The sequence below is a fragment of the Agrobacterium bohemicum genome, assembly GCF_001562555.1.
GTDB lineage: Bacteria > Pseudomonadota > Alphaproteobacteria > Rhizobiales > Rhizobiaceae > Agrobacterium > Agrobacterium bohemicum.
In genome coordinates this window covers 562,450-618,290 of the sequence record NZ_KQ961023.1, presented here as the reverse complement: position 1 = coordinate 618,290, position 55,841 = coordinate 562,450, and the positions used below count along the sequence as shown (strand labels likewise).

At 57.2% G+C, this 55,841-nt stretch carries 59 protein-coding genes and 1 pseudogene (1 of these 60 running past the window's edge); 20 read left to right on the top strand and 40 right to left on the bottom strand.

Features of this window, described 5'->3' with window-relative positions:
* A protein-coding gene (locus tag ATO67_RS03040) for an ABC transporter permease (RefSeq protein ID WP_067644037.1) crosses the window boundary here: on the top strand, positions 1-789 show its 3' portion. The gene continues 12 nt to the left of window position 1, outside the view; the window shows 789 of its 801 coding nt (coding positions 13-801); the start codon falls outside the window, past its left edge; the stop codon is at positions 787-789.
* 41 nt (positions 790-830) lie between these two features.
* On the opposite strand, the gene ATO67_RS03035 is transcribed toward ATO67_RS03040, so the two are convergent.
* The 8 genes from ATO67_RS03035 to ATO67_RS03000 all read right to left on the bottom strand — a co-directional run bounded on the left by ATO67_RS03035 (position 831) and on the right by ATO67_RS03000 (position 5,805).
* Positions 831-1,655 (bottom strand): mechanosensitive ion channel family protein, encoded by an 825-nt coding sequence (locus ATO67_RS03035; RefSeq protein WP_067644034.1) that lies wholly within the window; start codon positions 1,653-1,655, stop codon positions 831-833.
* 72 nt (positions 1,656-1,727) lie between these two features.
* Positions 1,728-2,246, bottom strand: a complete 519-nt coding sequence (locus ATO67_RS03030; RefSeq protein ID WP_067644031.1) for a tyrosine phosphatase family protein — start codon at positions 2,244-2,246, stop codon at positions 1,728-1,730.
* Entirely contained in the window at positions 2,243-2,854 is a 612-nt protein-coding gene (locus ATO67_RS03025; RefSeq protein WP_082760123.1) for an HD domain-containing protein, read from the bottom strand. The genes ATO67_RS03030 and ATO67_RS03025 overlap by 4 nt, the downstream gene beginning before the upstream one ends.
* A 2-nt stretch (positions 2,855-2,856) precedes the next feature.
* The gene (gene ygfZ / locus ATO67_RS03020; RefSeq protein ID WP_067644029.1) at positions 2,857-3,705 is read right to left on the bottom strand and encodes a CAF17-like 4Fe-4S cluster assembly/insertion protein YgfZ; all 849 of its coding nucleotides are present in this window, start codon (positions 3,703-3,705) and stop codon (positions 2,857-2,859) included.
* Positions 3,706-3,777: 72 nt separating this feature from the next.
* Positions 3,778-4,521, bottom strand: coding sequence for a hypothetical protein (locus tag ATO67_RS03015; RefSeq protein ID WP_067644026.1), 744 nt, complete (start codon positions 4,519-4,521; stop codon positions 3,778-3,780).
* A gap of 14 nt (positions 4,522-4,535) precedes the next feature.
* Positions 4,536-4,793 carry a hypothetical protein gene (locus ATO67_RS03010; protein WP_067644020.1) on the bottom strand — a complete coding sequence of 86 codons (258 nt, stop codon included), beginning with the start codon at positions 4,791-4,793 and terminating at the stop codon, positions 4,536-4,538.
* Between the two features lie 104 nt (positions 4,794-4,897).
* The gene (locus ATO67_RS03005; RefSeq protein ID WP_245303801.1) at positions 4,898-5,281 is read right to left on the bottom strand and encodes a TIGR02301 family protein; all 384 of its coding nucleotides are present in this window, start codon (positions 5,279-5,281) and stop codon (positions 4,898-4,900) included.
* 104 nt (positions 5,282-5,385) lie between these two features.
* On the bottom strand, positions 5,386-5,805 hold the full coding sequence (locus ATO67_RS03000; RefSeq protein WP_067644017.1) for an NUDIX hydrolase: 420 nt from the start codon (positions 5,803-5,805) through the stop codon (positions 5,386-5,388).
* 193 nt (positions 5,806-5,998) lie between these two features.
* On the opposite strand from ATO67_RS03000, the pseudogene ATO67_RS02995 reads away from it, so the two are divergent.
* Together ATO67_RS02995 and ATO67_RS02990 are read left to right on the top strand one after the other, a co-directional pair.
* Positions 5,999-6,285, top strand: a pseudogene (locus ATO67_RS02995) (YnfA family protein).
* A 3-nt stretch (positions 6,286-6,288) separates the two neighbouring features.
* Positions 6,289-7,038 (top strand): SOS response-associated peptidase, encoded by a 750-nt coding sequence (locus tag ATO67_RS02990; protein WP_067644014.1) that lies wholly within the window; start codon positions 6,289-6,291, stop codon positions 7,036-7,038.
* A 10-nt stretch (positions 7,039-7,048) separates the two neighbouring features.
* On the opposite strand, the gene ATO67_RS02985 is transcribed toward ATO67_RS02990, so the two are convergent.
* The 6 genes from ATO67_RS02985 to ATO67_RS02965 all read right to left on the bottom strand — a co-directional run bounded on the left by ATO67_RS02985 (position 7,049) and on the right by ATO67_RS02965 (position 13,631).
* Positions 7,049-7,258: a diguanylate cyclase domain-containing protein gene (locus ATO67_RS02985; RefSeq protein ID WP_067644011.1), complete on the bottom strand. Its 210-nt coding sequence runs from the start codon at positions 7,256-7,258 to the stop codon at positions 7,049-7,051.
* 220 nt (positions 7,259-7,478) lie between these two features.
* Positions 7,479-7,613 (bottom strand): hypothetical protein, encoded by a 135-nt coding sequence (locus ATO67_RS23685; protein ID WP_280939997.1) that lies wholly within the window; start codon positions 7,611-7,613, stop codon positions 7,479-7,481.
* Positions 7,614-7,794: 181 nt separating this feature from the next.
* Positions 7,795-8,652 carry a CDP-diacylglycerol--serine O-phosphatidyltransferase gene (gene pssA, locus ATO67_RS02980; RefSeq protein WP_067644008.1) on the bottom strand — a complete coding sequence of 286 codons (858 nt, stop codon included), beginning with the start codon at positions 8,650-8,652 and terminating at the stop codon, positions 7,795-7,797.
* Positions 8,653-8,675: 23 nt separating this feature from the next.
* Positions 8,676-9,374 carry a phosphatidylserine decarboxylase gene (locus tag ATO67_RS02975; RefSeq protein ID WP_067644005.1) on the bottom strand — a complete coding sequence of 233 codons (699 nt, stop codon included), beginning with the start codon at positions 9,372-9,374 and terminating at the stop codon, positions 8,676-8,678.
* A gap of 191 nt (positions 9,375-9,565) precedes the next feature.
* Positions 9,566-11,452, bottom strand: coding sequence for an ABCB family ABC transporter ATP-binding protein/permease (locus ATO67_RS02970; protein ID WP_067644002.1), 1,887 nt, complete (start codon positions 11,450-11,452; stop codon positions 9,566-9,568).
* A 118-nt stretch (positions 11,453-11,570) separates the two neighbouring features.
* Positions 11,571-13,631, bottom strand: coding sequence for a LysM peptidoglycan-binding domain-containing protein (locus ATO67_RS02965; protein ID WP_067643999.1), 2,061 nt, complete (start codon positions 13,629-13,631; stop codon positions 11,571-11,573).
* Positions 13,632-13,785: 154 nt separating this feature from the next.
* On the opposite strand from ATO67_RS02965, the gene ATO67_RS02960 reads away from it, so the two are divergent.
* The gene (locus tag ATO67_RS02960; RefSeq protein WP_067643996.1) at positions 13,786-14,406 is read left to right on the top strand and encodes an LOG family protein; all 621 of its coding nucleotides are present in this window, start codon (positions 13,786-13,788) and stop codon (positions 14,404-14,406) included.
* Between the two features lie 19 nt (positions 14,407-14,425).
* Here the strand turns inward: ATO67_RS02960 and rarD are convergent, their stop codons facing one another.
* The 15 genes from rarD to ATO67_RS02890 all read right to left on the bottom strand — a co-directional run bounded on the left by rarD (position 14,426) and on the right by ATO67_RS02890 (position 27,772).
* Positions 14,426-15,340 carry an EamA family transporter RarD gene (rarD, locus tag ATO67_RS02955; RefSeq protein WP_067643993.1) on the bottom strand — a complete coding sequence of 305 codons (915 nt, stop codon included), beginning with the start codon at positions 15,338-15,340 and terminating at the stop codon, positions 14,426-14,428.
* A gap of 169 nt (positions 15,341-15,509) precedes the next feature.
* A complete protein-coding gene (gene pip / locus ATO67_RS02950) occupies positions 15,510-16,466 on the bottom strand; it encodes a prolyl aminopeptidase (protein ID WP_067643990.1) in 957 nt (318 codons plus the stop codon).
* A gap of 9 nt (positions 16,467-16,475) precedes the next feature.
* Positions 16,476-16,940, bottom strand: a complete 465-nt coding sequence (locus ATO67_RS02945) for a GFA family protein (protein ID WP_067643987.1) — start codon at positions 16,938-16,940, stop codon at positions 16,476-16,478.
* Positions 16,937-17,419 carry a GFA family protein gene (locus ATO67_RS02940; protein WP_067643984.1) on the bottom strand — a complete coding sequence of 161 codons (483 nt, stop codon included), beginning with the start codon at positions 17,417-17,419 and terminating at the stop codon, positions 16,937-16,939. Before ATO67_RS02940 ends, ATO67_RS02945 begins: the two co-directional genes overlap by 4 nt.
* A gap of 2 nt (positions 17,420-17,421) precedes the next feature.
* Complete coding sequence (locus tag ATO67_RS02935; protein WP_067643981.1) at positions 17,422-17,835, bottom strand: type II toxin-antitoxin system VapC family toxin; 414 nt, start codon at positions 17,833-17,835, stop codon at positions 17,422-17,424.
* Positions 17,832-18,077, bottom strand: a complete 246-nt coding sequence (locus ATO67_RS02930; protein WP_067643978.1) for an antitoxin — start codon at positions 18,075-18,077, stop codon at positions 17,832-17,834. The genes ATO67_RS02935 and ATO67_RS02930 overlap by 4 nt, the downstream gene beginning before the upstream one ends.
* An 82-nt stretch (positions 18,078-18,159) precedes the next feature.
* Entirely contained in the window at positions 18,160-19,545 is a 1,386-nt protein-coding gene (gene cysS / locus ATO67_RS02925; protein ID WP_067643975.1) for a cysteine--tRNA ligase, read from the bottom strand.
* A gap of 212 nt (positions 19,546-19,757) precedes the next feature.
* Positions 19,758-20,498, bottom strand: a complete 741-nt coding sequence (locus ATO67_RS02920) for an SDR family NAD(P)-dependent oxidoreductase (RefSeq protein ID WP_067643972.1) — start codon at positions 20,496-20,498, stop codon at positions 19,758-19,760.
* A gap of 71 nt (positions 20,499-20,569) precedes the next feature.
* Positions 20,570-22,063, bottom strand: a complete 1,494-nt coding sequence (gene purF, locus ATO67_RS02915) for an amidophosphoribosyltransferase (protein ID WP_067643969.1) — start codon at positions 22,061-22,063, stop codon at positions 20,570-20,572.
* Positions 22,064-22,202: 139 nt separating this feature from the next.
* The gene (locus tag ATO67_RS02910; protein WP_067643966.1) at positions 22,203-22,790 is read right to left on the bottom strand and encodes a CvpA family protein; all 588 of its coding nucleotides are present in this window, start codon (positions 22,788-22,790) and stop codon (positions 22,203-22,205) included.
* A gap of 96 nt (positions 22,791-22,886) precedes the next feature.
* Complete coding sequence (gene radA / locus ATO67_RS02905) at positions 22,887-24,287, bottom strand: DNA repair protein RadA (protein ID WP_067643963.1); 1,401 nt, start codon at positions 24,285-24,287, stop codon at positions 22,887-22,889.
* Between the two features lie 5 nt (positions 24,288-24,292).
* Entirely contained in the window at positions 24,293-24,550 is a 258-nt protein-coding gene (locus ATO67_RS22250) for a type II toxin-antitoxin system RelE/ParE family toxin (protein ID WP_082760122.1), read from the bottom strand.
* Positions 24,551-24,585: 35 nt separating this feature from the next.
* Positions 24,586-24,843, bottom strand: coding sequence for a type II toxin-antitoxin system ParD family antitoxin (locus tag ATO67_RS02900; protein ID WP_067643960.1), 258 nt, complete (start codon positions 24,841-24,843; stop codon positions 24,586-24,588).
* Between the two features lie 64 nt (positions 24,844-24,907).
* Complete coding sequence (gene alr / locus ATO67_RS02895) at positions 24,908-26,083, bottom strand: alanine racemase (protein ID WP_067643957.1); 1,176 nt, start codon at positions 26,081-26,083, stop codon at positions 24,908-24,910.
* A 192-nt stretch (positions 26,084-26,275) separates the two neighbouring features.
* Positions 26,276-27,772, bottom strand: a complete 1,497-nt coding sequence (locus tag ATO67_RS02890; RefSeq protein ID WP_067643954.1) for a replicative DNA helicase — start codon at positions 27,770-27,772, stop codon at positions 26,276-26,278.
* Positions 27,773-28,102: 330 nt separating this feature from the next.
* On the opposite strand from ATO67_RS02890, the gene ATO67_RS02885 reads away from it, so the two are divergent.
* From ATO67_RS02885 to ATO67_RS02875, 3 genes are read left to right on the top strand one after another with little or no spacing between them, the layout of a single operon-like run.
* Positions 28,103-28,558: a MarR family winged helix-turn-helix transcriptional regulator gene (locus ATO67_RS02885; protein ID WP_067643951.1), complete on the top strand. Its 456-nt coding sequence runs from the start codon at positions 28,103-28,105 to the stop codon at positions 28,556-28,558.
* 8 nt (positions 28,559-28,566) lie between these two features.
* Positions 28,567-30,225, top strand: a complete 1,659-nt coding sequence (locus tag ATO67_RS02880) for an MFS transporter (RefSeq protein WP_425352176.1) — start codon at positions 28,567-28,569, stop codon at positions 30,223-30,225.
* 18 nt (positions 30,226-30,243) lie between these two features.
* Complete coding sequence (locus ATO67_RS02875) at positions 30,244-31,311, top strand: HlyD family secretion protein (RefSeq protein WP_067643947.1); 1,068 nt, start codon at positions 30,244-30,246, stop codon at positions 31,309-31,311.
* Between the two features lie 741 nt (positions 31,312-32,052).
* On the opposite strand, the gene rplI is transcribed toward ATO67_RS02875, so the two are convergent.
* The 5 genes from rplI to ATO67_RS02850 all read right to left on the bottom strand — a co-directional run bounded on the left by rplI (position 32,053) and on the right by ATO67_RS02850 (position 35,839).
* Entirely contained in the window at positions 32,053-32,634 is a 582-nt protein-coding gene (gene rplI / locus ATO67_RS02870; RefSeq protein ID WP_067643944.1) for a 50S ribosomal protein L9, read from the bottom strand.
* Positions 32,635-32,648: 14 nt separating this feature from the next.
* A complete protein-coding gene (locus ATO67_RS02865) occupies positions 32,649-33,620 on the bottom strand; it encodes a hypothetical protein (protein WP_067643941.1) in 972 nt (323 codons plus the stop codon).
* Between the two features lie 158 nt (positions 33,621-33,778).
* A complete protein-coding gene (gene rpsR / locus ATO67_RS02860; RefSeq protein WP_067643937.1) occupies positions 33,779-34,027 on the bottom strand; it encodes a 30S ribosomal protein S18 in 249 nt (82 codons plus the stop codon).
* A 12-nt stretch (positions 34,028-34,039) separates the two neighbouring features.
* Positions 34,040-34,510 (bottom strand): 30S ribosomal protein S6, encoded by a 471-nt coding sequence (rpsF, locus tag ATO67_RS02855; RefSeq protein WP_067643934.1) that lies wholly within the window; start codon positions 34,508-34,510, stop codon positions 34,040-34,042.
* A gap of 285 nt (positions 34,511-34,795) precedes the next feature.
* Positions 34,796-35,839 carry an aldo/keto reductase gene (locus ATO67_RS02850; RefSeq protein ID WP_067643931.1) on the bottom strand — a complete coding sequence of 348 codons (1,044 nt, stop codon included), beginning with the start codon at positions 35,837-35,839 and terminating at the stop codon, positions 34,796-34,798.
* 238 nt (positions 35,840-36,077) lie between these two features.
* Between ATO67_RS02850 and ATO67_RS02845 the strand changes: the two genes are divergently transcribed.
* The 10 genes from ATO67_RS02845 (at position 36,078) to vapC (ending at position 45,021) form a co-directional block, all read left to right on the top strand.
* Positions 36,078-37,361, top strand: coding sequence for an Nramp family divalent metal transporter (locus ATO67_RS02845; protein WP_067643928.1), 1,284 nt, complete (start codon positions 36,078-36,080; stop codon positions 37,359-37,361).
* A gap of 119 nt (positions 37,362-37,480) precedes the next feature.
* Entirely contained in the window at positions 37,481-38,425 is a 945-nt protein-coding gene (gene fabD / locus ATO67_RS02840) for an ACP S-malonyltransferase (RefSeq protein ID WP_067644277.1), read from the top strand.
* Between the two features lie 29 nt (positions 38,426-38,454).
* Positions 38,455-39,192 carry a 3-oxoacyl-[acyl-carrier-protein] reductase gene (gene fabG, locus ATO67_RS02835; protein WP_067643925.1) on the top strand — a complete coding sequence of 246 codons (738 nt, stop codon included), beginning with the start codon at positions 38,455-38,457 and terminating at the stop codon, positions 39,190-39,192.
* Between the two features lie 284 nt (positions 39,193-39,476).
* The gene (locus ATO67_RS02830) at positions 39,477-39,713 is read left to right on the top strand and encodes an acyl carrier protein (RefSeq protein WP_006727438.1); all 237 of its coding nucleotides are present in this window, start codon (positions 39,477-39,479) and stop codon (positions 39,711-39,713) included.
* A 243-nt stretch (positions 39,714-39,956) separates the two neighbouring features.
* The gene (gene fabF, locus ATO67_RS02825; RefSeq protein ID WP_067643922.1) at positions 39,957-41,225 is read left to right on the top strand and encodes a beta-ketoacyl-ACP synthase II; all 1,269 of its coding nucleotides are present in this window, start codon (positions 39,957-39,959) and stop codon (positions 41,223-41,225) included.
* A gap of 247 nt (positions 41,226-41,472) precedes the next feature.
* Positions 41,473-42,693, top strand: a complete 1,221-nt coding sequence (mltG, locus tag ATO67_RS02820) for an endolytic transglycosylase MltG (RefSeq protein ID WP_067643918.1) — start codon at positions 41,473-41,475, stop codon at positions 42,691-42,693.
* A gap of 58 nt (positions 42,694-42,751) precedes the next feature.
* Positions 42,752-43,636, top strand: coding sequence for a YicC/YloC family endoribonuclease (locus ATO67_RS02815; RefSeq protein WP_067643915.1), 885 nt, complete (start codon positions 42,752-42,754; stop codon positions 43,634-43,636).
* 5 nt (positions 43,637-43,641) lie between these two features.
* The gene (gmk, locus tag ATO67_RS02810; protein WP_067643912.1) at positions 43,642-44,313 is read left to right on the top strand and encodes a guanylate kinase; all 672 of its coding nucleotides are present in this window, start codon (positions 43,642-43,644) and stop codon (positions 44,311-44,313) included.
* A 76-nt stretch (positions 44,314-44,389) separates the two neighbouring features.
* On the top strand, positions 44,390-44,623 hold the full coding sequence (vapB, locus tag ATO67_RS02805; RefSeq protein WP_067644274.1) for a type II toxin-antitoxin system VapB family antitoxin: 234 nt from the start codon (positions 44,390-44,392) through the stop codon (positions 44,621-44,623).
* Positions 44,623-45,021 carry a type II toxin-antitoxin system tRNA(fMet)-specific endonuclease VapC gene (gene vapC, locus ATO67_RS02800; RefSeq protein ID WP_067643909.1) on the top strand — a complete coding sequence of 133 codons (399 nt, stop codon included), beginning with the start codon at positions 44,623-44,625 and terminating at the stop codon, positions 45,019-45,021. Before vapB ends, vapC begins: the two co-directional genes overlap by 1 nt.
* Here the strand turns inward: vapC and rsmA are convergent.
* The 6 genes from rsmA to lptF all read right to left on the bottom strand — a co-directional run bounded on the left by rsmA (position 45,018) and on the right by lptF (position 52,757).
* Positions 45,018-45,863, bottom strand: a complete 846-nt coding sequence (gene rsmA / locus ATO67_RS02795; RefSeq protein ID WP_067643906.1) for a 16S rRNA (adenine(1518)-N(6)/adenine(1519)-N(6))-dimethyltransferase RsmA — start codon at positions 45,861-45,863, stop codon at positions 45,018-45,020. The two genes, vapC and rsmA, sit on opposite strands and share 4 nt — an antisense overlap.
* On the bottom strand, positions 45,863-46,882 hold the full coding sequence (gene pdxA, locus ATO67_RS02790; protein ID WP_082760139.1) for a 4-hydroxythreonine-4-phosphate dehydrogenase PdxA: 1,020 nt from the start codon (positions 46,880-46,882) through the stop codon (positions 45,863-45,865). Before pdxA ends, rsmA begins: the two co-directional genes overlap by 1 nt.
* 16 nt (positions 46,883-46,898) lie before the next feature.
* The gene (locus ATO67_RS02785; protein WP_067643903.1) at positions 46,899-47,843 is read right to left on the bottom strand and encodes a SurA N-terminal domain-containing protein; all 945 of its coding nucleotides are present in this window, start codon (positions 47,841-47,843) and stop codon (positions 46,899-46,901) included.
* Positions 47,844-48,133: 290 nt separating this feature from the next.
* On the bottom strand, positions 48,134-50,503 hold the full coding sequence (locus ATO67_RS02775) for an LPS-assembly protein LptD (protein WP_067643897.1): 2,370 nt from the start codon (positions 50,501-50,503) through the stop codon (positions 48,134-48,136).
* Positions 50,503-51,591 carry an LPS export ABC transporter permease LptG gene (gene lptG, locus ATO67_RS02770; protein WP_067643894.1) on the bottom strand — a complete coding sequence of 363 codons (1,089 nt, stop codon included), beginning with the start codon at positions 51,589-51,591 and terminating at the stop codon, positions 50,503-50,505. Before lptG ends, ATO67_RS02775 begins: the two co-directional genes overlap by 1 nt.
* Positions 51,588-52,757 (bottom strand): LPS export ABC transporter permease LptF, encoded by a 1,170-nt coding sequence (lptF, locus tag ATO67_RS02765; protein WP_067643891.1) that lies wholly within the window; start codon positions 52,755-52,757, stop codon positions 51,588-51,590. Before lptF ends, lptG begins: the two co-directional genes overlap by 4 nt.
* Positions 52,758-53,030: 273 nt before the next feature.
* Here lptF and ATO67_RS02760 point away from each other — a divergent pair, with 273 nt between their 5' ends.
* The 3 genes from ATO67_RS02760 to ATO67_RS02750 all read left to right on the top strand — a co-directional run bounded on the left by ATO67_RS02760 (position 53,031) and on the right by ATO67_RS02750 (position 55,703).
* Positions 53,031-54,521: a leucyl aminopeptidase gene (locus ATO67_RS02760; RefSeq protein ID WP_067644269.1), complete on the top strand. Its 1,491-nt coding sequence runs from the start codon at positions 53,031-53,033 to the stop codon at positions 54,519-54,521.
* A gap of 38 nt (positions 54,522-54,559) precedes the next feature.
* The gene (locus ATO67_RS02755) at positions 54,560-55,009 is read left to right on the top strand and encodes a DNA polymerase III subunit chi (RefSeq protein WP_067644266.1); all 450 of its coding nucleotides are present in this window, start codon (positions 54,560-54,562) and stop codon (positions 55,007-55,009) included.
* An 82-nt stretch (positions 55,010-55,091) separates the two neighbouring features.
* On the top strand, positions 55,092-55,703 hold the full coding sequence (locus ATO67_RS02750) for a LysE family translocator (RefSeq protein WP_067643890.1): 612 nt from the start codon (positions 55,092-55,094) through the stop codon (positions 55,701-55,703).
* Positions 55,704-55,841 lie beyond the last annotated feature (138 nt).

Sequence of the window (55,841 nt, the reverse complement as noted above, 5' to 3'; positions counted from 1 at the left end):
GCCCAGCCAAACAAGCCGCTGATGGACCGCATCAATTGGGTGAAGGCCGCGCCCTGGCTTTATACGCTGACGTTGTTTCTGCTCTGGGAGCTGTCGGTCTACGCGCTGAAAATGCCCCAGACCATTTTGCCATCGCCGGTGCGCGTCGGGCAGGCCATCATTCAATACTGGTCGCCGATCTGGAAGAATTCGCTACAAACGCTTTATACGACGACGCTCGGCTTTGCGCTTGCGGTCGTTGCAGGTCTCGCTATTGGCCTTTTCATCGGCTGGTCAAAAACCATTTATGCCGGGCTCTACCCGCTGATGATCGGTTTCAATGCCGTTCCCAAGGTTGCGCTGGTGCCCATTCTCGTCATCTGGTTCGGCATTGGCACCGTGCCTGCGGTGCTGACGGCGTTTCTAATTTCCTTCTTTCCCATCGTCGTCAATGTCGCCACCGGTCTTGCCACCATCGAGCCTGAGACCGAAGATGTGCTACGGGCGCTAGGGGCCAAGAAGATGGACATCATGCTGAAGGTGGGCATTCCGCGCTCCATGCCCTATTTCTTTGGCTCGCTGAAAATCGCCATCACACTAGCCTTCGTCGGCTCTGTCGTCTCGGAAACCGTTGCTTCCAATTACGGCCTTGGCAATATGATGAGCTCAGCCCAAAGCCAGTTCAACGTTCCCTTGGTGTTCGCTGGCCTGCTGATGCTGGCGGTGGAAGGCATTGCCATGTACGCGGTCATGGCCTGGATCGAAAAACGCATGACCGGCTGGGCACACCGCTCGACCATGGGGCAGTAATCACAAAAAGGCCGGTCATGATCGGCCTCCTGTTGCATGTTCTACTGCGCGGGTTGTTCGCTGATCTGCGCATCCCTCTCGTCGAATGCCAGCTTCAGTGACTTCGTCACCGCACGCGTTGTCACGAAGAAGTTTTCGCTGCGCGCCCAGTAACGCAAGGTCAGGGTCGCACTGTCATTGGTGACGGTATCGATGAACGTCGTGGGTGCCGGGTCAAGCAGCACACGGCTGTCCGAACGAGCGATGTCCAACAGCATATCCTGCGTCTCCTTGAGGCTCTCGCCCTTCGGTACCGTCACACTCAGCTCGTGACGACGGGTGGGAAAGCGGCTGTAATTGGTAATCGGCACGTTCCACAAGGTGGAATTCGGTGCCAGGCGGTAAAGCCCGTCGCTGGTTTTCAACTCTGTGGCAAACAGGCCGATTTCAACGACCGTACCAGTTACGGCACTTGTTTCGATATATTCGCCGACGCGGAAAGGACGCAGAACCAGCAGCATGATGCCTGCCGCAATATTCTGCAGCGTGCCCTGAAGTGCCAGACCAACGGCCAGACCGGCTGCACCGAGCGCGGCCAGAATCGAGGCGGTCTGTACGCCGAATTGTCCAAGAACCATGACCAGGACGAGGATGAGGACGATGTATCTGACAGCACCTGAGAAAAACCGTGCCAGCGTTTCATCGAAACCGCGTATGCGCGAAAGACCCTCAAAGGACCAGCGCTGCAACAGCATTGCGGCAATCCAGCCGACGATAAGGAGAAGGATAGCCCCGACGATCGAGAAGGAATATTGAACCATCAGTGCGCTTGCCTGGCGCAATGCCGCCTGAGATGCGACGAGGATATCGGTAGCCTGCTGGTCCATAAAAACTGCCTCTGTTCAATGTGTTTAATTTCGTAACGAACGATACCCGGCAGAGTTCCGCTTTTTTTGCGATCACGCCTGAAGCGGCAAAACGAAAGGTACGTTGCCATCGGTATCCGCACCGCGCCCTATCGTCTTGATCGCCGCGATCAGCGCGCCGCCACGACCCAGCAAACGGTCGCCGATTTCAATAATACGGGTGTTGGGCGTGGCGAAGGGGGAAACGCTGCGAAGCCGCGCGGCCAGAACAGCATCGTCCTGTTCCGGGTGGACCGTCAGCGAGACGATGACGGCCGCTGCCGGGGAGCGGGAAATGCCCATCCAGCAATGGACCAAAAGCGGCGCGGATTGATCCCAGCCATGAGCGAAGTCGATCAATTGCTGCACATGCACGTCATCGGGTGCGATCAGCTTGTCGGTGCCCTTGAAGGAAATATCGTTCATTTGCAGCGTCAGATGGCGCTCGGCAGCGATGACGGCAGGGCGGTGAAAAGCCTGCTCCTTGGCGATCAGCGTCACCATTTCGCGTGATTTGTGACGAACAGCCATTTCCGCAATTCTGGAAAGCGGCGACACAACGATAGCACTCATGGCTTTTCTTTTCTTAGCAGTTCGATGGTCTCGAAGCGTTCGACGAAACGGCGTTGTGCTTCCAGCGCCGGCATCGGGTCGATGTCGATCATGTCTTTGGTGATGCCGCGTGGCAGTCCGAAAAACTTCTGCGCCTCCACCATCGAAAACCCGGCAAGCTCGGTCGCCTCAAAGTAAGCCGCCACCGTGTCTGCCTTCTTGATGCGGTCTTTCAGATCGCGGCTGGCATGCGGCGGCAGGCCGAAACGCAGATGCACGGCCGCCTCCAGCCGCTTTTCCACACTCTTGTATCCGCCACCCACCACCGATTTGAAGGGGGAAATCATATCGCCGATGACATATTCCGGCGCGTCATGCAGCAGCGCCATCAACATGTGCTCGGGCGTAGCCCCTGCATCCATGCGGCAGAAAATGGTCTCGACGATCAGGCTGTGTTGAGCCACCGAGAAGGCCTGGTCGCCGCGGGTTTGGCCGTTCCAGCGTGCCACGCGCGCAAGGCCGTGGGCGATATCGGCAAGCTCGACATCGAGAGGAGAGGGGTCCAGCAGGTCCAGTCGGCGGCCGGACAGCATGCGTTGCCACGCACGCGGAGTTTTCGCAGCCGCCACCCTCAGTCCTCCGCGCTCGCTGTCGGGTCTGTGGCGGGAAAGCTGAGGCCACTCCATGCGGGCAGGGTGACGATAACGGTGACGCCGCCTGCGGTGATGTCGGCACCCGACGCCATCGCATCGGTAGCGCGATCCGTGCGGATGATGGCGAGCCCCGTTGTTCCGAGAACGGTTCCGAGGGTGCCGATGGGTTTGCCACCTGCGATGATTTCGGTGCCGGTTGCTGGCAGGTCTGCGCTGGCGGTGACGGTCACCACACGCCGTCTTGCCGTGCCCCGGTGCTTCATCCGTGAGACGACTTCCTGCCCCACGAAACAACCCTTCCGGAAGGAAACGCCGTCATTCACGTCCATCAGCACATCGTGCGGAAAGGCATCGTTCAGCGCGTAATCGGCGCCTGCCACGACCACACCGTTGGCAATGCGCAACGCATCATATGTGGATGCTTCACCGGATGCGCCGGAACCCGGAACCCGGTAAAGGTCGATACCCGCTTTTGCAAAGCGGCTGTCCTTGACGGATCCCTCCGGGCCGCTTTCATCCCAGAATACGCTCACACCCTCAACGTCACCTACCGCCAAATCCACAGGTGCGCGCAGCTTGTACATGGTCAGGCGGCGAAGCAGGGTATCCTGCTGATCTGCGCCGGTTTCCAGAACATAGTCAACGCCATCGCGCCAGATCAGGAATTCGAACATGATCTTGCCCTGCGGTGTCAGCAGCGCACCGGCGCGAGCTTCACCGTCAGGGAGCGATTCGAGATCGGGGGTAATCAGGTTCTGCAGAAAATCCGTGGCTCCGGTGCCGGAAATACGGATGAATCTGCGATCTGGTAAATAGGCGGAGGGCATGGGCGTTACCGTTCGGGTTTGTTGTCACCCGAACAGTTAGGGTTTTTGACGCGCTACGGCAAGCGTAAGCGGCTAGTCGCCCGCGGTAAAGAACTTCCACTGGCCGTCAGGCGATATGCCGATGCGGTAAAAGCTGTAATTGCCGTATTCCTGCATGTCGGCCAGATCGCCAGCGGTGATGATGCGCAGCAGTTCCACCTTTTCCGGGGTCGTCAGGGTGGTGAGCGACTTTCCGGCGAAATAGGGGAAGACATACATCTCGTCAGGCGTGCCGACGTCGACATGCGCGTAACCAACGGACAGGAGGTCGATGATGATGGCCAGAACTTCCAGCCCATCTGGATCGCCGGAAAAGCTTTTGAGCGCGGCAATCGGGTCATTGCCACTGTCGCCATCCACACGCGCCTGATTGGGGCCGGGATTGACGAGCGGGCGCAGTTTTTCAATGTCTCCAGTGGAGGCAGCGTCGATGATCAATTGGCGCAGACGGCGAACCGGCTCTGGTGCCTTGCTGATGTTATGCTCGATCTGTGTTGAAATCGCCGGCGCGTCGGGCTTGTCAGGCGCTGCCTGCTGCCCGGATGAGCGGTTTACCAGCGGGTCCGGCATGGGAATGCCATCCGAATCGCCTTCTACTGCTTCAGGCTCGACCGGCTGCTGCTTTTCTGTCGGCTTTTCGTTCTCGCTTGCGGCGTCCGGCGCTGGTCGAAGCTCGGACAGAGCATAGGCGCTATGGGGAACGCTGACGAATGCCAGCGAAAACATCAAGCAAAGCGCGGCAGAAGACCGCAAAAGCCTCTTGCTGGAGCAAGACATGAATGAACCCCGACTTACTGAATGATACGAAGAGGAGAGAATTCGCCCTCGAGCATGCGCTGGCGCAGCGATTCGAGCATCGCTTCAGCGCCTGCCTCGCCATGCATACGGATGGTTTCGCGCATGGCCAGAGCAATAGCGGCGTCGGCGATGATCTCCGGCTCGATGCCATCGGCCATACCATCGGCCCATGCTTCGTTCTGATGTTCCAGCGCGACCTGCATTTTTTCATGCACGATCATATCGTGGATTTCGTTACGGCTTGTTTGCATCTTTCATCCTCGACAGGCAGGCAACTCGTTACCACCCTGTTAACAACTCTAACAGTCTTTTATCAAAACGGCACGGCCTGCAGCCAAAAGAGGTTAATAAACCTCTAATTTCCAAACCTAGACGCTATTTCTTGTGCCAGTGTTGCGCCTTCGTTACGGTATTTCTCTTCTGCTGCGATTGCAGCGGGCGTGCAGGCCGTGTGCACCGCCGCAAACGTACGGTAACCGCGATTGAAAGCGGCGGTCATGCGTTGTTTGCGGTGTGGTTCGCTGGCCGTATCTGCGGCAAGCAGATCGTTCATCGATTTGCGCCATTCTTCCGAACCGGACGCCGGACAGATCGTTCGCAGATATTGGACAGCCCCCAGAATTTCCGACAGCCGAGCCATCTGGCTATCGTAGGGCGCGGGCTTGTCGACCGGCGCTGGCGGCGGCACTGACTTTACGGACGGCTGCGCGCCAACCTGCGACGCCAACGGCAAGCACATGCCGAGGCCACAAAGAAGAGAGAGCAAAATCCGTCGTTTCATCAGTTTACGCATTACCCGACATGTCGTTTCAACAACTTGGCACCAACTAGCCGCGATTCTGCTCAGCATTGCAACTGGCCCAGCAAACGTTCAGCGCATTCCACAACGCTGTCGGGCGCAGGCAGCGCGCGGATTTCTATGAGCGTATACCAGCCAGCGTCGATAGCATCGTCCGCCGCCGCCACAGCCGTGTCTTCGTCCGCTTCCACGGTAAAGACAGACAGGAAAAAGTGGCTCGTCAGCACACCTGCTGCGTCGAATGTCGGCAAATCATATGTTGCGAAAAGCTGTGGATGACGCGCAACAATGCCGGTTTCCTCCTGAAGTTCACGAAGGGCCGTCTCTTCCGGCGTTTCTCCGGGCTCACCCCTGCCTCCGGGAAATGCAAACATATTCTGCGATGGCGGGTTGATACGCCGCACGAGGAGCAAACGGTCGCCCCGGCGGACGATTGCGGAAGAGGCTGGTTGGGGCAGCGGCATGCGGTGTCCTCATAAGGTTAGACATCCCATTATGCGCTCAACCTTGCAGGAAACGTGGCGGCATCTTCCCGTTGTAGGGAAAATACCGAGAATAGGGGCGGGCTTCAGGCACGGCATTCAATATTGGATTGCTTCGGATATGATGCGCCGAAGGAATCGCAAACTCCATATCTACGTTCGCGGGTAAATTGAAATGAAACTCTATCTCATCTATGTCGCAGCGGCTTTAGCGGAAATTGCCGGATGTTTTGCATTCTGGGCGTGGCTGCGCATGGGTAAATCCGTCGGCTGGCTGGTGCCGGGAATGGTTGCTCTTGCGGCTTTCGCGTGGTTGTTGACCCTTGTTCCGACGGAGGCAGCGGGCAGGGCCTATGCGGCTTATGGCGGCATCTATATTGTCGCGTCGTTGATATGGATGTGGCGGGTGGCGTCATCTGCATTGCCGGGGCTTCGCTCATTCTGTTCGGACCGAGGGGTTAGGCCATGTGCGGTCGGTTTGTATTGAATGTGACCCCGGAAGAGGTGGCGGACTATCTGGACCTGATCGGGTTGGAGAATTTTCCGGCACGGTTCAACATAGCGCCGACGCAACCGATTCTCATTGTCGTGGAAGGCGCGCAGCCCGAACCGGGAAGCAACCTGCCGAACCGGCAGGCTATGCTGGTGCGCTGGGGCTTCATGCCCGGCTGGGTAAAAGACCCCAAGGAATTTCCGCTATTGATCAACGCCCGCTCTGAAACGGCCATCGGCAAGGCTTCTTTCCGCGCCGCGATGCGCCACCGACGCGTTCTCATCCCCGCTACGGGATTTTACGAATGGCGCAGACCGGCGAAGGAAGAGGGCGGAAAACCGCAGGCTTTTTACATCAAGCCCAGGAAGGGCGGCATCATCGCATTTGCAGGCTTGATGGAAACATGGTCTTCCGCCGATGGCTCCGAGGTGGATACCGGCGCGATACTGACCACCGCCGCCAACCGCTCCATCGCGCGCATTCACGACCGTATGCCGGTGGTGATTTCGCCAGAGGATTTCAGCCGTTGGCTGGATTGCAAGACGCAGGAGCCTCGCGACGTTCTCGATCTGATGAAAGCCGCAGACGAGGACTTTTTCGAGATGATTCCGGTGTCCGGCAAGGTCAACAAGGTCGCAAATACCGGCCCCGACCTGCTGGAACCGGTTGCGGAAGTGCTGGCTCCCGCGCCGAGAGACGATGTACAACTGTCTTTGTTTTAATTGCGGTTGATCATCTCGTTTCGAGATTCGAATAGACGCTGTTTCGCCCATTGGCCTTGGCAATATAGAGCAACTGGTCGGCGGCCGTCAGGTGTTGGTCGATTGAACCGTCTTTCTCGACTTCCACCACGCCAATGGAAATCGTCAGTGCCAGATCGGCACTGCTTAAGGCCTGGCCATTGCGCTCTATTTCCAGACGCAACAGATGGGGCAGAAACAATTATCCAAAAAAGAATCGCGAAAATATAATCGTGGAAAGGCTTCCAATAGTTTTTACTCGGCGTGAACAGCAGGCCTTTACGTGAGTTTCAACGGCGTTATCCATTCGTTGACGAAAGAAACACGCAAAAAAGGCACCTGAAAAGGTGCCGTTTCTATTGGAGATGAGCGAGTAACGAAATGCTCGAACGCGGTGTTTACGAAAGCTGTACCGCTGGCAATCAGGCAGCTTTTGGTGCCTTGGGCTTGCGTGTCAGCATCATTGCAGCTGCTGCGACAGCCTTCAGGCCGAGCGGTCTGTAATGGCTGTTGAGGTCTGGCTTCACCGCCGATTCCGTCTTCTGTGTCTCGCTCATGTTTGTCTCCGATGTTCCCCTTGAACGCGTCGATCTGACGCCGTTCCTGGAAACCTCTCTCGAAGGAAATCATGACGAATTCGAGGCAATTTTAATCAATTGAAAACTACAGACTGCGACATTTCGTGTTCACTCACAGACATCATACCGCCGCAATGAAGCTGGCGGTTGTTCGAGTGAACTAAAGGCCTCGGTCCATGCCGCCGCCGTGGTCATCATGGACATCCTCGATGGTCAGCGTGCCATAGCGCTTGTGCCAGATACGGGCGCTGAACGGCAGAAAGACCAGATAGGCGAGAACCGTTAGAACCAGCACTTCCCATGTGAAGCTCATCAACAGCGCGACATAAAGCACGACGATGAGGATTGCGGGCAGCACGAGGTCACGGCGGATGCGGCTTTCGGACTTGCCAGACCAGACGGGCAGGCGGCTGATGAGGAAGTAGGCGATCAAGACAGTGTAAGCCGCCGAAATATAAGCGAAAGTCTTGCCGGGTTCTATTCCGATGAAGCCGAGATAGACCGGTAAGAGAACCAGCATGGCACCCATTGGGGCGGGAACGCCGACAAAGAACTCGTTCTGCCAGGGCGCTTTGACTTCGCGCTCGGTCATGACGTTGAAGCGTGCCAGGCGAAGACCAGCCGCGATGACGTAGATGAGGGCGGCGATCCAGCCCAGCGAACGGGCTTGGTCCAACAGATACGCGTAAACTACGAGGGCAGGGGCAACGCCGAAATTCACGATATCGGCCAGCGAATCCATTTGTGCGCCGAACTTGGACGTCGCTTTCATCATCCGCGCCAGACGTCCATCGACACCATCAAGGAACGCAGCCAGCAAAACCATGGCGACTGCCAGCTCGAACCGGCCTTCGAAGGCGAGGCGAACGCCGCTCAGACCTGCACAAATTGCAAGGACAGTGACGAGATTGGGAATGACGAGCCGCAACGGGATTTCCCGCAAGCGCGGCCCACGTCCGCTGTCATTGGTGATCTCAGGTTTGCCGTTGGCGCTTGCTTCGGACGTCGGCGTTTCCATGGTGCTGCTTCCCTGTCGTTTGATCAACCGCGACGGCTGACGAGCGGACCCTTGGCCGAGCCGAACTCCGCCAGAACCGTTTCACCGGCAATGGCCGTCTGGCCGATGGAAACGCGCGGCTGGAAACCTTCCGGCAGGAAGATGTCGAGGCGTGAGCCGAAACGGATGAGACCGAAACGTTCGCCGGCATCGACGGGCTCGTTCGGCTTTACCCAGCAGACGATGCGGCGGGCAACCATGCCTGCGATCTGCACGACGCCAACCTTGCCATGTGCTGTTTCGATAACGAGGCCATTGCGCTCATTGTCTTCGGAGGCCTTGTCGACTTCGGCGTTGAGAAACAGGCCGGGGCGGTAGGCAACGTTGATGATGCGGCCACGCACGGGTGCGCGGTTCACATGGCAGTTGAACACGTTCATGAACACGGAAATACGAACCATAGGCTCTTTGCCAAGTTCCAGTTCCAGCGGCGGTACGACGGTCATCACGGCAGAAACCTTACCATCGGCAGGGCTGATGATGAGATCGTCATCCTGTGGCGTCACACGCTCGGGGTCGCGGAAGAAGTAGGCGCACCATGCGGTCAGAACCAGACCCACCCAGAAAAGCGGTTCGGCTATCCAGCCAAGCACCAGGGATGCCACGAAAAAGGCGGCAACAAAAACATAACCTTCCTTATGGATTGGCACGATGGTGTTGCGAATTGTGTCGAACAGATTCATTGATCATTCTTCTCCGAAATTATGGTCGGTTGCTCATTGTCGCAAAACCGCTGCACAGTTTTGCGCGACATGCTGCATATAGTCACTCAACGACAATATACATGTCCTGACGCGACAAAACACGCATTGGTGACTACAGGCAAATAGCGCCCGGAGCAATGTGTCGCAGTGCGCAAGCGCTGTTATACCGGTCAATGCGCGGGTTCACCGCGGTCCACGACGCCCAGATCGTCCATCTCGCGCACTTCGCGCAACCGTTCCTCTGCCTGAATGGCCTCGCGCTGGCGGCTCCACATGGAGGCATAAAGCCCGCTGGATGCAATGAGCGATGCGTGGGTGCCGCGTTCGGCAATCATGCCGTCCTTCAGGACGATAATTTCATCCGCACCGATGACCGTGGAAAGCCGGTGGGCAATGACGAGCGTGGTACGGTTTTTTGACACCACGTCCAGTGCGCTTTGAATTTCCTGTTCGGTATGGGTATCGAGCGCCGACGTCGCTTCATCGAGAATGAGAATGGGCGGTGCCTTCAAAATGGTGCGGGCAATGGCAACACGCTGCTTCTCGCCGCCGGAAAGTTTCAAGCCGCGTTCGCCGACCATGGTCTGGAAGCCGTTTGGCAGCTTGGCGATGAAGCCGCTGATCTGCGCGGCATCGGCTGCCGCCATCACGTCCGCCTCGGTTGCATCCGGCCGCCCGTAGTGAATGTTATAGGCGAGCGTATCGTTAAACAGTACCGTGTCCTGCGGCACCATGCCGATGACGGAGCGCAGGCTTTTTTGCGTCACATCGCGAACGTCCTGCCCGTCGATAGTGATCGAGCCACTCTGGATATCGTAAAAGCGATAGAGGAGGCGCGACAGCGTAGACTTGCCCGCACCGGATGGCCCGACAATGGCCACCGTCTTGCCCGCGGGAACATCGAACGAAATGCCCTTGAGAATAGGCCGTTCGGGGTCATAGGCAAATCGTACATCGCGAAAACAGAGCGCACCGGTGCCGATGTGCAGCTCCTTGGCATCCGGCGCATCCACGACTTCCGCCTCCACTTCCAGCAAGTCGAACATCTCTTCGATATCGGTCAGGCCCTGACGGATTTCCCGGTAGACGAAGCCGATGAAATTGAGCGGTACGGAAAGCTGCAACAGAAGTGCGTTGATGAAAACGAAGTCGCCGATGGTCTGCTCACCACGCTGTACGGCCATCGCCGACATGACCATCATCACCGTCGAACCGATGCCGAAAATCACGCCCTGGCCGAAGTTGAGCCAGCCGAGCGATGTCCAGATCGCGGTCGCAGATTTCTCATATTTTGCCATGGAGGCATCGAAACGATTGGCTTCCATCTGCTCGTTGCCGAAATATTTGACGGTTTCGAAATTCAGCAACGAATCGATCGCCTTGGTGTTGGCATCTGTGTCGCTGTCATTCATGGAGCGGCGAATGCCGATGCGCCAGTTGCTGGCCCTTATCGTGAACCAGATATAGGCCCACACGGTTGCGACAGTCACCGCGACATACCAGAAACCATAGGTCAGCCAGAAGATGACGGCCGTCAGCAGGAACTCGATGATCGTTGGTGTGGTGTTAAGAATAGTGAAGCGGACGATGGTTTCGATCCCCTTCGTGCCGCGTTCGATAACGCGGGACAGACCGCCGGTCTTGCGCTCCAGATGGAAGCGCAGCGACAGCCGGTGCATGTGCACGAAGGTCTTGTAAGCCAGTTGGCGAACAGCGTGTTGGCCGACGCTGGCAAACAGCGCATCGCGCAACTGGTTCAGACCGATCTGAATGAGGCGCGTCAGATTATAGGCGAGAACCAAAGCCACGGCACCCAGCAGGAAAACGGGAACGAAGCCCGCCATATCCAGCTTGCCGTTCAGCGCGTCCGTTGCCCATTTGAAGAAATAGGGGACGGAAATCAGCACGAATTTGGCAACGATCAGAAAGACGGTTGCCCAGACCACACGCATCTTGAGGTCGGGTCTGCCCTGCGGCCACATGTAGGGCCACAGATTGATGATGGTCTGCAGCGGGTTGCCCGCATCCGCTGAAATCGTCTTTTTCTGGTCGGTCATAACATGCTCCGGCGTCTGCCGAGCGGCAGACAGCAAGACGGCGGCCCACTGATCCGAGCCGCCGTTCTGACATTAAATAATATGGCACATAACACTCGCAGTGTTGCGAGAGCATGACTTAGTTTCGCATCAACCGTTTGCGATGAAGTTCTTCCGCATTCGGCAAGGCATTTTCAGGAACGCCGAAAATCTGGCCCGGCTCGATGAGATCAGGATTTTTGATCTGGTCCTGATTGGCGAGATAAATGGTGGTGTAACGCACGCCCTGGCCGTAAACGCGGCGAGAAATCTGCCACAGCGTATCGCCGCGACGAATGATGACAGCGCTATCGCTGTGGGCCAGAGGTGCCTGCTCGAACGTTTTGGGACCCGGCGCCGCCTGTGTCTGCGCCTGCGCCGAAGGGGCATCGGCAGAGGCTGGTGCGGGGGCATTCAGTTCTGCGAAGCGATCTGCCAGTCCGGCAATCTGCTTGCCAACTGCCGCGACGTTTGCTGGCAATCCATCGATGATCGTGAACAGCGCGCGCGCCTTGGCGGCGATGTCACCGGTGAAAGTCGTAAACGCCGTGTCCGCAGTAGCGGCGGTACGGAATTCAGACAGGGATCGCAGCGCGATCGCCGTTGCCGATTTCGCTGCGGCCACCTCTTCCAGAGCAGGCGTTTTGCCGTCCTTGTAGAGCCCGGAAAGAATGGAGAACGCTTTCGTCACGTCGATGCGCAGTGCTTCGAATGCGGAGCGATCGCTGACAGCGCCCGGCGTTTGGGCAGCAGCGGCATTGGTATCGGCAGATGGCTCGGCCGGTGCCTTTTGCATGGCAACGGTGGCCTGATCCGTCTCGGGACGGGCGAACGGCACACGTACCCGAACGGTCACGTTGCCAGCCGCATCCAAGGCTTCCGCCGTGACGATATGATTGCCGACTGCGAGATCGACATCGCCTTCTATCACGAAACTGCCGGACGCTTCCGCCTTGCCATTGCCGATCTGCTTGTCATCCACCAGCACGCGCACGGCAGCACCGGCGGGAGCTGAGCCCGCGACGAAGATCTTCGAACCTTCGAATTCCACGGCCAGAACACGGATAGCAGCGGTTTCGGATGGCGGCGTGGCAGCAGGCGCCTGGCTTGCGGGAGCCGTCGTTGCATTATTTTGCGGTTGCGCAGCATTTGCCGTTTGCGGCTGTGCTGGCGTTGGTGTGGTTTCCGCAGGCGGCGTTGCACCCGGTGCGGCGTCAGGCACGCTCATCAGGCGGCTTGCCTTGCCCGGTGTCGTCACCATGGCAAGAAGCTCGCCGTTTTTCTGTGCTGGCACGGCGACAGTTGCCGTTTCCTGAGATTGTACTGTTGCGCCATCCTTGCCGGTTGAGCGCAGAATGATTTCGTGATCGCCGGGCTTCAGCGGGTTGTCGAGAACGGCAACGAAATCGCCGCTTCCCTCAACCGTCGTCTGCGCGATGACCTGACCGTTGTTGACGATTTCAAGCCTCGAACCGGGAACAGCCTTGCCCGCGATAACGGCGGAGCCATCCGGCTCAACGCGAAGCACATCGAAGGTTGGCACCTTCGCCGCATCGGCAGGTGCCGATGCCGGGGCAGGCGTGGTTGCTGGACCCGTAGGCGCTGCCGCCGGTTTTTCCGGTATTGGCGCACCATCGTCGGTGCCGGCAAAGACGCCAGCAAGACGACGAACCTCGGCTGCGGCCGCGGTTGCATCCGTTGGCAAGCCACGCAGGAAGGCCATTGTTCTCTCAGCGGCGGTGCGCGCCGTGGTGATCAGCCGCGAGGTGGTCTCATCGAGAGATTCAGGAATATCGACATTATCAAGTTCCTTCAGCGAGTCCTCGACGCGCTTGCGGGCGGCGGCGAACTCTTCGTTGGACGGAACCTTGTTGTCTGCAAAACGGCCGGTCATGTCCTTGATGGACTGCGTTGCCGATTCAGCCAGTCGGCCGACCTTTTCGGCGATGTTGGCGGTATCCTTCGCAGCATCCGACAGGAGGTCGCCGGCTTTTTCGCCACCCATCTCCACGCTGTTCTTGACGTCGTTGCCAGCCTGATTGATCACATCACCAATCGGCTTGTCGTCGCTCGATATGCGTGGAAGAACGAAGAAGACCATGAGCAGCGTCGCGACACCGAGCACGATAAGTGCCAGCAGTCCGGCCCTTTTGTTGTTCATTATCTATCTCCGGGTAACGTTCTTGTCTTTACGTTGCGATAGCTAGCGTCTAAGTCGTGCGCGCACAAGCGGCACCCCTGCAAAAGCGGTGTTTCAGGGCTGTCAGTCCCCAAATTTTCTTGACGGATCGGCCAGCCCATAGTTCCTTCGTGCCATGACTGAAGAAAATACACCGATTCGATCCATCTGCGTTTATTGCGGCTCCCAACCCGGACGTGATCCGGCCTATATGGAAGCGGGACGCCTTCTCGGAAAATCCATCGCCGAAAACGGCATTCGCCTCGTTTATGGCGGCGGCACAAAGGGCATCATGGGTGCCGTTGCAAGCGGCGTGCTGTCCAACGGCGGCGAAGTCACCGGCATCATACCGGATTTCCTCGTGGATATGGAAGCAACACGCCATTCTCTCGGACAATTGAACGAGTTGATCATCACCAAGGACATGCATGAGCGCAAGCACATGATGTTCGAGCGCTCAGATGCCTTCGTCACCTTGCCTGGCGGCATCGGCACGCTCGAAGAGATCGTAGAGATCATGACATGGGCACAGCTTGGCCGTCATGCCAAGCCGATGGTCTTCGCCAATATCAACGGCTTCTGGGACCCGATGCTGGAACTGATCCGCCATATGCGTGATCAGGGCTTCATCCACCGCGCGCATCTTCTGAACCCGCTCGTCATCGATGATATCGCCAATATCGTTCCCGCCATCATCGAACGCGCCGAAGCGCAGCAAAACCCGGAAGGCGATCCATCGGTCATCTCGCAGTTGTGAGACTTCAGAGCGTCAAAGCCTATTTCGACGCTCTGCTTCGTATCAGGCCCGGCACGGTATAGATCACCAGTGCCAACCAGATCATGATGAAAGCGATGAGGCGCACCGTATCGAACGGTTCGTGGAAGACGAAGATGGCGATGATGAAGATCATCGATGGGGCGATGTACTGCATGATGCCGATTGTGGAGAGCTTCAGCAGCTTTGCGCCATTGCCGTAAAAGATCAGCGGCGTGGCTGTTACGATGCCGCTGGCAATCAACAGCCATGTATCCGTCGGCGTTCCCGCCATGAAATGCGCCTGACCGGTGCTCATGAGATAGATGATGAAGGCCAGCGCAGGCGGGGTGAGCAGCAGCACTTCCAGCAGGAAGCCTTGCGTTGGCCCAATCGGCAGTGTCTTGCGGAAGAAGGCGTAAAAGCCCCAGGATACCGTCAGCGCAACGGAAACCCATGGCAGGCTGCCCGCATGCCAGGTCAGCAAGCCAACCGCCGACGCCGACAGCATGATCGCGCAAATCTGCACGCGGCTCAGTTTTTCCTTCAAAAGCACGGCACCCAGAAAGATGCTGAACAGCGGATTGATGAAGTAACCAAGGGCAGCATCCAGCGCGCGACCCGTGCCGATGGCCCAGATGTAAATGCCCCAATTGATGCTGATGATGGACGCTGTGAGGCTGGCCATGGCCAGCATGCGCGGTGTGGTCAGCGCCTTTTTGATTTCGGTGGTACGGCCAAGGATGATCAGCACGGCGGCTGCAATCGGCACCGACCAGACGACACGATGCGCGATGATCTCGAAGGGCGACACATGCGCCACCGCCTTCATGTAAAACGGCAGAAAGCCCCACAGGATGTAGGCGACGAGAGCATATACAAACCCGCGTGTGCTATCGCCAGATTGCGGGGCGGGAATTGTCTGGTTCATTGCCATGGGAGCCGCCAGTTGAACAGGAAAGCACCGGCCTATTCTTCTTTGACGTTATATACCAATTCATTCGTGTGAAGAATCTGGTGAAAAAAGCTTCATCTGCTGAAAAAATGGATACGCCGCCTGAATCGAAATATCAGGCGGCGTTGCTATTGCTTTGTAAAGATTCGCGTTATTTGCCTGCAAAGCGATCCGTTGCGCGAATGAGCTGATCGAGAATGCCGGGTTCGCTGAGCGCGTGGCCTGCGGCCTCCACGATGTGCAGATCGGCCTTCGGCCACGCCTTGGAAAGCTGCCAGGCATATTTCAGCGGGCAGGGCATGTCATAGCGTCCATGCACGATGACGCCGGGAATATCCTTGAGCTTATAGGCATCGCGCAGAAGCTGGCCGTCTTCGAACCATCCGGCATTGACGAAGTAATGGGTTTCGATGCGTGCAAAGGCGATTGCATATTGGTCCTCGCCGAACTCATCCACACGGCCTTGGTCCGTCACCAGTGAGATCGTCGCGCCTTCCCACTGGCTCCACGCCTTGGCGCATTCCAGCTTCTTCTTTTCATCCGTGCCGGTCAGATAGCGGTTATAGGCCGCCATTGTTTCGTGGCGCTCGGCCTCGGGAATGGGCGCGATAAAGGTTTCCCAGCGGTCCGGGTACATTTCGGAGACGCCGAACTGGTAATACCAGTCCAGTTCAGGCTTGGTCAGGGTGTAGATGCCGCGCAGTACCAGCTCGCTCACACGCTGCGGGTGCGTTTCCGCGTAGGCAAGCGCCAGCGTCGAGCCCCATGAACCGCCAAACACCTGCCATGTCGCAAAGCCGAATTTTTCCCGCAGCTTCTCCATATCCGCCACCAGATGCCATGTGGTATTGGCCTCCAGAGACGCATGCGGCGTGGAGCGTCCGCAGCCGCGCTGGTCGAACAGGATGACGTCGTAAAGGGCCGGGTCGAACACGCGCCGGTGCGTAGGGGTGACTCCGCCGCCGGGGCCGCCATGCAGAAAAACCGCAGGCTTGCCGCCTTTTGTGCCGACACGCTCCCAGTAGATCACATGGCCATCACCCACATCCAGCATGCCGGTTTCGAAGGGTTCGATCTCTGGATAAAAGCTGCGCAAGGTGTCACTCATCTATTGTCCTCAATTCACACTGTCTTCAGGTGGCCAAACCTCGGTATCATGGTCCGGGTGCTGGTAAGAGACCATGGTGTTCTCATCCAGGCTTTGCTCCGCATGTGGCTTGTCGAATAGCGTCTTGATCCACGGCATCTGCATATGCACGTTGACCTGAACCTGCGGCTCGATCTCCTGCGGATGATCGAATGCGCCGATAGCAATCTCGACGCCGCCGGGATGATGATAGGTCAGTGGCGTGCCGCATTTGTTGCAAAAGCCGCGATGGATTTTGGCAGAGGAGCGGAAAAGACTTGGCTGCCCGCGCGTCCATGTCAGATGCGCCTGATCCGCCGTGACCAGCGCACCGAAGAAATTGCCGAACTGTTTCTGGCACATGCGGCAATGGCAGATGGAGGGGCGGCCAATCTTGCCCGCATGAAACCGCACCGCGCCACACTGGCAACCACCGGAATAACCCGCTTCACTCATTGATTTTTCTCCTGTGGCCACGCCTGCGTGTCGTGGTCGGGATGCTGATAGGATGTAAGGTCGGCTAGATAGTCCACCGATGTCAAATCGTCTTCCGTCGGCACGGCGGGGAGGGTATGGAGAGTATCCACGAAGCCGATCTTCCGTTCGATACCCCATTGCATTGATGGCGCAAAAGCCGAGGGGTCGTCAAACGCCCCCGCTGCAACCGCCATACCGTCAGGCGCCTCATAGGTCAGCGGCGTGCCGCAATCGGCGCAAAAACCACGGCTCACGACACTGGAAGACCGAAACCGCTTCGGCTCGCCCCGCGTCCATGTGAAGTCGGCACCACGCACGGAAACCAACGGCGCATAATAAGCCCCGAACGCCTTCTGGCACATGCGGCAATGGCAGATGGATGCGTCGTTCAGGTCGCCCTCGACACGAAAACGGATCGCACCACATTGGCAGCCACCGGTGTGGATGGAATGTGTCATGACTAGCTCCCTTTGATCCAGTTTTCGAGCTTTAGTCCCTCTACGCGAGAAAATTCCCTGATATTGTTGGTGACGAGAATGATACCCAGTGAGAGTGCATGCGCTGCTATGAAAATGTCTGTTGTGCCAATCAGTGTGCCGCGTTGCTCCAAAGACGTTCTTATATCGGCATAATGTCGGGCTGCAGGTGCATCGTAATCGACAACCGCTATTCGGTTGAGCAGCCCTTCGACCAGATGCGAAAGCCTTGCTGATCCCTTGCGCTTAATGCCGAAGAGAATTTCTGAGAGAACGATTGAGCTTATACAGATGTCATCTTGGTTGAGATGATAAAGCTTTTCTGCGGTGAGTCCGAATGGATTTCGGACAACGTCGGACACGATATTGGTGTCCAGCATGTAGCGCGCTGTCGTCATATATCAACAGACCTCGGTGGCGGTTCATCGAGATCAAATTCAGGGACATCTTCCTCAAGCGGGTCCTGCTGCCGCAACCACTCGATGATATTGCCCTTGCGACTATCAGTCGGCTCAATGATCAGGCGGTCACCATCCTTATGCATGACCGCTTCGTCACCAGGAAGTTCGAATTCCACGGGGATACGAACCGCCTGATTGCGTCCGTTTCGGAATAGCTTGACGTGTCGCTCCGCGCTCATCGTAACCTCAATTATTAGGCATATGCTTCAGCATAGGCCTAATATCAGGAGGACGCAAGAAAGCGATCATAACAGATTGAGGCTACCGCTTGATCTCCCAGGTCGTCACCCGCTCACCACTCTCCTTGTCCTTGCCATCCTTCAACTGAATGCCCTTGGCAGAAAGCTCGTCCCTGATGCGATCTGCCTCCGCGAAATTCTTCGCCTTCAGCATTTCAAGACGCATGGCGACAAGTGAGTCTATGGCATCGGCAATAGCCTCATCCACCTCCGCCTTTTTCGGTAAAACACCCAGCAATTCTGCACTTGCAGCGAATGCAGGCAGTTTTTCCGGGTTGGAATTGGCGGCTTGGGCAAGTGCATGCAGAGCCTGCACGGCAGCTACGGTGTTGAGGTCGTCGGCCAGCGCGTCCAGAATGGTTTCGTCTGGTTCGACATCACCAACGTCAGCCGCAGGCCACTTGGCCAGCAGGCGTTCGGCCTCCTCCAACCGCTTCACCGAAAAATCGATCGGCTCGCGGTAATGCGTCATCAGCATCGCAAGGCGCAGCACTTCGCCCGGCCATTGGCGACCGCCGAATTTTTCCGTGTGCAGCAACTCGTAAATGGTGATGAAGTTGCCATCCGACTTCGACATCTTGCGGCCTTCGACCTGCACGAAGCCGTTATGCATCCAGACATTGGCCATGACCTGCGTGCCGTGGGCGCAGCGGGACTGGGCGATCTCGTTTTCATGGTGCGGGAAGATCAGGTCCAGCCCGCCGCCGTGAATGTCGAAGACCTCGCCGACGTAACGTCCGGCCATGGCCGAGCATTCGATATGCCAGCCCGGACGACCGCGACCCCACGGGCTTTCCCAGCCGGGTTCGTTGTGGCTGGACAGTTTCCAAAGCACGAAATCGCCGGGGCTTTTCTTATGGACCTCGACTGCGACACGCGCACCAGCCTGCTGCTCATCCAGCGGTCGCTTGGAAAGCTGGCCGTAATCACCCATGGATTTCGTATCGAACAGCACTTCACCGCTCGCGACATAGGCATGGCCGCGCGTGATCAGCTTTTCGATGATCTCGATCATCTGAGGAATGTTGTCGGTGGCGCGGGGCTCGACGGTTGGCTCAAGGCAGCCGAGCATGGCGACGTCGTCATGGAACTGCTGCGCCGTCTTTTCCGTCACCGCGTGGATGGCGTCGTTCAGCGGCAGGTTGGGGTAATCGCGCAGCGCACGAGCGTTGATCTTGTCATCGACGTCGGTGATGTTGCGCGCATAGGTGACATGCGCATCGCCATAGACGTGGCGTAGCAGACGATAGAGCACGTCGAAAACGATGACAGGACGGGCATTGCCGATATGGGCGAAATCATAGACTGTCGGGCCGCAGACATACATGCGGACATTGTCGGCGTCGATCGGCTGAAAATCAGCCTTTTCGCGGGTCAGCGTGTTGTGAAGTTTCAGGCGCAAGGACATGTGGCACTTCCTTAAGGGCAATCAGTTTCCCAGCCGGAACGTTTGTCTGCTTTTGACCTTTCGGGAGACGAAAACGATCTGGCCGGGTGTGAGACCAGCAAAATTTAACTCAGCAACAGCAGCAGATCGTTGTTTTCATGGCTTGCGTTATGAAACGGCAGGCGGATTTGGTCAAGAGCGATGGTGCAGAGGCAGCGCACCATTCGCTATCGTCATTCCGGTGCGCGGTAACTGACAAATTTACGGTCTCTGACAACATAAATCTTGCCTGTTTCCGTCAGCGCCGGTGAAGTCAGCGGCAGAAGGGCTGCGGCAACTTCGGATGGATGGGGCAGGGTATCAGGGTCTTCGCCGGGCATGGCCTGCGCACGCATTGCGGTGCGCGTAGCACCCGGGTTGATGCTGTTGACGCGAAGCGCCGTCTTTTCCGTTTCCGCCGCCCATGTGCGGGCCAGCGCTTCGACGGCGGCCTTGGAGGTGGAGTAAGCGCCCCAGAACGGGCGACAGGAATGCGGTGCACCGGATGACAGGATCAGCGCTCGCCCAGCATCTGATTTCAGCAAAAGTGGCTCAACCGAGCGGATCAACCGCCATGTGGCGGTGACGTTGATGGTCATCACCTTTTCGAACACCTTCGCTTCGATGTGGCCGACAGGCGAAATGACGCCGAGAACGCCGGCATTGGCGACGAGAATATCCAGCTTGCCCCAGCGCGCGTTGATGGAAGCACCGAGCGCATCGATGGCATTCATATCTGCCAGGTCGAAAGGCACCAATGTCGCGGTGCCACCCGCAGCCTTGATCGCATCATCGAGGTCTTCAAGACCACCAACCGTGCGGGCGCAGGCAATCACATGCGCGCCTGCTTTTGCCAGTTCCAGCGCCGTGAAATAGCCAATGCCGCGGGATGCGCCGGTAACGAGCGCGATGCGGCCCTTGAGGTCTGTCGTCATTGTCTCCCCCGAGAATGATGTCGTGCGGCCATGGGCCGAAAGCCCGCGCATGGCGCGCGGGCGAACGTGGATCAGCCGTTGCTGGCCAGCATGGAAATCTTGTTGCCCATGGACTCGCCGTTCTTATCGAGCAGGCGGGTCGGATATTCACCGGTGAAATAATGGTCGGTAAACTGCGGGCGAGCCGGGTTGCGATCCACACCGCCAACGGCCTGATAGAGACCGTTGATGGACAGGAACGCCAGAGAATCAACGCCGATGAATTTCGCCATATCAGCAACATCTGCATACTGGTTGGCCAGCAGCTTGTCGGCGTCAGGCGTATCTATGCCGTAGAAATCCGGGTGGAAAATCATCGGGCTGGCAACGCGGATGTGAACTTCCTTGGCACCGGCTTCGCGGATCATCTGCACGATCTTGACCGAGGTTGTGCCGCGCACGATGGAGTCATCCACCAGAACGACGCGCTTGCCTTCGATCATCGCCCGGTTGGCGGAATGCTTCAGCTTCACACCCAACGCACGAATGGATTGCGTCGGCTCGATGAAGGTACGACCGACATAGTGGTTGCGGATGATGCCATATTCGAACGGAATGCCGCTTTCCTGAGCAAAGCCAAGAGCCGCAGGTGTTCCGCCATCCGGCACCGGAACAACGACATCGGCTTCGAGCGGCGCTTCGCGGGCCAGAATGCTGCCCATGTTCTTGCGGGTCGTGTAGACGTTGCGTCCGCCCACGACGGAATCGGGACGGGCGAAATAGACATATTCGAACAGGCACAGACGCTCGGGCTGCGGCTTGACCGGCTTGCGGGCATCGATGGTGACAGAGCCATCCGGCTGTATCTCGCAGATGATAACTTCGCCGTTCTCCACATCGCGCACGAACTTAGCGCCGATGATATCAAGTGCACAGGTTTCCGAGCAGAAGATCGGCTTGCCATCGAGATCACCCATGACAAGTGGGCGGATGCCCGTGGGGTCACGGGCGGCAATCAACTTGGTACGCGTCATGGCCAGCATCGAATAGCCACCTTCCATCTGGCGGATGGCATCGATGAAGCGATCGGCCGTGGAGGAATGGCGGGAGCGGGCGATGAGATGCAGAACGACTTCCGTATCCGAGGTGGACTGACAGATGGCGCCGGTTGCGATGATCTGGCGGCGAAGCGTCAGACCATTGGTGAAGTTCCCGTTATGGGCAACCGCGATGCCGCCTTCTTCCAGCTCGGCAAACAGGGGCTGTACGTTGCGCATCGCCACTTCGCCAGTCGTTGAGTAGCGCGTGTGGCCTATACAGATCGAGCCAGGCAGACGGGCGAGGGTAGCCGGGTTGGTGTAGTGATCGCCGACGAGGCCCATGTGGCGTTCCTGGTAGAAACGCTTGCCATCGAACGACACCATGCCTGCGGCTTCCTGACCGCGATGCTGGAGAGCATGCAGACCAAGTGCCGTCAGTGCCGCCGCATCCGGGTGCCCCAGAATGCCGAATACGCCGCATTCTTCATGCAACGTATCGCCATCGAGAATGTCGTTGAGGGTGGAATGCGAAAGCGGCTCGTTCATCTGGCTTGCCTTTGCTTAAGTACCAAAAACAAAAACCGCGCTGGTGAGCGTTATTCTACCAGTGTGGTCTGTCTGCTGCTTGAAGTGAATGTCTAGCACAAATAGCGCGCCCTGCATGCATTGCAAGGCGCGCTTGATGTCAATTCGTCGTGGTCGGCGCGGTCGTTGCCGGAGCATCGTCTGCAGGTGTCTGTTCGGTGGCACCCTCCGGCGGCTTGCCGAGAATGCGTGCGCGGATTTGCGGTTCGATATTATCAGGCAACGCCGCTTCCAGCTTGGCGACCAGGCCATCCAGGAACGGCTTGGATTTTGCCTGCGTCACCCATGTCGGCTGCGTTCTGACATCGACCAGCCAGTTCCAGAAGGCAACGGCGACCACCAACAGAAGAATGCCGCGTGCTGCGCCGAACAGGAAGCCTAAAGTGCGATCCAGTGCGCCAATGCGGCTGTCGATGATGAAATCGGCAATGCGCGACGTTATGAACGAAATGATGATGAGCGCGACGAGGAAGATGACACCGGCAGAACCGGCAATCGCGATCTTGTCGTCATCCGTGTAGTTGCGCGCATAGGGCAACAGCATCGGATAGAGATAATAGGCGGCTGCGACCGAACCACCCCAACTGGCGATGGACAGAATTTCACGCGAAAACCCTCGCACCATGGCGAGAACAGCGGAGAACAGGACAACGGCGAGAACGATGCCGTCGAAAATCGTAATGGGCATTTACCAACTCCGGAGGTCGCGACACTGAATGGAAGCGCCACTGTGCCAACTTTCGTTCCTCTTACACTAGCCGTTTAGCCAGCGAAAGGATCAATCTTAGTCTTCCTCAACCTGTCTGAACCGATTGCCTGAACCCGCGATGCGAGAGACAAGGTCCGGCAGGCTTTCAATCTCGGTCCAGCGCCCTTTGGAACCCTTCGGCAACTCAGCAGAGGCCGACGGCAAAAATGCGGTGGAAAAACCGAGTTTTTCGGCCTCTTTCAACCGTTGCCCCGTGTGCGACACGGGCCTGACCGCGCCCGACAGGCTGACCTCGCCGAAATAGACGCAATCGGCGGGCAGGGCAAGACCGGCAAGCGATGAAACCAGTGCAGAGGCAATCGCCATATCTGCCGCCGGTTCTGAAATGCGGTAGCCACCCGCGACATTCAGGTAAACATCGTGGCTTCCAAGCTTCACACCGCAGTGGGCCTCCAGCACGGCAAGGATCATGGCCAGCCGCGACGAATCCCAGCCGACCACGGCGCGGCGCGGCGTACCAAGCGATGTGGGCGCGACCAGAGCCTGTACCTCGACAAGCACCGGGCGCGTTCCCTCCATGCCCGCAAAGACGGCGGCACCCGGCGATTTCTCGTTACGTTCGCCCAGGAACAGTTCGGACGGATTGGAGACTTCGCGAAGACCCTTGTCCGACATTTCGAACACGCCGATTTCGTCGGTGGGGCCGAAGCGGTTCTTGACGGTCCGCAGGATGCGGTAATGATGGCCGCGATCGCCTTCGAAATACAGCACCGCATCCACCATATGCTCGACCACACGCGGACCTGCGATCTGCCCGTCCTTGGTGACGTGGCCGACGAGAACCATGGTGGCACCCGTCTGCTTGGCAAAACGGATCATGGCCTGAACGCCGGTGCGCACCTGGGTCACGGTTCCGGGTGCGGAATCAGCCGTATCGCTCCAAAGTGTCTGGATGGAGTCGATGATGATCAGATCCGGCCGCTTGCCCTCGGAAATCGTCGCCAGAATATCCTCGACATTCGTCTCGGCTGCCAAGAGAACATCGGTATCGGCAGCACCCAGACGCTGAGCCCGCAGCCGAACCTGCGCCACCGCCTCTTCGCCCGAGACATAGACGACGCGATGTCCGCGCCGAGAAAGGGCTGCCGCCGCTTGCATCAGCAGCGTGGATTTACCAATGCCGGGATCGCCACCGATCAGCACCGCAGACCCACGCACGAAACCGCCGCCGGTCGCCCGGTCCAGCTCGCTCATGCCGGTGGGAATGCGCGGCGCTTCCTCGATTTCACCGGACAGCGAGGTGAGGGTCACAGGCCGCCCCTTTTTCGGCGTCTTGCCCGGACCAGAGCCGATGCCGCCCATCGGATCTTCCTCGACGATGGTGTTCCACTCACCACAGCCCTCGCATTTACCCGCCCAGCGAGTGTGAACGGTGCCGCAGTTCTGGCAGATGAATTGTGTCTTGGCTTTGGCCATAAATGTCAGTTTTCTTCTTGTTTGAAGTCTTTAGGAGACAGGTGTCTGCGGCCATGCATGACACGCAAAATGCGTACGGTATCGGCCTCGATACGAAAATATATGCAGCGTTGCCTGTAAGGCAGCGCTTTCAGTCCTTGGGAAAGCTCATCGCGCGGTAGTCCCGGAAAACCACTGGCCGCAATCCATTCTATTTTTCTCGTTAGGTCTCTGATGAATGCAGCAGCCGTCATCGTGTCGTCGGCCGCTATCCAAAGAAACATCTCAAGAAGGTCTTGATCAGCGAGAGGGGAGTAAATTAGCTGCTTCGGTCTAATTGGCTCATTCCTCTTTTTATAATGGAATCAGCCCAATTGTCTGCGGTGGTGAACGTGAGGTATTCCCCACGCTCAAACTGCGCGTCCGCGTCCGCAATCATTCGCTTGAGTTCTTCTTGTTCACTTCCAAGTAACTGCAAGCTCGCGTGAACCACAGCATCCGCATCTTCGAATGCGCCAGCCTTCACCTGCTCATCAATGAACTTGCGATCCTGCTCGCTGAGATGGATTTCGGTCATTTCGATCTCCTTTTGTTCTCGTATAGCACAGGTCTTCGGCGCTTTCCAAGGGGCAAGAAAAGCTTCACTCGTCTTCGATCAGATATTGTCGCTCGTAGCGCAATCCAAGTCCCGTCAACATTTCGTAACCGATGGTTCCTGCCGCCCGCGCCACCTCATCCACAGGCACGTTGGGACCGAAAAGTTCGATGTAATCACCCGCGCGGATGGCGTTTGGCGGCACGTCCGTGACGTCGAAAATCGTCAGGTCCATCGTTACGCGACCCGCAACCGGCACCTCGTAGCCATTGATGAAGCCGTAAGCCCCGCCATAGCCCATTTCGCGCAGGGGAATGCCGGAACCCGAAAGGGAGCGGTGGTAGCCATCCGCATAACCGACGGATGCAATCGCCAATCGGCTGGCGCGCTTTAGAATGAAGGTGCCGCCATAGCTGACAGTCTGGCCTTCACCGGCATCACGGATCTGAATGATGCGCGCTTCGGCCTTTGCAACCGGGCGCATCGGGTTGGCCATCTCGCTGACGGCTTCACCACCATAAAGCGCGATACCCGGACGGGTAAGATCGAAGTGATAGTCTGGCCCCAGAAAGATGCCAGCGGAGGCCGAAAGACTTGATTCGATTCCTTCGAAGGCGGCGCTAACCTGCCGGAATGACTGAAGCTGTGCCTTGTTCATGGGGGATGATGGCGTGTCGGCGCACGCCAGATGCGATAGCACGAGGACAGGATCGAAGCTGGCAGGACGCGTCGTATCATCGGCCAGAAACAGCGCATCATGCAGCGGCAGGCCGAGCCTGTTGAAGCCCGTATCGACATGCAGTGCGAAGGGGTGGTCTCCGCGCTCCGCCAGTGTGCCCATCCAGAAGGAAAGCTGTTCTTCCGATGCTATGACCGGCACGAGATCATTGTTGAAAACCTGCCGCTCCTGTCCCGGCCATATACCGGAAAGGACGAAAATGCGTGCTTCCGGTGCATGTGGACGCAGCGTTTCGCCCTCGGCAACGGTGGCGACAAAGAAGTCCCGCGCACCCGCATGATAAAGCGTCGCACCGCAATCCTCGATCCCCATGCCATAGGCATCCGCCTTGACCACGGCACTGGCCCGCGCCTTTCCGGAACGTTTGGACATGGCGCGCCAGTTATCGGCAAGCGCGACAAGATCAACGGTCACACGAAGCGGCGCGGTGTCGAACGCATCGGTTTCAGTCTCGGAAAAGCTGTCGTCGAAGTCGTCTGTCATAATTCTGCACCGCTGAAAAATATGGCCATGATCTATCAGTGTTGTTGAAGACGCTCATGACGGATCTGGTCAAATTTCGTCTATCCACAATGTCTCGAGTCACGACGTTTGTGGAATCCAATTGTGAGCCGCTATGGCCAAGCCACTGAAATGACTCTGCCCCACTCTGGCTAAAGCGGGGCAGTGTTCGGATCAATGTTCTTCGTATTGCGTAAACGATGGATCGGCCAGATCCGCAAAGCGGGTGAACTCCGCCTGGAACGCAAGCTTCACCGTGCCCGTCGGTCCGTGACGCTGTTTGGCGATGATGACGTCGGCCGTGCCTTTGACCTTGTCGAACAGAGCTTCCCATTCGGCATATTTCGGGTCGGAAATATCGCGCGGTTCCATGTTCTTGACGTAATATTCCTCACGGAACACGAACAGCACCACGTCCGCGTCCTGCTCGATGGAGCCCGATTCACGAAGGTCGGAAAGCTGCGGGCGCTTGTCTTCTCGGCTTTCCACCTGACGGGAGAGCTGTGAGAGCGCGATGATGGGAACGTTGAGTTCCTTGCCCAACGCCTTCAGGCCGGTGGTGATCTGGGTGATTTCCTGCACGCGGTTTTCGCCGCCCTTGCCGGAACCCGTCATCAGCTGAATATAGTCTACCACCAGGCAATCGAGGCCACGCTGGCGCTTGAGGCGGCGCGCACGGGCGGAGAGCTGGGCGATAGAGATACCACCGGTCTGGTCGATATAGAGCGGCACCTTCTGCATCATCTGGCTGCACGCCACCAGCTTTTCGAAATCGGCCTCAGTGATTTCACCACGGCGGATTTTCGAAGACGACACCTCGGTTTGTTCGGAAATAATACGCGTTGCCAGCTGTTCGGACGACATTTCGAGCGAATAGAAGCCGACAACGCCGCCGTTCTTCGCCTTGTAAGAGCCATCCGGCTGCACTTCCTGCTCGTAGGAGGCGGCAATATTATAGGCGATGTTGGTGGCAAGCGAGGTCTTGCCCATACCGGGACGTCCCGCAAGCACGATCAAGTCGGAGCGCTGCAAGCCACCCATGCGGCCATCCAGAGAGTGGATGCCGGTGGAGATGCCAGAGAGATTGCCGTCACGCTCGAATGCTGCACCGGCCATGTCGATGGCAAGAGAAACAGCATCGTTGAACGACTGGAAGCCGCCGTCGTAACGACCGGTTTCAGCCAGCTCGAACAGGCGGCGTTCGGTATCTTCGATCTGCGTCTGCGGCGGCATATCCAGCGGCGCGTCATAGGCAATGTTGACGACGTCCTCACCGATCTGGATCAGCGCACGGCGTAGCGCGAGGTCGTAAATGGCGCGCCCATAATCTTCGGCGTTGATGATGGAGACTGCGTCCGACGCAAGGCGCGCAAGATACTGCGCAACCGTCAGGTCGCCGATCTTGCCGTCTGCGGGCAGGAACGTCTTGATGGTAACCGGGTTGGCGGTTTTGCCCATGCGGATGATATCGCCAGCGACCTCGAAAATCTTGCGGTGAAGCGGCTCGTAGAGATGCACGGGCTTCAGAAAGTCGGAAACGCGGTAATAGGCATCGTTGTTGACGAGAATGGCACCCAGCAGTGCCTGTTCCGCTTCGATGTTGTTCGGCGCTTCGCGGTAGAGCGGTTCAGCAGCCGGGGCGGGGGTGATCTTCCTCACAGCGTCGTTCATGGTTTTCTGTGATCTCCCTTGAGGCTGGTTCGGAGCCTTCGTTTCTTGCAAGCCTGCCGGTTTGAAGCGAGCGGCAGCGGCAGTCAAGGACAATGCGGCAACAGTGGCGTGCAGGCTTGCCGGAACGGTAGCAAGCGGCCTCACAAATTGTGTTGTCAACAGTAATCCACAGGCTGATCCGTGAGCGTCATGACCACGGAAACGAATCGGTTTCCACCCGCCATGAGTTTACGGCATGGCTGCTATTTCAACAAAGCCTCTTGCATATTCCTGATCACGAAAATAAATAGGGATGAAATAGGTAGCGTGCTAATTGTAAGGTCTAATTACTTGTCCCGTGCGACTGAAAAAGAGCAGCTTTTCGATGAGATGGCGGCGTTCAACCGAAAGCTCAGATCCTTCTTCGATGCCAGAGTGGCGGAGCAGGGGCTGACACTTGCCCGCGCCCGGGCGCTTTTTGCTCTGTCGCGCCGAGGACCGCTGACGCAAAAGGAGCTTGCCGAGGAGCTTGAAATAGAGACGCCAACGCTCGTTCGCGTGCTGGATGCGATGGAGAAACAAAACCTCATTGAGCGGCGTTCTGACGAGATCGACCGCCGGGCAAAGCGCATTCACATGACGCCAGATGGTGTAACGACATTCGAGGATGTGCATATGCAGGCGAAATCCATGCGCGCCGACATCGCTGCCGATGTTTCGACCGACGACATCAGCGCCGCCCTGGACGTCGTTCGCCGCCTGTCCGCCAACCTGCAAAACCTCGCTGGCGAAAAGGTGCAGTCGTGAGCAATGCCATTTCGAACATTCAGGACGCTCAAGACGAGGTATCTGAACAGGTGCCGGAAGCACCGGCCACACCCGCGCCACCTGCGGAAAAATCCTTCTTCGCGAAGCTGCTTTACATCGCCGCCGGTCTGTCGTTCTTCGTAACGCAGGGCATGGGCATGAACATAGTCATGGCCAATATCTACCAGTTGCAGGGCGAGTTTTCGGCAACGATTGCGGAAGTCGCCTGGCTGTCGGCGGCCTATATGGCACCTTACGCCACCTTCTCCATCGCGCTGTTCAAGGTGCGCCAGCAATATGGGCTGCGTCCCTTTGCGGAAATCAGCATCATCTGTTTCGTGCTGGCCTCCTGTCTCAACCTCTTCGTGACGGATCTGCATTCCGCCATCGTCGTGCGTTTCGTCAGCGGCATGGCGGCAGCACCCCTGTCGTCGCTCGGCTTTCTCTATATTCTCGAAGCGTTTCCTGTACAGCGCAAGCTAACGCTGGGCCTCAGCATCGCGTTGACAGGCACGCTTCTCTCCGCACCGCTCGCACGCATTATTTCACCTGAATTACTGGATATCGATGGCTGGAAGGCACTTTATACGATGGAGGTCGGGCTTTCTCTGGCCGTGCTGCCCATCATCTATCTTTTGCCGCTAACGCCACCACCGCGTGCCAAGGTCATAGAGCGCATTGATATAGTGAGTTACCTGCTGTTTGCCGGTGGCCTCGGCTGTCTCGCGGTATTCCTCACGCTCGGCCGCTTCTACTGGTGGTTCGAAACGTGGTGGCTTGGCGTCCTGTTGGCGACCTCCATCGGCCTTCTTGCCCTGATGACGATGATCGAGCTTCCCCGAAAAAATCCGATGCTGGATTTGCGCTGGATATTCTCCCGCACCAACCTGCATCTGATCGCGATCCTGTTGATCTACCGTGCTGTGTCCTCGGAGCAATCCTCCACCGCTGTCAGCCTCTACCAGCAACTGGGCATCCTGAACGAGCAGACTGGGGGGCTCTATGCGCTCATCATTGTGGCGACACTGCTCGGCGGTGGTCTGTGCGCGCTGTTGATGCTGACGAAATATGTCGATACCGCCCATGTCATCGCGTTGACGCTGATTGCATTGGGTGCCTTCATGGATAGCGGTCTGACAAATGTCGTGCGGCCAGAACAGATGTATCTGAGCCAGGCCATGATAGCCTTCGGTGCGGCCATGTTCCTGCCGCCGGTTATGGCGAAGGGGTTTGGCGCAGCCTTGGCGAAGGGCCCACCTTACCTGGTCAACTTCATCACCATCTTCCTGTTTACGCAGATTACGGGCTCCATGTTGACAACCGGTCTTCTCGGTTCCTTCGTGACGCTGCGGGAAAAATTCCATTCGAATATTCTGGTGGAAAGCATTCTGTTGCAGAACCCGCAGGTGGCGCAACGCGTCAGCCAGTTGTCTGCCGGCTACAGCCACGTCATCACCGATGCGGCATTGTTGAAGGCAGAAGGTCTTTCTTTGCTTGGCGCGCAGGTTACGCGCGAGGCCTATATTCTGGCTTATAACGACACGTTCCTGCTGATTTCAGTTTGTGCCGCTGCTGCTCTTGTCATGCTTTTGCTTCATCTTGCATGGTTACGTCTCAAGTCTCTGCTGAAAAGCGAAGACGAGACCGTGGCCGCACCTCAATCCTGATTGTCCCGAGATATAAAAATGCTGAAAAAAATATTCACGCCTCTTACTCTCATCGTTCTTCTGGGCGGCGTCGCCGGTGTGGCGCTGGTGCTTTACGCATGGCGGCTGCCGCCGTTTTCCAGCTCCGTGGAAATGACCGATAACGCCTATGTGCGCGGCTATGTCACGACCATGAGCCCGCAGGTCAGCGGTTATGTCGTCGATGTGCCGGTGAAGGATTATCAGGAGGTCAAGCAAGGGGACCTTCTGGCGAAGATCGATGACCGCATCTTCCGCCAGAAGCTGGCACAGGCGCAAGCATCTCTGGATAGCCAGAAGGCAGCATTCGACAACTCCCGCCAGCAGGAGATAGCGGCAAAGGCTAATATCGCTTCTGGTGAAGCGGCAGTCGATGGCGCACAAGCCTCTCTCAAGCAGGCGCAGCTTGCCTCTGACCGTCAGGATAGTCTTGTCCGCAGTGGTGCGGGAATATCCAGCGTGCAGGAAGAAGCGCAGGCCAATCTGGATAAAGCGCGCGCCGGTCTTTCCCAATCCAAGGCAGCGCTCGAGGTTGCACGACAGGATCTCCAGACCATCATCATTAACAGAGGTTCGTTGCAGGCGGCCGTCGCCAATGCGGACGCAGCCATCGAGCTGGCCAAGATCGATCTGCAAAATACGGAAATCCATGCGCCAAGGGACGGCAAGCTCGGCGAAGTCGGCGTTCGCGTAGGCCAGTATGTTGCAGCCGGTACGCAGCTGATGGCGGTCGTGCCGCATGATATCTGGGTCGTTGCCAACTTCAAGGAAACGCAGCTTGCCGGAATGGAAGCAGGGCAGGTGGTTTCGATTTCCGTCGATGCCCTGCACCGCAGGAAGCTGACGGGCAAGGTAGAGCGCTTCGCCCCCGCTGCTGGCTCCGAATTCGCGGTCATCAAACCGGATAACGCCACGGGCAACTTCGTGAAGATCGCCCAGCGTCTTGGCGTGCGCATCTCCATTGATCCGGACCAGCCGCTGGCTGCCGAGCTTTCGCCGGGCATGTCCGTGGTGGTGCGAGTCGATAAGGGCGTCGCACCGGCCGGTGCTGAAACGGTTCGGAAATAGCGGCCGGGTGGGGTATCCGGCAACGTCACAACATCCCACTCAAAAAATAAAAAAAGTTTTCTCCACGCTCAATCAACCCATGACTACAATCTCTCCACGTCCGCAGCCGCAATGTGTCGCGAAACATTTGGCGGAGCGGCGTGGTGGCTGGCTGTAGACGTGCAGCCAGACACTAGGAACGGTGGACCCAGCCACCTCGACCCGAGGACCATTCACGGCTTCGGAAACTCGAGGCGGTCAGGTTTCACCGGAGACTGCATATCAAACTCAAGCCGGGTCATGTACGATCCGGCTTGAGCAAGACGACAGGGGCCACGCAAATGCGGAGCCAACGACAAACACCAAACCAAAGACATATCCGCATTTGCGTGTGTTCTCGGGTCGAGGTAAAGCAAGCCACGGGTGCAGAGCGCCGCGTGAATGGCGAAGCTTGGTTTTCGGTTGAGCCGATTTATTACATCAATTGTTGCCGTGCCGGATGGGGCTCACCCCCCTCTGTCCTGCCGGACATCTCCCCCACAAGGAGGGAGATCGGCTGGGCGCTCTGACACCCCTTCACTCTCGACGCTAGAGATGGCCGGGAGGTTGCCGCGATTTGATCTCCCCACCTGTGGGGGAGATGCCCGGCAGGGCAGAGGGGGGTAGGCCCCACCCGCTACCCGCCAACATCCCCCCTAAAACCCAAAAACCCCGGATGTTGCCATCCGGGGTTTCTGTTTCAGTCAATCAGGCCAGAGACGATTATTCGTCGTCGCCTTCGCCGTTGAATTCTGCGTCTGGATCAAAGAAGTCTTCTGGGCGAAGAGCGTCTTCGTCAACGCCGTAGATGGCGTCAGCGGATGTGAGGCTTTCGCCCTTGGCCTGACGCTCTGCTTCTTCAGCCGAACGGGCAACGTTCAGTTCAACCTGAAGCTCGACTTCGGCATGCAGGTGAAGCGTTACGTTGTGCAGACCGATGGTCTTGATCGGTGTGTTGAGTTCGACCTGGTTGCGGCCGATGTTGAAGCCTTCAGCGCCGAGGATTTCAACAACGTCACGGGCAGCAACAGAGCCGTACATCTGGCCGGTTTCGCCAGCGGAACGAACAACGATGAAGCTCTTGCCAGCCAATGCGTCGGCAACGGTCTGTGCTTCGGACTTGCGCTCAAGGTTACGAGCTTCGAGCGTTGCGCGCTCGGATTCGAAACGGGTCTTGTTGGCAGCGTTGGCGCGAAGTGCCTTGCCGTGTGGCAGCAGGAAGTTACGTGCGTAGCCATCGCGAACCTTTACGGTTTCGCCCATCTGGCCAAGCTTTGCGATGCGTTCGAGAAGAATGACTTCCATCTTCTTGATCCTTTCTAGGGTTTGGTTTCTTTATTGTCAGGGTTCCGTGGTGGCGTGAGGGAGATCGTGCTGCGCACGTCGCTCAAACCAAGCACAAGAATGATGAGCAGCGGAAAGACGAAGACCGCCGATATGTAAGCCAGAACCAGAACCGGCCAGCGCCAGTCCTTGCCCTTGGAACGATGGTGCAGGGAGGCATAGCCCGCCATGACGAAGCCTGCGCCGAAGGTGCCGCAGACGACAGCGCCAACCATCGCCACGGTGCCGCCGAGAAAGGTCAGGACAATGCCGCCGAGGAAAATGAAGATCGCATTGCGGTGCATGCGCAGTGCCGCTGCGATATCTTCACGCGGGCGCAGGCCCTTGCCGAAGGAGCGAACCGCACGGCTGGCGAAATAATAGGCCGCAAACAGCATCATGACCCAGAGACCGCCCTGAACCATCGGCAGCATCAGCACCAGAAGTGTTTTCGTCTGCGCAAGTGCCGTCGCATCCGGTGTGAAAGATGATTCGCGCGTTTGCACCGAAGTCATCATCATATCGACCAACTGCGAGACGAGGTCTGGGCCATAACCGATCATCGTGCCGAGGACGATAACGGACACGGTGATGAGCGCGCAGAGATGCAGAACGATGCCAGAAAGTGGATACCATGCCATCAGATCGTCAGGGCCACCCAACTCTGATGCCGGACGCGCCAGATTGGCAAGGTGAGACAGCCAGCCAGCCGGGATCAGCGTAAAAATCGCGATCGTCACGGCAAAGATGGGAGAGACGGCGAGGGCGCCGAGGAAAGCTGCCGACAGAATGGCGATGATGGCAGAGACATTACCCCAACCCAGCCCGGCAACGAGAACCGGCATGGCGGAGGCGGCATAAAGCAGGAAAGACATGGACGACTGTGCGGTTGCGCCGAGCGTTAGGAACGCTGCGCATATGCCGGCTAGAATGCCGGGAATCAGCACTGTCTGGTTCAATTTTGGCAATTCGCTGTCCTGCTGAACTTTGTAGCAGTTAGAGGATGGTCCGTCAGAACCGCGTCCCCAACATGGGTTTTCATTTCAAGATCGATCCACGCCCAACGCGGAAGGATGTCGTCATGGAGGAAACGAGGCCGCGCAAAAGCGCAGCCTCGTAAAGTCGATTAGGTCAGAACGTATGGCAGCAGGCCGAGGAAACGAGCGCGCTTGATCGCCTGAGCGAGTTCGCGCTGCTTCTTCTGTGAAACAGCTGTGATACGGGAAGGAACGATCTTGCCACGCTCGGAAATGTAGCGCTGCAGAAGACGTACGTCCTTGTAGTCGATCTTCGGAGCGTTTGCGCCGGAGAAAGGGCACGTCTTGCGACGGCGGTGGAACGGGCGGCGTGCCTGGGAAGAAGATGCGTCAGCCATTATATATGCTCCTTATGCACGGTCTTCGCGCGGACGGCGCGGACGGTCTTCACGGTCGCCGAAGCCACCTTCGCGAGGTGGACGAGGACCACGATCGAAGCCGCCTTCACGCGGGCCACGGTCAGGACGGTCGCCATCGCGGCGCGGACGGTCGTCACGGTCGCGCTTCTGCATCATTGCAGATGGGCCTTCTTCGTGGGCTTCCACGGAGATGGTCATGTAGCGAAGAACGTCTTCGTTGATGCGCATCTGGCGCTCGATTTCGTGGATAGCCGGTGCCGGAGCATCGATGTCCATCAGAGCGTAGTGAGCCTTGCGATTCTTCTTGATGCGGTATGTCAGGGACTTGAGGCCCCAGTTTTCGACGCGTCCGACCTTACCGCCGTACGATTCGATAACGCCCTTGTACTGCTCGACAAGTGCGTCGACCTGCTGGGCAGTGATATCCTGCCGGGCAAGGAAGATGTGTTCGTAAAGAGCCATTTAAGCTTTGCCTTTCTTGCGTTTCATTCATCACCCGGCAACGGCGCTAAGCCTCAACGACTGCTCCTGTTCGGCAAAAGCCAAGGGCAAGAAAAGCGTTGTTCGAGACGGTCGAGAGCGGAGACACGGGAGGCCGGAAACCTTATGGTCCTGCTGTTTCGTCGCCGAAACCAGCCCTCCGTTCAGCCACCAGCCAATTGGACCGGGTGTTGTGAACAGCGCGCTTATACGGATTTCTCACCGTAATGCAAGCGCGCTGCCCGAAAAAGCACGGTTTGCGTGCTGTTAGATCGGCATCGGGTATTGCCGGTGAATGTCGGCAATGCCCTTCTGGACCTCATCCGAAAGCGTGACATCCGCCGCTGCGATATCCGTCTTCAACTGCTCCATTGTCGTCGCACCAATGATGGAGGACGCCATGAACGGGCGTGACAGCGTGAAGGCGATGGCGAGTTGCGCCGGGTCCAGACCGTGTTGGTAGGCCAGTTCCAGATACGCCTTGACCGGCGCTTCCTGCAATGGTTGCAGGCGTCCACCGATATCCTGGTTGATGCTAGCGCGCGACCCTTCGGGGCGGCCACCGTTCTGATACTTGCCGGTCAGAATGCCGCCAGCCAATGGCGAGTATGCCAGAAGGCCGACATTTTCGTGGTGGGACACTTCGGCCAGGTCCAGATCGAACGACCGGTATAGCAGGTTATATTCGTTCTGGATGGATGCGACGCGCGGAAGACCATTCGCTTTCGCGATATCGATGTATTTCTGCGTACCCCATGCGCTTTCATTGGAAAGGCCGATGGCGCGGATTTTACCAGCCTTGACCAGTTCGCCCAGTGTTTCCAGCTTTTCGGTGATTTCGGACAGCGTCTTTTCGGTGTTCTGCGTCGAGGCGTCAAAACCCCAGACACCGCGGAAATGATATGTACCGCGGTTGGGCCAGTGGATCTGATACAGGTCGATATAGTCGGTCTTCAGCCGTGCAAGGCTGGTATCGACGGCTTCGCGAATCGAGGCTGCATCGATATCGCGACCGCCCCTGATATAATCGCGCCCCGAGCCGGCGACCTTGGTAGCCAGAACGACGTCGGCGCGTTTGCCGGATTTCTCGAACCATGTGCCGATATATTCCTCGGTGCGCCCCTGTGTTTCCGCAGAGACTGGTGTCGTTGGATAAAGCTCGGCCGTATCGAAGAAGTTGACGCCATGTTCGATGGCATAATCCATCTGTTCATGGGCTTCCGCTTCGCTGTTCTGCGTACCCCATGTCATCGTGCCAAGGCAGATTTCGGACACGGAGATACCCGTGGTGCCTAACGTATTGTGCTTCATGGAAATGTCTCGTTTTGCTTGGAAGGTGGGTGGAAAGTAGTGCGGAATTGGGCCAGCGCAAGGAAAAACAATCCACTAATTCCATAGTTACATCTCTTGCGGAACGTTTTGACGCTCAAGGGTAGCAATTCAGCTCTTTTTATTGCAAAAACGGGGATGCTTTTCCCTTTTTGCGCGCAACCATCTTCCACGGCATGCATTGGGGTTTCGATCATCAAACCAGCGCGGAGGACCGTGAATGACAGACAACGCAGCAAGTGCGCCACCGGCAACCCTTGACGATAAGGCCGTACCACCAACGACCGGACGATGGAAACTGATCGGTCCCGGCATTGTGGCCGCGGCAACTGGCGTCGGCGCGGGCGACCTCGTTGCCACGCTGATTGCCGGTTCCCGATTCGGCTATGCACTGTTGTGGGCCGCCGTTATCGGCTGCATCGTAAAGATCGCTCTGGCTGAAGGTTCCGCCCGCTACCATCTGGCGACTGGCTCCACCATGCTCGAAGGCTGGCGGTCGCTGGGCAAGTGGACCAGTTGGTATTTTGGCATCTACATCATGGTCTGGGGTTTCGTGTATGGCGCAACGGCCATGAGTGCCACGGCATTGCCGCTCGCTGTCTTCTTCCCTTCCGTGCCGCTTTGGATATGGGCCGTGCTGACCGGGCTTTCCTGCGCTGCCTTCGTGGCCTTCAATCGCTACGACGCATTCGAAACCGTCATGAAGATTTTCATCGGCATCATGTTCGTCATCGTGATCGGCATTGCCATCATGGTCTCGCCGAATGTGGGTGAAGCCGTGACGGGCCTTATTCCGTCCATACCCGAGGGATCGGCCATCTATACACTTGGCCTCATCGGCGGCGTTGGCGGCACCATCACCATGGCGTCCTATGGATATTGGGTAAATGCCAAGGGCTGGCGCACACCGGCCTGGATGGGTGTGATGCGGCTGGATAACCGTGTCGCCTATATCGTCACCGGCATGTTCGTCGTCGCCATGCTCATCATCGGCGCCGAGTTGCTCTATGCGTCGCAAATTGCGCTTTCGACGGGTGATCGTGGCCTTCTCGATCTCGACCGTGTGCTGGAAGAGCGATTCGGCAGCACCATGTCGACACTGTTTCTGATCGGTTTCTTCGCGACTGCGATCTCGTCGGTGCTGGGCGTCTGGCAGGGCGTGTCCATGCTGTTTGCGGATTTCGTGCGCGGCATCAAGGGTGAAACCGGCTCTCGCGAAGGCTTGGAAAAGACGCCTGCCTTCCGTTTCTATCTCTTCTGGCTGACGATCCCGCCCATGACGCTGCTGTTCCTCGGGCGTCCGTTCCTGCTCGTCATTATCTATGGTGCGCTCGGAGCCTTCTTCATGCCGTTTCTGGCGCTAACGCTGATCTGGCTGCTCAACTCGTCGCGAGTGCCGAAGGAGTGGCGTAGCGGTTGGCTTTCCAACGGTTTGCTTGGTATTTCTGCCCTGCTGTTCATCGTTCTGTGCATCAGTGAAGTGGTCGGGCTGTTTACGCGGTGAAGCGTCGATTACGGGGTGTGAGAGGTGGACAGACACTTGGCGCACCCCGCAAAGCCTTGACTCTGCGGGACGGAGTGTGAATGGAAGTCCCCAAGAACATAAGAGAAGGGATGGATCCCATGGCTATTGCATTCACATTTCCAGGTCAGGGCAGCCAGGCTGTCGGTATGGGCAAGGAGCTTACCGACAATTTCGCAGAGGCCTGCGCGGTTTTTGACGAGGTTGACGAGGCGCTTGGTCAGAAGCTTTCCGACATCATGTGGAACGGTCCAGAGGAAACGCTGACGCTGACTGCAAATGCGCAGCCAGCATTGATGGCGGTTTCCATTGCCGTCATGCGTGTGCTGGAAGCCCGTGGCCTGAAGCTTGCGGATAAAGTCTCCTATGTTGCCGGCCATTCGCTGGGCGAATACTCAGCGCTGTGTGCTGCCGGAACATTCTCCCTTTCAGATACAGCGCGCCTGCTGCGCATTCGCGGCAATGCCATGCAGGCTGCCGTTCCCGTCGGGCAGGGCGCGATGGCTGCCATCATCGGCCTGGAGCATGGTGATGTCGATGCTATCTGCACGGAAGCTGCCGTCGGTGGCGTCTGCCAGATTGCCAATGACAATGGCGGTGGCCAGCTGGTCATCTCTGGCTCAAAAGATGCTGTCGAAAAAGCAGCGGCACTCGCATCAGAAAAAGGTGCCAAGCGCGCCATCATGCTGCCGGTATCGGCGCCTTTCCATTCTGCCCTGATGGCACCTGCCGCCGAAGCGATGCGCGAAGCTCTGGCCAGCGTTGAAAAGCACAACCCGGTCGTTCCAGTCATCGCCAATGTGCGTGCCGCTCCGGTATCGGATGCGGACGAGATTGCAAAGCTGCTGGTCGAGCAGGTCACGGGCCAGGTTCGCTGGCGCGAGACGGTGGAATGGTTTGCGGCAAACGATGTGACGACATTGTATGAGATCGGTTCAGGCAAGGTGCTGACCGGTCTTGCCCGCCGTATCGACAAGACGGTGAATGGCATTACTATCAATACGCCTGCCGATATCGATGCCGCTCTGACAACACTTCTCGGCTGAGTTCTAAAGATAGACAAAGGATAAACATCATGTTTGATCTGACAGGCCGCAAGGCTCTCATTACAGGTGCCACCGGCGGCATTGGCGAAGAAATTGCCCGCACGCTGCATGCGCAGGGCGCTATCGTCGGCCTCCACGGCACACGTGTCGAAAAGCTGGAGGCGCTGGCCTCCGAACTTGGCGACCGCGTCAAGATTTTTCCGGCCAACCTTGCCGACCGCGCTGAAGTGAAGGCGCTGGGCGAAAAGGCAGAAGCCGAGTTGGGTGGCGTCGACATTCTCGTCAACAATGCCGGCATCACCAAGGACGGCCTGTTCGTTCGCATGAGCGATGAGGACTGGGACAACGTTCTCGAAGTCAACCTGACCTCGATGTTCCGCCTGACGCGTGAACTGACGCACCCGATGATGCGCCGCCGTTTCGGCCGCATCATCAACATCACCTCCATCGTCGGCGTGACGGGTAACCCCGGCCAGGCGAATTACTGTGCGTCCAAGGCTGGCATGATTGGCCTGTCCAAGTCGCTGGCGCAGGAAATCGCCACACGCAACGTCACCGTCAACTGCGTTGCCCCCGGCTTCATCGAAAGTGCGATGACGGGAAAGTTGAACGATAAGCAGAAAGAAGCCATCATGGGTGCCATTCCCATGAAGCGCATGGGCACCGGCGCGGAAATCGCCTCTGCCGTTCTTTATCTTGCCTCCAACGAAGCAAGCTATATGACTGGCCAGACGTTGCACGTTAACGGTGGCATGGCGATGATTTAAGAATCGTCCCGTCTGGGTGCGGTGTTGGAAAATTGCCTGTAGAGCAAGATGGTTAGCACTATTTTAAGGCTTTTTTCCCGCAGGAAACCGTGTTAAGCGGGCGAAGACTGTGAACAGTCGTCCCGGAACCAAAGGCGACCGTTGCGATTTCTTAGCGCGATGTTTAGCTTGATCCGGGTTGAACGGGTTTGCCCACGGTACCTCCAAAAGGTATTTGGGGATTTTAACAGGGCAGGGTGTCTGAAGAGGGCATTCCTTTCAAAGTAAAGGTCGAGGAAACCGACATGAGCGATATCGCAGAACGCGTAAAGAAAATTGTAGTTGATCATCTTGGCGTTGACGCCGAAAAAGTCGTCGAGGGCGCAAGCTTTATCGACGATCTGGGCGCCGACTCGCTCGACACCGTTGAACTGGTTATGGCGTTCGAAGAAGAATTCGGCGTTGAAATTCCAGACGACGCAGCTGACTCGATCCTGACTGTGGGCGACGCTGTCAAGTTCATCGAAAAGGCTCAGGCCTAATCGCTTGAAATGCCAAGGGAAGGCATCTGCCTTCCCGATATGGCCCGGCCAGTCCGGGCCAATATTTTATCTTGAGATGCTCTGCTTTATAAAGGGGCGTTGCAAGGTCGAGGCGCCATGCTTTCATCTGAAGGCATATGGACGCGCGCGATTACGAAATCTACGCATTGCCTCTTGCGAAAATCGCTTCTGGTTTTCGGGCCGATGCGCTAGCGATGATAGGGTTAGGGCGGAGCATTGGCGATGAGACGTGTCGTTATCACCGGTACCGGCATGGTATCTCCTCTTGGATGCGGAACGGAAATTACCTGGGAACGGCTTTTGGCTGGCCAGAACGGTGCTCGTCTCGTAACCGAGTTCGAGGTCGAAGATCTCCCTGCGAAAATTGCATGCCGCATTCCCGTCGGTGACGGTTCCAATGGAACGTTCAATGCCGATGACTGGATGGAGCCCAAAGAGCAGCGCAAGGTCGACCCCTTCATCGTTTACGGCATGGCCGCAGCCGAGATGGCATTAAATGATGCGGGCTGGCACCCGATGACCGGTACCGACGAAGATCAGATCATGACAGGTGTCCTGATCGGTTCCGGCATTGGTGGCCTCGAAGGTATTGTCGAGGCTGGTTATACGCTGCGCGACAAGGGCCCACGCCGCATCTCTCCTTTCTTCATTCCAGGCCGTCTGATCAATCTGATTTCCGGTCAGGTTTCCATTCGCCACAAGCTGCGCGGACCCAACCATTCCGTCGTCACGGCCTGCTCCACCGGCGCACATGCCATTGGTGATGCCGCTCGTCTGATTATGTGGGGCGATGCGGATGTCATGGTGGCAGGTGGCGCGGAATCGCCTGTCTGCCGCATCTCGCTTGCCGGTTTTGCCGCATGCAAGGCGCTGTCCACCCAGCATAATGACGACCCGCAAAAGGCTTCACGCCCCTATGACCGCGATCGCGATGGTTTCGTCATGGGCGAAGGTGCTGGCATCGTTGTTCTGGAAGAGTTGGAACATGCAAAGGCACGCGGTGCAAAGATTTATGCCGAAGTCGTCGGCTACGGCCTCTCCGGTGACGCGTTCCACATCACGGCTCCATCAGAAGATGGTGAAGGCGCTTACCGCTGCATGTCCATGGCGTTGAAGCGAGCCGGCCTGACGCCTGCTGATATCGACTACATCAATGCCCACGGCACATCGACCATGGCCGACACGATCGAGCTTGGCGCTGTGGAGCGTCTGGTTGGCGATGCGGCGTCTAAGATTTCCATGTCTTCCACCAAGTCGGCAACGGGCCACCTGTTGGGTGCAGCCGGTGCCATCGAGGCAATTTTCGCCGTTCTCGCCATTCGCGACAACATCGTGCCGCCAACACTCAATCTCGATAATCCCGATGTCGAGACACAAATCGATCTGGTGCCGCACAAGGCGCGCAAGCGTACCGTCAATGTCGCGCTGTCCAATTCCTTCGGTTTTGGCGGCACCAACGCGTCGCTGGTTCTTCGCCGTTACGAAGCTTGAGGTCGATCGGCTCTTGCCGTTTCGTCAGGAATCGCAGAAAACCATCCTGTTTCCCGGTGTAACAACCGGGATAATTGCCGTGCTGCCTGTTCAGGCGGCTTCAAATTTTGGAAACGCGCTTGTCCCTGCAAAGGGCATGCATCGATGTTTCCTTATGTACCAAGTGCAGATTAGCCTGCCGAACCTGTTTTTGCCGCATTGCCTGCTCACATAAGCCGCTGTAATGCCGAACTGAAAAGGACCGCCGGTGAGCGATACGAGAGATGACAAACAGGCCCCTTATGGACGTGAAGGCTCGAGTGAGAGCAAAGGCGGCCCGATCATTCCGAAATCACCGACAGAGGCACTGAGACCCGAGCGTGTTCCGGCCCCGCCGAAGCGCTCCCGCAAGGCCCATAGCCAGCTTGTGATTTTCCTCAACTTCCTCATGACGCTGGTGGTTGCCGTCTGCGTGGTCGGTATTGCCGCCTTCTATTACATGATCAATTCGTTTCATGAGCCGGGTCCGCTCGAACTCAATAAGACGATTACGGTTCGCAACGGCGCCGGTCTTGTCGAAATCGCCAATAATCTGGAGCGCGAAGGCGCGATCTCCAATGCCCGCATCTTCCGCCTGATGGCAGACCGTTACATGTCGCCGAGCCAGACGCCGAAGCCCGGCGAATATGAAGTCAAAGCCCGCACATCGATGAAGGACATTCTGGCACTGCTGGAATCCGGCAAGTCCATTCTCTACTCTGTGTCCATGCCGGAAGGCCTGACCGTCAAGCAGATGTTCACGCGTCTTGCGGCTGACACGACGCTTGAGGGCGATTTGCCAGCGCAACTGCCAGCAGAAGGCTCATTGCGGCCTGACACCTATCCTTTCACGCGTGGCACCAAGCGCGAAGAAATCGTCAACCAGATGCGCGCCGCCCAGACGCGGCTTGTTCAGGCGACCTGGGAACGTCGCGACCCGGATCTGCCGATCAAGACCATTGAAGAATTCGTCACGCTGGCGTCCATCGTGGAGAAGGAAACCGGCAAGGATGACGAGCGCGGTCATGTTGCATCGGTGTTCTACAATCGCATGAAAAAGAACATGCGCCTGCAGTCCGATCCGACCATCATCTACGGATTGTTCGGCGGCGAGGGTAAACCTGCGGACAGGCCGATCTACCAGTCCGATCTGCAAAAAGAGACACCTTTCAACACCTACATCATCCGTGGCCTGCCGCCGCATCCGATTGCCAATCCGGGACGTGCAGCGCTCGAAGCGACGGCCAATCCCTGGCGCACCGACGACCTCTATTTCGTTGCAGATGGGACTGGCGGTCACACCTTTGCCAAGACGCTGGACGAGCACAACGCAAATGTCCGACGCTGGCGCAAGATAGAGGCTGAGCGCACTGCCAATGGCGGCGTGCCTGAAACGGTGGTGGATGGTCAGCCGGATGGATCGCAGGCGGAACGGCCTCGCAGTAATTGATTTGAACGACCGCTGCTGCCCCGATGGGGCGGCAGCTTTTCATTTGGGGATATATTCAATGGCATTGCAATCCATGACAGGCTTTGCACGGACCGAAGGGGCGTGCGGGCGTTATCGCTGGGCGTGGGAGCTCCGCTCCGTCAATGGAAAAGGGCTCGATCTGCGCCTGCGATTGCCACCGGGCATGGAAGCACTGGAGATGGCGTTGCGCGACATTGCATCCAAGAGCTTTTCTCGCGGCAACATTCAGGCAGGACTGAGCGCATCCGCATCCGAAGTGAAGATGGAAGCAGTGGTCAATCGCGACGCTCTTGATGCCGTTCTGGCGCTCAAGCGTGATCTTGGCGATGCTGTCAGCGACGCGCCCTTGAGCTTCGATACGCTGCTTTCGGTGCGTGGCCTGGTCGAGTTTCGAGAGCCGGAAGAGGGTGCAGACGCGCAGGAAGCCCGCAATCGCGATATCGTCGATGGCTTCACGGCGGCGGTTGCCGCATTGAAGACGATGCGTGAGCGCGAAGGCGATCTTCTGTTTGGCATTCTCGCCAGCCACATCGATAAAATAGAGCAACTGACTGGAATCATCGAGGCAGACCCCTCCCGTCAGCCTGAGCAGATCAGAGCGCGCCTCGCGACCCAGATCGCCTTGATTGGTGACGGCAATGCCCTTGATAGCGACCGCCTGCACATGGAAGCCGTTCTGCTCGCGACCAAGGCTGACTTGCGCGAAGAAATCGACCGTTTGATGGGCCATGTGGCTGCCGCGCGAGAGCTTTTGAGCAGCGGCGTGCCAGTTGGACGCAAGTTGGACTTTCTTGCACAGGAATTTAACCGGGAGTCGAATACAATCTGTTCCAAATCCAATGCCAGTGCTGTAACCGCTGCTGGTATCGAATTGAAAGTCGTGATCGATCAATTCCGCGAACAGGTCCAAAATCTGGAGTAGACCCCATGGCGTCCGCCAGCATTCCTCCCGTCCATATCGCCCGCAGGGGCCTGATGCTGGTTATTTCGTCACCGTCGGGGGCAGGCAAATCCACCATTGCACGCAACCTGCTGGAGAAGGACAAGAATATCAGCCTGTCGGTCAGCGTCACCACCCGGGCGCGGCGTCAGAGCGAAATTGACGGCATTCACTACCACTTCATTTCCAAGCGCGAGTTCGAGCGTCTACGCGACAGCGAGGCTTTGCTGGAATGGGCGGAAGTGCACGGCAATTATTACGGTACACCACGTGAAGCAGTCGAAGTCGCCATGGCCGAAGGCAAGGACATGCTGTTCGACATCGACTGGCAGGGCGCCGAGCAACTTCAGGACAAGATGAAAGCGGACGTCGTTTCGATCTTCATCCTGCCTCCGACGATGACCGAGCTGCAATCACGCCTTCACCGCCGCGCTGAAGACACCGAAGAAGTTATCCAGACCCGCCTTGCCAATTCCCGCTCCGAAATCGAGCATTGGCGTGACTATGACTACGTCATCCTCAATGACGATTTGCAGGCCGCATTCGAAGCGATCGAAGCCATCGTCAAAGCCGAACGCGTCCGCCGCGACCGCCGCCATGGCATGTTCGATTTCGTGCGCGAGTTGTTGGAAGAAGTGCCAGCGTTGCCTGTGCGGTAGGCGGCCCGCATCGATCGCTTGAATTTTTGTAGATGGAAGTCTATGTATATCCATGCTGGATATACGGAGCCTTGCCATGACGACTTCTACGGTTTTCCTCAGTAATCGAAGCCAAGCGGTAAGGCTGCCCAAAGCCGTCGCTTTTCCTGAAGACGTGCATCAGGTGGACATCCTTAAAATTGGCCGCGCGCGTGTCATCGTACCTCACGGCAAGAGATGGGATGATTTATTTGCATCTGGACCAAGAGCAAGCGACGATTTTCTGACCGAACGTGAGCAGCCGTCATCCGAAGAGCGCGAGTCCTTTTGATGCTGACATACATGCTCGATACAAATATCTGCATCTACGTCATGAAAACATATCCGCCTGAGCTTAGGGACAAGTTCAACGCTATAGCGGAACAGTTGTGCATATCGAGCATCACCTTGGGCGAGCTTTGTTACGGGGCGGAGAAATCAGCCCGCCGAAATGAAAATCTGGTTGCGATAGAGAACTTTGTATCGAGGCTTGATGTTTTGCCATTTGCCGATAAGGCAGCTGCGCATTACGGACAAATCAGAGCTGAGTTGGCGCGTGCCGGAACGCCATGCGGGGTGCACGATATGCAGATTGGCGGTCACGCGCGTAGCGAAGGCCTCATCGTCGTAACCAATAATATGCGGGAATTTGTACGCATGCCGGGGCTGCGAGTGGAAAACTGGGTTTAGTTTCCAGTCTGACCAAGCATATTCGCCAGTCTCACGAACTCTTCCACCGACAATGTCTCGGCCCGTCTCGTAGGGTCGATCCCTGCTTTTTCCAATAACGCCTCGCCACCGATGGATTTTACGCTTTGGCGCAGCATCTTGCGGCGCTGGCCGAAGGCGGCCTCGGTGACTTTTTCGAGGTTGGCCACGTCGCAAGGAAACGGTTTGTCCTTGGGCAGCAGGTGCACGACGGTCGACGTCACCTTGGGCGGCGGGCTGAAGGCTTGGGGCGGTACGTCGAAGGCCATCTCCGGCACCGTACGCCAGCCTGTGAGAACGCCGAGGCGACCGTAATGATTGTCGCCTTCTTCCGCCACGATTCGCTGTCCGACTTCTTTTTGAAACATCAGGGTCAGTGACAGCCAGAAGGGCGGCCATTGTTTTGGCAGCAACCAGTTGATCAGCAGTTGGGTTCCGACGTTGTAAGGAAGGTTTGCGATGACGCGGACGGGTTCGTCCTTGGGCACCAAGGTCTCGAAATCAACCTTGAGCGCATCGCCCTCGATGACTTCGAGGCGGCCTGGATAGTGATCTGAGATTTCGGCAAGCGCGGGCAGGCAGCGACTATCGCGTTCCACGGCAATAACCTTTTTTGCACCGAGCGACAGGATGGCGCGGGTTAGTCCGCCGGGGCCGGGGCCGACCTCAAATACGGTAACGCCGTCGAGAGGGCCTGCTGTGCGCGCAATCTTCTGCGTCAGATTGAGATCGAGCAGGAAGTTCTGACCGAGCGATTTCTTCGCATCGAGGCCGTGGCGCTGGATGACATCGCGCAGTGGCGGAAGGCCGTCGATAGCCGCCATTACGCTGTCACCTGACGTGCCGCAATCTCAGACGCCATCTTCAAGGCTGCAACGAGGCTGGACTCGTTGGCAATGCCTTGTCCGGCGATGCCGAAAGCCGTTCCGTGGTCGGGCGATGTTCGAATGAAGGGCAAGCCGAGTGTAATGTTGACGGAATCATCGAACCCCAGCGCTTTAGCGGGGATCAACGCCTGATCGTGATACATGCAGACCGCCACGTCATAGCGCCTGCGGGCAGCCTCATGGAACATCGTATCGGCAGGAAGAGGGCCGAATGCATCGATGCCGTCCTTGCGCAGTTGGATCGTGGCGGGATGAATGATGTCGCGATCCTCAATGCCGATTGCGCCGTCTTCACCCGCATGCGGGTTCAAGCCTGCGACTGCGAGGCGAGGAGCTTCGATACCGAACTTGTCTCTAAGACCAGCAGCAATAATGCGGCAGGTTTCGATGATCAGTTCTTCCGTGAGTGCGGCTGGGACGTCTTTGACCGGGATATGGATTGTCACGGGCACGACGCGCAGCTTCGGCCCGGCTATCATCATGACGGGTTTACAGACCCGACCGGTCAGCTTGTTGGCAAGCTCTGCCAGAAATTCGGTATGGCCGGGAAAACCGAAGCCCGCCTCATACAGCACCGATTTCGCGATTGGGTTGGTGACAACTGCCGACGTGCGTTTTTCAACGGTCAGCGAAACCGCTGTCTCGATCGCCTTGATGGTGGAGAGTGCCGCGCCGACATGCGGTTGACCGACCTGTACTTCAAAGCCGACAGGAATGGGAAACACGGGCAAGGCATCAGGGAAAATGGACGTTGTCTGCTCGGGCTCGCAAATTGTCACGTTAGCGTTGATGCCGAGAAGATGGCCCCTGCTGGCAATGACATCGGGATCGCCGACCAGAATAAAAGGCGGCAGGCCGAACTCTTTACGTTTTGCCCAAGCGACAAGAGTAATATCCGGGCCGATCCCGGCGGGATCGCCCTGGGTGAGGGCGATAGGCAATTGTTGCGAGGTCACAAAAGGCACTTTCACGTCAGGTGCTGGTAATCTGGGCTTTCTTCCGCAGCTCTTCGAGATATTTCTTCTCGTTGGGATTTTCGCCCTTTTCAGCCTTCATCAAATCTTCCGAACGGAAAACGACTTCCGCCGCGTAATCGTCAGACACCTGCTGCTTTTTGCAGACGGCCAGATACTCCACGCCTTTTTCCGTCACGCGTGTGCCAGTGGTGCCACCTTCAGCCGTCTTTTCAACCAGAGGCTTCCAGTCTGGTGGCAATTCCGGCTCGAGCATGCGCCCGAGATCCTTGATCGACACGTCCAGCATCGTCGCTGCAAAGGTCTTTGCCTGTTCGCAGCCGGGATAGCGCTTGCGGGAAGCTTCGGCCTCCGACTTACGTTTGCCGGTAATGGAATTGCGCTTGGCTTCGGGAATAACGAAAATCACCTGCTGCAGGAAATACTCGTTCGTCACAGGTTTACTGCCGCGTTCTTTCAACCGCGTCACGAAATCCTGCGTCGACATCTTGTTTCGACCGCCATAACGGGCGTTGACCAGCCGAGGCCAGCTCATCTGGACGGCAATGAAGGATTTGAAATGCTCAGCGCCGACACCGGCCTGGGCGAGAACCTTGGTCAACTGATCCGTGGTCATCTTGTTCGTGGAAGCGAAGCGGGCAAATGACGCGTCGACGTCTGCGGTGCTGACCGACATCTTGACGCGCGCGATTTCTTCACGCTTCAACGCCTCATCTATCAACTGCTCACGGGCTTTTGCAGGGAGGTTGCCGGACTGGCGCTGCAATTTCAGAAAAGCAGCACGTTTCGCAATATCGTCACTGGTGATCGCTGTCTTGTTGACCACGACTTTGACGGTGGTTGCGGCCGCGGCCTGCTGCGCTGGAAGCGCGATGACCATAGGAACTGCGAAAATCGCAAAGGCGAATGCAACACTGCGCAACGCCGTCTTTCCGAAATTCATCCTGTTCTCTCCCTGTCGACACGTCGTTTCGCACTGGCGACGACTTTGCTTTTAAACATCTCAAACTACCGGATGAAGCGGATATCCTCGCTCGTCAACCAAGAAGTCAGATTTTGCTGCGGTTTTACTGTGGGCGCGACCGTATATATCACCGAAATCGGCAAAACGACAATCGCTACGATGCCCCACATTGAATATACGATGCGGCAAAACAGTGGCGTATCAGGGATGCTGCCAATCACGCTCTTTCAAAAAAAGCGGCGAAGTTTTCACTTCGCCGCTGCTTGAAATCAGTAGTTATTTGGCTTCCAGCCGATATCGGCGTCGCTCCAGTCCTTGTTCGCGGAGCCGACGCTGATGTCGCCAAGCGTTCTGAAGGCAAGGCGGGCGTTGACCGACCAGTCATTCGCGGCTTCGTTGACCGTGTTGATGTTGCCAACGTCCGAATAGCTGACGGTGAAGATGGTGCATTCATCCTGGTAGAGAAAGCCGATACGCCGCTCGCTGGAGAACTTGTTGTTCACGTCATAATTGATCGCGCCGAACAGAGCCCAGTTATCATCCAGACGCAGTTTGCCCGATGCTTGAATGATGTCGCGTTTCCGGTCGTAGCCATACTCTGGCTGCGCCTCGACCTGTGTGTAGCTGACTTTGCCTGACACGCGGTTGTCGGTGTAGGCAACGGCGGTCTCAGAGCGATTGACCTCAAAATTGTCCTTGTCGAACCGGAAGCTGGATGACAGCGACAGGCCGATTGGAGCGTCGATGGCAGCCATGGCAACGTAGTCGGAACGATCCGTCTCCAGGCCGGAATTTGCACCGACATTGACCAGATCATTGGAGGCGAAAGAGTTTTCGCCGGAAAGGTGATACGACTGACCAGCAATGGCGCGGATGCCGTAACCGTTGTCGAATGTGCCGTTATATCGGAAGCCGAGATTGGCGCGTGTGCCGCCTTCGATCCGGTCGAAGCCTGAAAATTTGTCACGCTCGAACAGGTTGGTCGCATCGAACACGAAGGCCTGAGAATCTTCGTTTGGCAACTCGCCGGAATAGCCTTCATTCGGACGAACGAAAATCTGGGCGATAGGCTCGATCACGTGGCTGCTGTGCAGAGCAGTGAAGAGAACCGGATAGCGCGCTTCAAGACCGAATGTCGCCATGCCGCGCAGGCTTGCGTCATTGTTGATCGTACCATCATAGGCGAACGTGCCGAACGAGTTTGCGGACATGTCATTCCACAGGGCATCGCCACGTGCAGCCAGAAGAGGCGTCAGCAGCAGCCCGCTGTCAAATGTCACGGTACGCTTCCACTCAGCTTCCGTGGACAGGCGCGTATAGTTTCCTTCCAGACCATTATAGCGCACGGACGGACCGAGATTATAAGCATCCTGGTTGCGACGTGTGAGGCTGGTGAAATTGGTCGTCAGCGAAAGCTCGCCGCCATACACTGGATCCGGCATGAAATAGCGGTAGTCGAGAGCAGGGTGGACAATAGCCTGCCTACGCTCCTGCGCTTCCGAATCATCATTGTCCTGGACGTTGAAATAGTAAGCACTGACATCAAAATGGTTACGTTCACCGAGACCGGTCAGGTACAGCTTGTTGGTCTGAACGGAGTTCTTGTAGTCCTTCAGCTCATAGGTGCGTGAGAAGTTATTGTCGGTCTGCACCATGGCATCCCAGCCGAACGCCCAGCGCGGATTGATGTTGAACTCGCCCTTGGAGGCGATCATGGCGCGCGTATCGTTCTGGGAATCGCTTGTATTGGCGTCGAAATCCTGGGGGTTCATCTGGTTGATGCCAGCCGCGCGCACCGTATGCGTTCCCATTTCGAAACGCTGGCGCAGTTCACCTTCGAGCAGCAGACCCTGTGACGTATAATAGGTTGGCGTGATGGTGACGTCAGCGGTGTCGGACAGCACCTGGAAATAGGGCACGCCGATGCCGAAGCCGAGATTGTCCGTCACGCTCATCCGCGGAAACAGGAAGCCGGACTTCCGTTTGACCGTATTGTCGGGAACGGTGATGAACGGAAGATAGGCTATCGACTTACCAAACAGTTCAAAACGAGCCTTCTCCAGACGCACGGTGTGGGTCTTGCCGTCCTGAATGACGCGTTCTGCCTTTACCTGCCACAGAGGCGCTTTTTCTGGCCGCTCGGCACAGGGAAGGCATGCGGTGTAAACACCGTTGTTCAGAACCATCACGTCCTGCGAAAGACGCTCGGCGCTTTCACCGGCGATGCGCGTATTGTCCGTTGTCTCCACACGAAGAGCATTGACGAAACCCTGGCCGAAATCGTCGGTAACGTCGAGTTCATCCGCATAGATGCGATTGCCGCCCGGTTCGATCAGTTCGATATTGCCACGCGCAAGAACACGGCCAGTCGACTGGTTATATTCGACGCGCTGGGAGACCATGCGGTAGCCGGAATAGTGCAGTCGCACACCACCGGTCGCGATGACCCGTTCGGCATCCTTATTATAGGTAAGTTCGTTCGCTGTAAGCAGGAGTTTCGATTGGTCCTGAGGGTCACCTACGATGACACCGTCTTCAGCTAAAACGCTGGAAGCGGTTGCAACATATGCGCACACAGCAGCACCAGTCAGAAGGGCTGTCGTAAGCCGTCTGATATTCCCGCGGTCAAATACCGCCACTAGCCGTCCTCCTGATGAAGCAGAATGGTTGCACCCAACGCCAACGCCACGACAACTGGAACCCAGACCGCAACGAAGGGAGGGACAACGCCGCTACTCCCGAATGCCCTTACGAGCACGGTTACTACATAAAGCACGAAGCCGGAAACGATTCCACCCAGAATCACTGAACGGGATTGTGCAAAACGGCTGAACTTTAATGAAACAGTCGCGGCAATGAACGTCATCGCCACGAGAAGAAAGGGCATGGACAACAGGAAGTGGTACTGTGTCTCCAGTGCTTTCGAAGAGATTCCGAAAGACTGCGCTACCTCGATTTTGTGAGAAAGATCAAAGAAAGCAACGGTTTCCGGCTGCGTCAGACGCTCCTGAACGAATTCCTGTCTCAGATTGGTACTGATTCTCGCCGTTGCTTCCCGCGTTGGTACATGACCCGGGCGGATCTCGGCAACGTTGTTAAGAAGCCAGTAACCATCTTCCAACTTAGCCGACTGTGCATCCTGACGCAGGAGGATGTTACCGTCCTTGTCGAGGTGTATAAGCACCACATCCTTGAGCAGGGTGCCGTTGTCTTCGAAGCTCTTTGCACCGATGATCGTATCCTGCCCGCCGCTGCTTTGGCGAAGCCATGGAAGAACCTGCTGCTGGCGTGAAGCGCCGCCTTCGTTGCGCCATCCCGATTCGACCGCCAGCGATTTGCTTTCGCCCCAAGCTGCTATCGGGTTCAGCACCGTGATGGAGAGAATGCCGAGAAGAATGGCACCACCGACGAAGGGTAGAATGAACTGCCATGCGGAAATACCGGCAGCGCGCGTCACCACCAGTTCATAACGACGGTTGAGCGAAATCAACGTCGTCATGCCCACGAAGAGAGCGACGAACGGGATCGTCTGCTGAAGGATGAGAGGTAGACGCAGGGCTGTGAGGCCAAGGGCAGCCGGAACGGAATATCCGGGTAGGCCCGACATGCGTCGCGCCGTCTCGCTGAAGTCGGCAAGAAAGATGATCGCGGAGACGCCAAGCAGGAACCAGAAGGTGGTCATGGCGTAGCGTCGGAGGAAATAGCGTGCGAGGGTGCCAAACATCATGTGCTTTGCCCTCCGGTACCGGATGCTTTAGGGGGCGAAAAGCGCTTCTGAATGTTCAGCAACGCATTGCCGAAGGCGCGGGGCATCCGCAGTTTCTGGCCGGTCAAAAGCAGGAAGATGGAAATGCCACCGCTGACCACTGGAACCGCATAGACGAGCGGTATGAACGCAGCACTCTGCTTGACCTGATTGGTAAAGTAGAAGCCGAGCCAGCGCAGCATGAATGCGGTGAGGAGTGCCGCCACCATGGGATGCAATCGGGCCTCGCGGTGGGAGCGGGCGTCGCCTGCGACCACGAGCGAAATCAGCGCAAAAACGAAGGGGAACATCCAGTCCACCAGACGGCGATGAAGTTCCGACTGAAACGCGCCGGGTGCCTTTTTATAGCTGTCTACATTCTCGTCCGGCGAGAGCAGAAATGCCAGGCTGGCATCGCTGGATGAAATGGAAGGCTCGCTATCGCCCTTTTCGGACATGGTGGAAAGATCGAACGCATAGGAGAGGAACTTGACGACGGAGACTTTGCCATCAGGGGTCTTCTGCTGCACTTCGCCATCGCGCATGGTCAGCGATGCGCCGCCTTCATCGATCATGCCTTCCTTGGCATAATAGATGAGATCGTAATTCGGGTCACGGCGATCTGCGACGAACAGGCCGCGAAGGATGCGCCCCTGACGCTCACCGATCTGCACATAAAGTCCGTCCTGAATGGTGCGGAATGTTTTCTCTTCGATGACCGACGACAGGAGGTCGGCATAGGCCGCGGCCACCATCTGCCTTGCGGCGGTACGCGCGGGCGGCTCTGCGAAATTGGTGATTCCGAAGGAAACAAGGCTCATCACAGCGCCGAGAATCAGGACCGGCTTGAAAATGATCGTGCGAGGCGCGCCGGACGCATCAATGATCGCCAGCTCCGAATCGGTGTTCATCGCCGTCAGCGTCTGAGTAATGGCAATGACGAGGGCGAAGGGCAGCACAACGGGAATGAGCGTCGGCAACAACATGGTGGCCAACGTGACGAAAGAGCCCATGGACTGGCCGGTATCGGTGACCAGATTGATTCTCTGTAGAACCTGAATCGTCCAGATAATGGCCAGAACAGGCATAAGCGCGACCAGAAACATCTGCGTCGTGCGTCGCAATATGTATCGTTCAAGAAGCGTCATTCGATCCCTGATGAGGTATTTCCATTTCGTTCCCTTCGCGGGAACTTTTTCTATCTAGCTGCAAGAAGCGAGAATGGCGACTCCGCGACACTCACAAATCTGTCTTGTGCGGCAATTTTTCTTAACCCTGTGTCTTTTTGTTGGTGACGTCTTTTTTGATATCGGCATGACTGATTCATAAAATTGCCATGCCTGAAACCGATTGCAGGGTTGCGCCGGAGACGGAAAACGTGATGATCCCGCGCATCCTGAAATATAGTGATGAGCGAGAACATGTCCGCCAAATTCGATATCTCTTTTGCCAGCTCCGCCACGCTTGAGAACGCCAGCGCTATTTTGCTGCAGGCGTCCGGCGAAAATGCTCCTGCCGGTCAGGCGCAGGTTGATCCCGCAGGCATATTGGCGAAGGCCGCCAAGGTCTCAGGCTTTGCCGCCAAGTCGATGAGCGTTCTGGATGTCCTGGCCCCGCAAGGCTCTGACGCGGATCGAATCACGGTTATCGGTCTTGGGAAAGCTGCCAAGCTGACGGCCCATGACTGGCTGCGGGCAGGTGGAACGGCTGCGGCCAATTTCAAGAAGGCCGAAAAGGTCGTCATCTATCTCGACGCGCTTGGTATCGATGTCGATGGCAAAGCCGCTGCCGATTTTGCTCTCGGCCTGCTGCTTCGTGCCTATAGCTTCGACACCTATAAGACAAAAAAGAAGTCCGACGACGACAAGACTCCGAAAAATGTCGAGGTCATCATCGTAACCGCCGCCCACGCAGAGGCAAAGCACGCTTTCGTAACAGCCGAGGCTGAAGCGCAGGGCGTTGTTCTTGCGCGCGATCTCGTCAACCTGCCGCCGAATGTGCTGGGTCCGGTCGAGTTTGCCGAAAAGGCCGAGGAGTTGAAGAAGCTCGGCGTCGAGGTTGAAATCCTTGGCGAAAAGGAAATGAAGAAGCTTGGTATGGGCGCTCTGCTTGGCGTTGCCCAAGGTTCCGTCCGCCCGCCGCGTCTGGCCATCATGCACTGGAAGGGCGGCTCCAAGAAAGATGAGCCGATCGCCTTCGTCGGCAAGGGTGTCGTGTTCGATACCGGTGGCATTTCGCTCAAGCCCGGTGCGGGCATGGAAGACATGAAGGGCGACATGGGCGGCGCTGCTGCTGTGACCGGCCTCATGCACACGCTGGCGGCGCGCAAAGCGAAAGCCAATGTCATCGGCGTTATCGGCCTTGTGGAAAACATGCCGGATGGTAATGCGCAGCGTCCGGGTGATATCGTCACCTCCATGTCCGGCCAAACCATCGAAATCATCAACACCGATGCCGAAGGCCGCCTCGTGCTGGCGGATGCGCTCTGGTACACCAATGATCGCTTCAAGCCGAAGTTCATGATCAACCTGGCAACGCTGACGGGTGCAATTACCGTTGCCCTCGGCAATCTTCAGGCCGGTCTGTTTTCCAACGATGACGAACTGGCGGAGCGCCTGACGAGCGCGGGTAATACGACCCAGGAAAAGCTGTGGCGCATGCCGCTGGGCAAGGATTACGACAAGATCATCGATTCGAAGTTCGCCGATATGAAGAACAGCTCGGGCCGTCTGGCGGGGTCGGTCACGGCCGCACAGTTCCTCAAGCGCTTTGTGGGAGATACGCCTTGGGCGCATCTGGACATCGCTGGCACGGCGATGGGGTCCCCGCTGACGGAAATCAATCAGTCCTGGGGTTCGGGTTATGGCGTGCGCCTTTTGAACGAACTCGTTCGCGCTCATTACGAAGACTGAGCTGCGCACTATAATATCAATGAAGCATGGGCGTTCCGATGACGGAAGTTCTTTTCTACCATCTAACGGAATCGAAACTGGAAGACGCCCTGCCGCCTCTTTTGGAAAAATCGCTGGAACGCGGCTGGAAGGTCGCGGTCCAGACGGCAAGTGAAGAGCGCCGCGATGCTCTCGACGTTCATCTCTGGACATTTCGGGATGACAGCTTCATGCCGCATGGAACAGATGCGGCGGAAAACGCCGCTGCCCAGCCTGTGGTGCTGACGATATCGGCCGAAAATGCCAACGCCGCGAATGTACGCTTCATCGTCGATGGCGCCGAGCCACCACCGCTCGAAGCCTATGAGCGCATCGTTTTCATGTTCGACGGCTATGACGCTGCGCAACTTGAGAGCGCGCGTGCGCAGTGGAAAAAGCTGAAAGGCGAGGGCCATACGCTGACCTATTGGCAGCAATCCCCGGAAGGTCGCTGGCAGAAGAAGGCTTGAGGGCGCGCGACGCCGTAAACTCTACCTTTAGGCGGGATTTCTGCAATATTGGGGTGGTTATCGTTCTTGGGGGATCGAAATTATGACACTGATGGCTTTGCTGATTTTTGCTGGGGCTTTGATTGCTGACTCTGTCAGCCCCGGGCCGACTGTTGCGGCGCTGGTCGCACGAGTGCTATCGCAAGGTGTGCGCAATGTCCTGCCCTTTCTGATCGCAATATGGATAGGCGAGGCCATTTGGCTCAGTGTTGCGCTTGCAGGGCTTGCCGCCCTGGCTGCTTCTTTCCATCTGCTTTTTGAAATCATTAAATGGATAGGCGTGGCATACCTGTTTTATCTTGCCTGGGTACTATTCACCAGTCAGCCAGAGGTTGGCGACCCTGAGCCGTCAACAAAAGGAAAAGGCTTTAGCGCCTTTATGTCCGGGCTTTCCATTTCGATCAGCAATCCCAAAAACATGTTGTTCTACCTCACTCTCATGCCTTCGCTCATCGATATGAAAGGTGTGACGGCAATGGGATGGTTACAATTGGTCCTGACCCTGCTTGTAACCCTGGTCGCCGTTGATCTTTCGTGGGTATTCCTCGCGTCGAAGGCAAGAACGTTCCTTCGAAATAGCCGCGCTATCCGCCGGATTAATCAAGTGAGCGGAGCAGCTATGGCTTTGGCGGCTGCCGCGATCGCCACACGCTGAGGAGGTTAGGAGTTACTATCCGACCGCTGGTCACGCAAATGTCTTAAAGGCCGCGACATTAGAGGTGACGCAGACTTACCAAAGCGATGGTTGTAGCAAACTCAGTCCTTGCCGAGATATCCTAGACAGAAAATCCAA

What these genes read in the sequence shown, in the direction of transcription:
- ATO67_RS03035 (WP_067644034.1), bottom strand. Translation starts at nt 1,655, where the DNA reads ATGGACCAGCAGGCTACCGATATCCTCGTCGCATCTCAGGCGGCATTG.
- ATO67_RS03030 (WP_067644031.1), bottom strand. Translation starts at nt 2,246, where the DNA reads ATGAGTGCTATCGTTGTGTCGCCGCTTTCCAGAATTGCGGAAATGGCT.
- ygfZ (WP_067644029.1), bottom strand. Translation starts at nt 3,705, where the DNA reads ATGCCCTCCGCCTATTTACCAGATCGCAGATTCATCCGTATTTCCGGC.
- ATO67_RS03015 (WP_067644026.1), bottom strand. Translation starts at nt 4,521, where the DNA reads ATGTCTTGCTCCAGCAAGAGGCTTTTGCGGTCTTCTGCCGCGCTTTGC.
- ATO67_RS03010 (WP_067644020.1), bottom strand. Translation starts at nt 4,793, where the DNA reads ATGCAAACAAGCCGTAACGAAATCCACGATATGATCGTGCATGAAAAA.
- ATO67_RS03005 (WP_245303801.1), bottom strand. Translation starts at nt 5,281, where the DNA reads ATGTGCTTGCCGTTGGCGTCGCAGGTTGGCGCGCAGCCGTCCGTAAAG.
- ATO67_RS03000 (WP_067644017.1), bottom strand. Translation starts at nt 5,805, where the DNA reads ATGCCGCTGCCCCAACCAGCCTCTTCCGCAATCGTCCGCCGGGGCGAC.
- ATO67_RS02990 (WP_067644014.1), top strand. Translation starts at nt 6,289, where the DNA reads ATGTGCGGTCGGTTTGTATTGAATGTGACCCCGGAAGAGGTGGCGGAC.
- ATO67_RS23685 (WP_280939997.1), bottom strand. Translation starts at nt 7,613, where the DNA reads ATGAGCGAGACACAGAAGACGGAATCGGCGGTGAAGCCAGACCTCAAC.
- pssA (WP_067644008.1), bottom strand. Translation starts at nt 8,652, where the DNA reads ATGGAAACGCCGACGTCCGAAGCAAGCGCCAACGGCAAACCTGAGATC.
- ATO67_RS02975 (WP_067644005.1), bottom strand. Translation starts at nt 9,374, where the DNA reads ATGAATCTGTTCGACACAATTCGCAACACCATCGTGCCAATCCATAAG.
- ATO67_RS02970 (WP_067644002.1), bottom strand. Translation starts at nt 11,452, where the DNA reads ATGACCGACCAGAAAAAGACGATTTCAGCGGATGCGGGCAACCCGCTG.
- ATO67_RS02965 (WP_067643999.1), bottom strand. Translation starts at nt 13,631, where the DNA reads ATGAACAACAAAAGGGCCGGACTGCTGGCACTTATCGTGCTCGGTGTC.
- ATO67_RS02960 (WP_067643996.1), top strand. Translation starts at nt 13,786, where the DNA reads ATGACTGAAGAAAATACACCGATTCGATCCATCTGCGTTTATTGCGGC.
- rarD (WP_067643993.1), bottom strand. Translation starts at nt 15,340, where the DNA reads ATGGCAATGAACCAGACAATTCCCGCCCCGCAATCTGGCGATAGCACA.
- pip (WP_067643990.1), bottom strand. Translation starts at nt 16,466, where the DNA reads ATGAGTGACACCTTGCGCAGCTTTTATCCAGAGATCGAACCCTTCGAA.
- ATO67_RS02945 (WP_067643987.1), bottom strand. Translation starts at nt 16,940, where the DNA reads ATGAGTGAAGCGGGTTATTCCGGTGGTTGCCAGTGTGGCGCGGTGCGG.
- ATO67_RS02940 (WP_067643984.1), bottom strand. Translation starts at nt 17,419, where the DNA reads ATGACACATTCCATCCACACCGGTGGCTGCCAATGTGGTGCGATCCGT.
- ATO67_RS02935 (WP_067643981.1), bottom strand. Translation starts at nt 17,835, where the DNA reads ATGACGACAGCGCGCTACATGCTGGACACCAATATCGTGTCCGACGTT.
- ATO67_RS02930 (WP_067643978.1), bottom strand. Translation starts at nt 18,077, where the DNA reads ATGAGCGCGGAGCGACACGTCAAGCTATTCCGAAACGGACGCAATCAG.
- cysS (WP_067643975.1), bottom strand. Translation starts at nt 19,545, where the DNA reads ATGTCCTTGCGCCTGAAACTTCACAACACGCTGACCCGCGAAAAGGCT.
- ATO67_RS02920 (WP_067643972.1), bottom strand. Translation starts at nt 20,498, where the DNA reads ATGACGACAGACCTCAAGGGCCGCATCGCGCTCGTTACCGGCGCATCC.
- purF (WP_067643969.1), bottom strand. Translation starts at nt 22,063, where the DNA reads ATGAACGAGCCGCTTTCGCATTCCACCCTCAACGACATTCTCGATGGC.
- ATO67_RS02910 (WP_067643966.1), bottom strand. Translation starts at nt 22,790, where the DNA reads ATGCCCATTACGATTTTCGACGGCATCGTTCTCGCCGTTGTCCTGTTC.
- radA (WP_067643963.1), bottom strand. Translation starts at nt 24,287, where the DNA reads ATGGCCAAAGCCAAGACACAATTCATCTGCCAGAACTGCGGCACCGTT.
- ATO67_RS22250 (WP_082760122.1), bottom strand. Translation starts at nt 24,550, where the DNA reads ATGTTTCTTTGGATAGCGGCCGACGACACGATGACGGCTGCTGCATTC.
- ATO67_RS02900 (WP_067643960.1), bottom strand. Translation starts at nt 24,843, where the DNA reads ATGACCGAAATCCATCTCAGCGAGCAGGATCGCAAGTTCATTGATGAG.
- alr (WP_067643957.1), bottom strand. Translation starts at nt 26,083, where the DNA reads ATGACAGACGACTTCGACGACAGCTTTTCCGAGACTGAAACCGATGCG.
- ATO67_RS02890 (WP_067643954.1), bottom strand. Translation starts at nt 27,772, where the DNA reads ATGAACGACGCTGTGAGGAAGATCACCCCCGCCCCGGCTGCTGAACCG.
- ATO67_RS02875 (WP_067643947.1), top strand. Translation starts at nt 30,244, where the DNA reads ATGCTGAAAAAAATATTCACGCCTCTTACTCTCATCGTTCTTCTGGGC.
- rplI (WP_067643944.1), bottom strand. Translation starts at nt 32,634, where the DNA reads ATGGAAGTCATTCTTCTCGAACGCATCGCAAAGCTTGGCCAGATGGGC.
- rpsR (WP_067643937.1), bottom strand. Translation starts at nt 34,027, where the DNA reads ATGGCTGACGCATCTTCTTCCCAGGCACGCCGCCCGTTCCACCGCCGT.
- rpsF (WP_067643934.1), bottom strand. Translation starts at nt 34,510, where the DNA reads ATGGCTCTTTACGAACACATCTTCCTTGCCCGGCAGGATATCACTGCC.
- ATO67_RS02850 (WP_067643931.1), bottom strand. Translation starts at nt 35,839, where the DNA reads ATGAAGCACAATACGTTAGGCACCACGGGTATCTCCGTGTCCGAAATC.
- ATO67_RS02845 (WP_067643928.1), top strand. Translation starts at nt 36,078, where the DNA reads ATGACAGACAACGCAGCAAGTGCGCCACCGGCAACCCTTGACGATAAG.
- fabD (WP_067644277.1), top strand. Translation starts at nt 37,481, where the DNA reads ATGGCTATTGCATTCACATTTCCAGGTCAGGGCAGCCAGGCTGTCGGT.
- fabG (WP_067643925.1), top strand. Translation starts at nt 38,455, where the DNA reads ATGTTTGATCTGACAGGCCGCAAGGCTCTCATTACAGGTGCCACCGGC.
- ATO67_RS02830 (WP_006727438.1), top strand. Translation starts at nt 39,477, where the DNA reads ATGAGCGATATCGCAGAACGCGTAAAGAAAATTGTAGTTGATCATCTT.
- fabF (WP_067643922.1), top strand. Translation starts at nt 39,957, where the DNA reads ATGAGACGTGTCGTTATCACCGGTACCGGCATGGTATCTCCTCTTGGA.
- ATO67_RS02815 (WP_067643915.1), top strand. Translation starts at nt 42,752, where the DNA reads ATGGCATTGCAATCCATGACAGGCTTTGCACGGACCGAAGGGGCGTGC.
- gmk (WP_067643912.1), top strand. Translation starts at nt 43,642, where the DNA reads ATGGCGTCCGCCAGCATTCCTCCCGTCCATATCGCCCGCAGGGGCCTG.
- vapB (WP_067644274.1), top strand. Translation starts at nt 44,390, where the DNA reads ATGACGACTTCTACGGTTTTCCTCAGTAATCGAAGCCAAGCGGTAAGG.
- vapC (WP_067643909.1), top strand. Translation starts at nt 44,623, where the DNA reads ATGCTGACATACATGCTCGATACAAATATCTGCATCTACGTCATGAAA.
- rsmA (WP_067643906.1), bottom strand. Translation starts at nt 45,863, where the DNA reads ATGGCGGCTATCGACGGCCTTCCGCCACTGCGCGATGTCATCCAGCGC.
- ATO67_RS02785 (WP_067643903.1), bottom strand. Translation starts at nt 47,843, where the DNA reads ATGAATTTCGGAAAGACGGCGTTGCGCAGTGTTGCATTCGCCTTTGCG.
- lptG (WP_067643894.1), bottom strand. Translation starts at nt 51,591, where the DNA reads ATGATGTTTGGCACCCTCGCACGCTATTTCCTCCGACGCTACGCCATG.
- lptF (WP_067643891.1), bottom strand. Translation starts at nt 52,757, where the DNA reads ATGACGCTTCTTGAACGATACATATTGCGACGCACGACGCAGATGTTT.
- ATO67_RS02760 (WP_067644269.1), top strand. Translation starts at nt 53,031, where the DNA reads ATGTCCGCCAAATTCGATATCTCTTTTGCCAGCTCCGCCACGCTTGAG.
- ATO67_RS02755 (WP_067644266.1), top strand. Translation starts at nt 54,560, where the DNA reads ATGACGGAAGTTCTTTTCTACCATCTAACGGAATCGAAACTGGAAGAC.
- ATO67_RS02750 (WP_067643890.1), top strand. Translation starts at nt 55,092, where the DNA reads ATGACACTGATGGCTTTGCTGATTTTTGCTGGGGCTTTGATTGCTGAC.